Genomic DNA, 56,319 nt, shown 5'->3' on the forward strand with positions numbered 1-56,319 from the left:
GAGGGTTTGTTGTTCTTCACTGTGACTGATGAGGTAAAGGCGATCCTGGTTTTCGGCGTGGAGCATGACGCAGTCCGTGTCGGTTTCGAGGGGGCACAGACTGGCCTATTCAGATGACGAAGCCGTGACGCCGGACAGCCTTTGGTCAATTGCTTCGTTTTTTGTCGGAAAGGGAGGGCAGGTATGAAGGCTTTCGGTAGAATCCGCGCCGCGGTCGTCCGTTCGGCGTCTGCCACACCTGATTTGCTTGAGGCTCGTGATGTCGCTGCATTTGATGACGCTGTTTACCGCCCATCCCGCCAAATTGATCAACCTGCTGGCCTTGTTCTTTGCCTTTCCGGGCGGCTGGCTGCTGCACGCCACCCGTCGTCGCGAACAACGGGCGATGGCCAGTCTGCAGGCTCAACGCCAGAAACGTCCCAGCGAAGAACCTACGCTGGATTGGGCGACCCTGCGCATGAACCGGTTTTTCTACCGCTTCGGCTTCGCCTGCCTTGGCTTGGCACTGCTTGTATCCTGGATCAGCACGCGCGTCTGAACCTTGCACAATCCCTGTGGCGAGGGAGCAAGCTCCCTCGCCACAGGGCACCGTTGTTGAATTCGGGGTTAAAGCGGCAACCCCGCCTTCACCCGATACTGATTGCGCACCGGCGTCGCATATTGCAACACCAGGAACGGGCGATGTTCCTCGGGGCAGGCGTCCAGGCGTTGCTGCCACTGCTCCTGGGCCTTGGTCAATTCGTCGGTGGCAAACAGTTCGGCGGCACCGGGAACCTGTAATTGCGGGTCGGCATCTTTCCACTGGGCATAAGCCAGGTAGTGCACCGGAAACAGGCGATAACCGCCCAGAATCTGCTTGTCCATCTCGACCGCCAACTGCTTGGTGTCTTCGAACAGCTCGGTGATCGGCGCGGCAAAGTTCACGTGGACCCGGCCCTTGTAGCCGGTGATGCCCTTGGCGATGCTCACGTCGTCCTCGCCTGGCGCCTTGGTGTAGGTGCCAGTGGTGGCGCGGATGTAGAGTTCGCGGGCCTTGGCCTGGTCGCACGGGTCGTATTCGTAGCTGATCGAGACCGGGGTCAGGTTCAGCGAGCGGATGACTTCGCCGAACGGCTCGTCCTTGCGGCTCATATGAAACATTTTGAGAATCGCCGACTCGGTACGGTCGTCGCCGTCCTTGGCCCGGCCTTCGGCCTGGGCGATCCAGATCGAGGCGCAATCGTTGCGGATCGAATGGTTGATGTAGGCCGAGAGTAACTGATACGCCGCCATTTTCTCGCGGCGTCCGGTGATCGAACGGTGCACGATAAAGCTCTTGTTCAGGCGCATCAGGTCGCTGACGAAGGGCTTTTGCAGCAGGTTGTCGCCGATGGCGATGCGCGGGGTCGGCAGGCCGGCGTGGTATACGGCGTAGTTGACGAAGGCCGGGTCCATCACGATGTCGCGGTGGTTGGCGATGAACAGGTAGGCGCTGCCGGACTTGAACTGCTCGACACCGGTGTAGGTCACCCCATCCGTGGCGCGTTCGATGGTGTGGTCGACGTAATACTCGACTTTGTCCTGCAAAGTAGCCACCGACGTGATGCCGGCGAACTCACGGCGCAGACGATGGGCTATAAGAGGTTTGAGTGCCCAGCCTAAAGCGCCGGCAAAACGCGGGAAGCGGAAGTGGGTGAGGATATCTAGAAACGCCTTGTCGCCAAGCAGTCGTGCCAGCACCGCTGGGACTTCACTGTCGTCGTAAGGTCGGATGGCATCGAATTCGCCCATCATGCTCTCTTGTTAGAAACGGCTAGGGTAAGTAAAGGTTCTGATCGAAAACCGGCGGGGTACGGTCTGAAAAAGTAGTCAGACAAAAATAGCCCTGCAAATAGACCGGCGATTATACGCACAAGTCACCTGGGAGACCGCGATGCTGGAAAATGCCGTTTATGAATGTCCGTATTGTGGTGAGGAAGTGGAAACCACCCTGGACCTGTCCGGTGGGGATCAGACCTATATTGAAGACTGTCAGGTGTGCTGCCGGCCGATAACCTTTGTGTTGCAGGTACACGGCGAAGAATGGCATCTCGACGTATTCAGCGAGAACGAATAAGGGCATCTATGCAACGAATCTACGAACCGGAAAACCTGATGGAAGGCGAGTTGCTGCAAGGCATGCTTGCCAGTGAGGGCATCGAGGCGCATCTGGTGGGACGCGATCTGGTCGGTGCCAGCGGCGAACTGCCGATCTTCGGTCTGTTGGGGTTGGCGGTGGATAACGACCAGGCCGAATACGCCCGCGAGTTGATCAGTGCGTACAATGCCGCGCTGCCGCTTTCCGGTGATGAACCGGAGAGCTTTCCGGGCACGCTGGTCTGTTAGGCTGGCCGTTCGTTTGATCAAGAGTCGTGTTGCCCCATGTGTGGACGTTATGCCCTGTTTCGCTGGAACCCCGCCTTCGCGGCCCTGCCTGGCTTCCCCGCCGATCAGCAGGCCCAGTGGAACATTTCCCCCAATGATTCGGTGTTGATGTTGCGTGCCGGTGCGGACGGTCAGCGCGAACTGGCGCGTGCGCGTTGGGGGCTGACACCGCCATGGCTGACCGATCTATCCCGCACCCCGGCCCATGCCAGGGCCGAAACCGTGGCCGAGCAGCCGATGTTCCGCCAAGCCCTGCGCGAGCGACGCTGCCTGTTGCCGGCCAACGGTTTTTACGAATGGCGCGGCACCACGCGCAAGCGCCCGTACTGGCTGACGCCGGGAGAGGGCTCGTCACTGTTTTTCGCGGCGATCTGGGAGGCGTACCCGGTGCAGGAACAGGTGTGGCTGAGCACGGCGGTCATTACTCAGCCGGCTGCCAGTCAGCGGCGGCCGTTGATTCTCGATGCGGCGGGGCAAGACGCCTGGCTCGATCCGGAAACGCCGTTGCATGCGTTGCAGGCCCTGCTGGCCAGTGAACCCGCCGCGTTGCGCGAACGGGTGCTGGCCAACATGGTCAATGATCCGAAGCTCAATGGGCCGGAGTGTCTGACCCCGGGTTGAGTCATTTGGCGTTACTACTGACGCCTTCGCGAGCAGGCTCGCTCCCACAGTTGATCTCCAGTGAACACGAAATTTATGTGCCACTTAGATCCAATGTGGGAGCGAGCCTGCTCGCGAAAGGGCCTCTGGATCAGACCTTGAACTGATTGATCAACCGTCGCTGCTGCTCGGCCAATTTGGTCAAATCCGCACTGGCCGCGCTTGATTCATCCGCGCCGCCCGCCACTTCGTTGGCCACTTGCCCGATGTTGATCACGTTGCGGTTGATGTCGTCCGCCACCGCGCTTTGCTCCTCGGCGGCGCTGGCGATCTGGGTGTTCATATCGTTGATGACCGACACCGCCTGCGTGATGGTTTCCAGCGCTTGGGCCGCTTTGGCTGCGTGCTGCACGCTCTCGTCGGTACGGTTCTGGCTGTCCTCCATGACCCGCACCACATCCCGCGTGCCTTGTTGCAGCTGCTGAATCATGGTCTGGATTTCTTCCGTGGCCTTCTGCGTCTTCTGTGCCAGGTTACGCACCTCGTCAGCCACCACCGCAAAGCCACGACCCTGTTCACCGGCCCGGGCCGCTTCGATGGCCGCGTTCAGGGCCAGCAGGTTGGTCTGTTCGGCAATCCCGCGAATAGCCGTGAGGATCGCGTTGATGTTTTCGCTGTCCTTGGCCAGGGTCTGCACCACGCCGACCGCCCGGCCGATTTCCACGGCGAGGGCGCCAATGGAGTTCGACGTGTCATGGACAATCTGCTTGCCCTGGCTGGCGGCCAGGTCAGCATGGCTGGCGGCTTGCGCGGCCTGGGTCGCGTTGCGCGCCACGTCCTGGGCGGTGGCGGTCATTTCCTGCACGGCGGTGGCCACTTGATCGATCTCGGCCATTTGCTTGTGCACGCCGGTGTTGGTGCGAATGGCGATGTCGGCGGTGTGCTCCGATGAATCGCTGACGCTCTGCACCGAGGTCACCACCTGGGTGATCATCGCCTGCAATTTGGCCAGGAAGGTGTTGAAGCCTTTGGCAATCGAGCCCAGTTCGTCGGAACGGTCGCTGGTCAGGCGACGGGTCAGGTCGCCTTCACCTTGCGCGATGTCATCGAGCATGGCGACCATTTGCTTGAGTGGACGGGCAATGCCGTGGCCCACCAGCCAGATCACCAGCAGGCCGATACCGGCAATCAGCAGGCCGACCATGGCCATGCCGAAGGTGTCGGATTTGCGCTGGGTGTTCAGGTCGGCCTGAAGCTTCTGCAGATCCGCCATCACCGCATTCAGCGGCAGTTGCAGCATCAGGGTCCAGCGGGCGTCGGTCTGACCGATGCCGAAGGGCAGGTACAACTCGATCCGGCCCTGAGCCTTGTCGACGGTGTAGGTGACTTCGCCGCGCTTGAGATTGGCCATGTTGGCGATCTGCTGGCTGTCGAGGATGTCGCTGACCTTCTCGCCGAATTTGCTCGGGTCCTTGGTATAGGCAACGATCCGCCCGTTACCGCCGATCAGGGCCATTTCCCCGGCGCCGCTGTAGAGTTTCTGGTTGGCGCCCAGGAGCATTTCCTGGATGAAGTTCACCGACAGGTCAGCACCGACGATGCCCTGGAAGGCGCCGTTGAGCATGATCGGTTCGATGAAGGAGGCGAGCATGACGATTTTGTCGCCGACCTTGTAGGGAGCCGGATCGATCACGCAGGATTTTTTGGTTTCTTTCGAGCACAGGTAGTACTCGCTGGCGCGCACGCCGGTGGACAAGGTTTTCTGGTCGTCCACGTCCACCAGTTTGTCCAGGCCGAGGCTGCCGTCCTCGTTGCGGAACCACCAGGGCAGGAAGCGCCCGTTGCTGGCGTCGATGCCCACTACGTGGGTGCCGATGTAGGCCGCATCGTTGTGATCCAGTGCGTCTTTTTCCCAGCCAATGTAGGTACCGAGGATTTTCGGATTCTTGGCCACGTTTTCCTTGATCAAACCAATCAACTGCTCGCGACTGAGACTCAGCGCAGGCTGTCCATCGGCCCCTGGTGTGCCGATCAGCGTGTTGACGCGCACCAGCCCGCCGGCTATCAGCAACGGCGCTTCGAGTTCACGCTGAATCTGGCTGACCTGGGTCTGCGCCAGGGATGTCAGGCGTTGTTCGATGACTTGCTCGAATTGTGCCTGAGTCCGTTCCTGGACCATGTTTTGCGTCCGGGCGCCGGAAAACAGCGCGTATACCACCAGCGCTGCCACGACACTGAGAACGATGGCGCCGGCCAGGGCCGCCACGGAAAACTGGATTGACTTGAATTTCATGGGTGCTCCGCACGCAAAAGATCGTCTGCGGAGGTGTATCGGCAGGGGGTTCGACAGGCATGAGCGGCTGCAGGAGAAATGGCTGTTTTTGCGTGCTGGATGTCGTAAATGAATCATCCCAGGCCGTTATCGGCCGTGGTGTACCCGGGTTTGTGAATTTTTTCCTACGGCGATGAGAGCTTTGTCTGAAATATACGTCTTACGTTCGTTGTCTCTGGCGCCGATACCTATCCACGCCTAGGATACGAACATGTTTTCAAGGAGTTTTTGATGAACAAGTTATTGGTTTTGTGTGGGCTGAGCGCAAGCCTGCTGCTCGCTGGCTGCCAATCGGTGAATACCACCAGCGGTGGCGCTGTGGGTGTTGAGCGCAAACAGTACATGTTCAGTATGTTGTCCTCGGAAGAGGTCAATCAGATGTACGCCCAGTCTTATACGAAGACAGTGGGTGAAGCGACCAACAAAGGCGTGCTGGACAAGACCAGCAGCGATGCCAAGCGCGTTCAGGTCATTGCCGACCGCCTCATTGCCCAGGCGCCGAACTTCCGTCCGGATGCGGCCCAGTGGAAATGGGAAGTGAACCTGATCAAGAGTGACGAGCTCAACGCCAACTGCGGGCCTGGCGGCAAGATCTTTGTGTACACCGGTCTGATCGACAGCCTGAAACTCACCGATGATGAGCTGGCCGCGGTCATGGGCCATGAAATCGCCCACGCCTTGCGTGAGCACGGTCGAGAAGCGATGTCCAAGGCTTACGGTATGGAAATGGCCAAGCAGGGCGCTGGTGCCTTGCTCGGTCTGGGCCAGGATAGCCTCGCGCTGGCGGACGCTGTGGCCAACTACGGCATGACGTTGCCCAACAGTCGTTCCAATGAAAACGAAGCCGATCTGATCGGTCTCGAATTGGCCGCGCGCGCCGGCTACAACCCGAACGCCGCGATCACCCTGTGGAACAAAATGAGCAAGGCCAGCGAGGGTGCTCCGCCGGAGTTCCTCAGCACGCACCCGTCTTCCAGCAGCCGGACTGCTTCGTTGCAGGCGGCGATTCCGAAGGTGATGCCGCTGTACAACAGCGCCAAGAAATAAGCTGCAAGCTGCAAGTTTGAAGTAAAGCAAATCTGCTCTGTTTCAAGCTTGCGGCTTATAGCTTGAAGCTTGCAGCTGCTTTATACCCACCCACTGCTCTGCATCGCCTTGTACACCGCAACAATCGCCAGAATAAAGAATGCAGACGCCGCCAGGCGACGAATCAGCGTCAATGGCAATTTATCCGCCGCAAAGTTACCCGCCAGAACCACCGGTACGTTGGCAATCAGCATGCCGAGGGTGGTGCCGATGATCACCAGCCACAACTCCGGATACTGCGCGGCGAGCATCACGGTTGCGATCTGGGTCTTGTCGCCGATTTCCGCCAGGAAAAACGCAATCAGCGTGGTCAGGAACGGTCCGAACTTGCGGGCGGTGCTGGCTTCGTCGTCATCCATCTTGTCCGGTACCAGGGTCCACAGGGCGGTCGCTGCGAAGCTCGCCGCGAGGATCCAGTGCAACAAAGTGTCCGAAAAGAAACTGCCGACCCAGGCACCCACCGCACCGGCTGCCGCGTGGTTGGCCAAGGTTGCGGCCACGATGCCGGCGATGATTGGCCATGGCTTGCGGAAGCGGGCAGCGAGAATGAGCGCGAGCAGTTGCGTCTTGTCGCCGATTTCGGCCAAGGCAACGATTGCGGTGGGTACGAGTAATGAATCCAGCATCAGGGGTTTTCCTAAGGGGCGGGTCGACACGGCTATGACACGTACAGCCTTCCCGCCCCGGGTAAGGTGTTCGTGTCATAGGTCTTGTCAAACCCTGCGATCCGTCTGATGCGGACGCTTGGGTCGCATGCGCCATGGTCTTTTGACCAAGTATGTTGACGCATGCCGGACGAGCATGGCGCTCGTGGGAGACTACTCCCCTAGGACGGAGCGGATTCTGCCTAGGCAAATCCGATTGGGCAAGTACAAAATTTTACCCGCGTTTGGCCCGATAGATTCGAAAGCCCTGTCCTTCAGCCTTGATCGCGCACACGCCCAAATGCTCTTCGATCAAAGGTTGATACTTCAGGAAGCTGTTGGCCACCAAGCGCAGTTCGCCACCGTTTTTCAGATGTTTGGCCGCTTTTCGCAGCAGATTCTCTGTTGCGTAATAGTCTGTGTGGACCCCGACATGGAACGGTGGATTGCTTAAAATCGCATTCAATCCCATCGGTGCCGCGTCAATGCCATCGCCCGTGATGACTTCGGCTTCCAGACCGTTGGCAGCCAGGGTCAAACGGCTGCTGGCGGCGGCAAACGCGTCGACATCCAGCAACGTCACCTGGTTATGTGGATAGCGACGTTTTACCGCAGCCCCCAACACCCCGGCACCGCAACCGAAGTCCAGCAAATGGCCGCTCGGCAGTTTGTCCAGGTGCTCCAGCAACAGCGCGCTGCCACGATCCAGCCGACCATGGCTGAAAACCCCCGGCAGGCTGATGACTTTGAGCGGGCCTTCGGCCAGTGGCAGTTCGTATTCCTGGGCCAGGCTTTCCAGAGGTTTGGCTTGCGGGGCGTTGGCCACGGTGACTTGCCAGAGCTGGCAATGCCGCGCGCTGTCGAGTTTGCGTGGCTTGCCGAACGGGTTCAGTTGCTTGGCCGCACCTTCGATGCCGCTTTTTTTCTCGCCAACCAGGAACACCTCACGACCTTCCAGGCGCGAAGCCACGGCATTGAGGATGTAATCGGTCAGATCCTTGGATTTGGGCAGAAACACCACGGCGGATTCGAATTCGAATTCAGGCGCGTTCACACCAAAATCGCTGCGCCCGGCAAAGCGTGCGTCCAGCGCGGCTTGATCGCCGGCATGCCAGCACCAGCCGCGAGCGGCGGGCAGGCGGCCGAGCAAATCATCGGCGGGCAAACCGGCCAGCAACACCGGACCCTGGAATAATTCAGCCTGACGAAGCAGTACTTCACTGCGCGGATCCATAACTGCTCCTGTGGAAAAAAGTGCCGCAGTTTATCAACTGACGACCCGCAGCGCCTTACCGCTGAAGTATCCCAAGGCGTTTTCGGTCACTTGGCCAACGATTCGCTGCCGCGCTTCGCGACTGCCCCAGGCGTTGTGCGGGGTAACGATCAGTCGTGGGATGTCGTGGGCCAGCAATGGGTTGCCATTGACCGGTGGCTCGACGCTCAGCACGTCGGTGGCGGCTCCGCCCAGATGACCATTGCGCAAGGCGTCGGCCAGCGCTTGTTCATCGATCAGGCCGCCACGGGCGGTATTGACCACGAACGCGCCGGGCTTCATCGAGGCCAGTTCACGGGCGCTGATGAAGTGTCGGGTGTGTTCGTTGAGCGGGCAGTGCAAGGTCAGTGCGTCGATCTGCGGCAGCAGCTCGTCCAGCGGCAAACGGTCGGAACGGGCAGGGCGCCCCGGGATCTGGCCCAGCAGCACGCGCATGCCGAAAGCTTCGGCCAGTCGCGCGACGGCGCCGCCGAGTTCACCGTGACCGAGCAAACCGAGGGTTTTGCCTTCCAGCTCGACGATCGGGTAGTCCAGCAGGCAGAACTGCTTCGCCTGTTGCCAGCGACCTTCACCGACGGCTTTTTGATAATCGGCCAGGCGTGTCGCCAGGTTGAGCAGCAGCATGATCGTATGTTGCGCCACGGAGGGCGTGCCGTAGCCCTGGCAGTTACACACGGTAATCCCGTGGGCGCGGGCAGCCGCGAGGTCGACGTTGTTGGTGCCGGTGGCGGTGATCAGGATCAGCTTCAGTTCGGGGCTGGCGGCGATGGCGGCAGCGTCGATCATGATCTTGTTGGTGATGGCGACGGTTGCGCCCTTCAGATGTTCGACCACTTGATCGGGCAAGGTCTGGGGGAGCAGCTGCAATTGGCTGAAGCATCCGCGAAGCGGGCTGAGGTCGAGATCGCCCAGATCCAGGGACGGGTGGTCGAGGAAAACGGCGCGGCGAATGTTCGTCATCAACTGTACCTTTTGTGCGGTGAACTGAAGGCGTAATCTGCCCAGCCTACCAGATGAAATAAATAGTTACGCTTGGCCTGAAGGAGCCCCCATGTACTGGACCGAGTTCTTGACCGTTGCTCTGATTCACCTGCTGGCCGTGGCCAGCCCCGGCCCGGACTTTGCCGTGGTGGTGCGTGAGAGCGTGACCCACGGACGTCGCGCCGGTACCTGGACGGCGCTGGGCGTGGGCTCGGCGATTTTCCTGCATGTTGGCTATTCGCTGTTGGGTATCGGTCTGATCGTGTCCCAGTCGATCGTGCTGTTCAACGCCCTGAAATGGGCCGCCGCCGCTTACCTGCTGTACATCGGCTTCAAGGCGCTGCGGGCGCAACCGGCCAAGGCCGTGGCGGACGACCTGCACAAGGAAGCGGGCGAGCGCACGGCCCGCGGCGCTTTCACGTCGGGTTTCGTGACCAACGGCCTGAATCCGAAAGCCACGCTGTTTTTCCTGTCGTTGTTCACCGTGGTGATCAATCCGCACACACCACTGACGGTGCAGGCCGGTTACGGTATTTACCTCGCAGCGGCGACGGCGATCTGGTTCTGCCTGGTGGCGATGCTGTTCAGCCAGCAGCGCGTGCGCGCCGGTTTCGCCCGCATGGGCCACTGGTTCGACCGGACCATGGGCGCGGTGTTGATTGCGATCGGCGTGAAGCTGGCGTTTACCGAGATGCACTGACTGTAACGTTCGACGACTGCCCACAAATGCTGGCGCAACGCTAGCATTTGGGCGGTTCTGCAAATCATTCCTTTGGCTGATTTGGCTGGCGATCAGGGGCACTAAAGTGCTTACTTTCAGCCACGACCGTGCAGTCAGAAAAGGGATTCTTATGTTGCAGACACGCGTTATCCCCCCAGCCGAAGGCGCTTACCAGTATCCGCTGCTGATCAAACGGCTCCTGATGTCCGGTACGCGTTATGAGAAAACCCGTGAGATCGTTTACCGCGACCAGTTGCGCTACAGCTATCCGACCCTGATCGAACGGGTCGCGCGGCTGGCCAACGTGTTGACGGCGGCCGGGGTCAAGCCCGGGGACACCGTGGCGGTGATGGATTGGGACAGTCATCGTTATCTGGAATGCATGTTCGCCATTCCGATGATCGGCGCCGTGATCCATACCATCAACGTGCGCCTGTCGCCGGAGCAGATCCTCTACACCATGAACCACGCCGAGGACCGCTACGTGCTGGTCAACAGCGAGTTCGAGGGGCTGTATAAGGCGATTGCGGGGCACTTGACCACCGTCGAGAAAACCCTGTTGTTGACCGACCTGCCGGACAAAACCGCTGACTTGCCGAATCTCGTCGGCGAGTATGAGCAGTTGCTGGCCGCCGCGAGTCCGCAATACGACTTCCAGGACTTCGACGAAAACTCGGTCGCGACCACGTTCTATACCACCGGCACCACCGGTAATCCCAAGGGCGTGTATTTCACCCATCGGCAACTGGTGCTGCACACCATGGGCGTGTCGACCATCATGGGCGCGATCGACAGCGTGCGCTTGCTGGGTACCAACGATGTGTACATGCCCATCACCCCGATGTTCCACGTACACGCCTGGGGGCTGCCGTATGTAGCGACCATGCTGGGGCTCAAGCAGGTTTATCCCGGCCGTTACGACCCGGAGTTCCTGGTGGAGTTGTGGCGCAAGGAAAAGGTCACCTTCTCCCACTGTGTGCCGACCATCCTGCAAATGGTCCTCAATGCCAAGGCGGCGCAAAATACTGACTTCGGTGGCTGGAAAATCGTCATCGGCGGCAGTGCGCTCAATCGTGCGCTGTATGACGCGGCCAAGGCCAAAGGCATTCAATTGACCGCGGCGTACGGCATGTCGGAAACCGGGCCACTGGTATCGTGCGCGCACCTCAACGACGAGTTGATGGCCGGTACCGAAGACGAGCGCACGACGTATCGGATCAAGGCCGGCGTGCCGGGGCCATTGGTGGAGGCGGCGATTGTCGACACCGAGGGTAACTTCCTCCCTGCCGACGGCGAGACCCAGGGGGAACTGGTGTTGCGTGCGCCGTGGCTAACCGAAGGGTATTTCAACGAACCGCAGAAAGGCGCCGAGCTCTGGGCCGGGGGCTGGTTGCACACCGGTGACGTGGCGACGCTGGACAGCATGGGCGTGATCGACATTCGCGACCGGATCAAGGACGTGATCAAGACGGGCGGCGAGTGGATCTCCTCTCTCGACCTCGAAGACCTGATCAGTCGCCACCCGGCGGTACGCGAAGTAGCAGTGGTGGGGATTGCCGATCCGCAGTGGGGCGAGCGGCCGTTTGCCTTGCTGGTGCTGCGTGAAGGCCATCAGATCGGGGCCCGGGAACTCAAGGAACACCTCAAACCGTTCGTGGAACTGGGTCACTTGAGCAAGTGGGCTATCCCCAGTCAGATCGCCCTTGTTACTGAAATTCCCAAGACCAGTGTCGGCAAGCTCGACAAGAAGAAAATTCGCGTCGACATCCTCGAATGGCAAGCCACCAACAGCACCTTCCTTTCGACGCTTTAAGCCCCCTTTGGCGTGCCCGAAAAGGCACGCCAGCCCCACCAAGCAAGCGCTTGGCTTGTCAAATCCGAAATTTGAGCCATCCTTGCCGTGCCGACGGGTGTCGGTCTGGCGAAAGGACTGTTCCAGAGTGGCTGGCGGGTGCAAATCACACTTTAGAGGGATCAAGCACTACTACCTGCTGGCTATAGTCCGCTCAAGGATTTTTAAGAACGGAGCAAACGCACAAACCGGGGCGATGCAACTTTGGAATGACTTTGGGATGCCATGGCTCCCTGTCCTCCAAGCGTTTTTAAAAGTGCTCACTGCCATAACAATAAAATGCACATGGAGTAGCGTCGATGACATCAGTAAACCAGTTCTGGCGCCGGGCTAAACTGCCTCTGGCCGTCAGCCTTGCCTCTACGCTCGCCGGGCCTGCATTCGGCGTCAGCTTCAACGTTGGTGAAATCGAAGGTCAGTTCGACTCATCCCTGTCGATCGGTGCCAGTTGGTCTACTGAGAGCGCCAACAAGAACCTCATCGGCGTCAACAACGGCGGCCGCGGCCTGTCCCAGACTTCCGACGACGGTCACTTGAACTTCGAGAGTGGTAAAACCTTCTCGAAAATCTTCAAGGGCATTCATGACCTTGAGTTGAAATACGGCGACACCGGCGTTTTCGTCCGTGGCAAATACTGGTACGACTTCGAACTCAAGGACGAAAGCCGTCCGTTCAAGGACATCAGCGACAGCAACCGCAAGGAAGGCGCCAAATCCGCCGGCGGCCAGATCCTCGATGCCTTCGTCTATCACAACTACTCCATCGCCGATCAGCCGGGTTCCGTGCGTCTGGGCAAACAGGTCGTGAGCTGGGGTGAAAGTACCTTCATCGGCAGCGGTATCAACTCGATCAACCCGATCGACGTCTCCGCGTTCCGTCGTCCAGGTGCCGAGATCAAGGAAGGCCTGATCCCGGTCAACATGTTCTACGTGTCCCAGAGCCTCACCGACAATCTGTCGGCCGACGCCTTCTACCAGATCGAATGGGACCAGACCGTCGTCGACAACTGCGGCACGTTCTTCTCGCAACCCGACATCATTGCCGATGGTTGCACCGACAACCTGCGCGTATTGAACAGCCGCTCGACGATTCCTGCCGCAGCGCTGCCGACACTGACTGCGCTGGGTGTCGACGCCAACAACGAAGGTGTGCTGGTGCGTCGTGGCCCGGACCGCGATGCGCGGGACAGTGGTCAGTGGGGCATGTCCCTCAAATACATGTTCGATCCGCTGGACACCGAGTTCGGTGCCTATTTCATGAACTACCACAGCCGTGCGCCGATCTTCAGTGCCACGGGCGCTCCAGCCTCGACCTTTGCCAGGGTCGGTGCCTTGCCGGCGCAATTGCGTGCCCTGGCGCCGCTGATCGTCGCGGGTAACTCGAGCTACTTCGTCGAGTATCCGGAAGACATCCGCCTCTACGGCTTGAGCTTCTCCACCACCCTGCCTACCGGTACGGCGTGGAGCGGTGAAATCAGCTACCGTCCGAACGCACCGGTGCAGCTCAACTCCACCGATATCCTGTTCGCCGGTGTACGTCCTCTGGGCGGTGCGCTGACCAACGCTTCGCTGCTGGCCGGTGTACCGGGTCAGGACCTGCACGGCTATCGCCGCAAGGAAGTCACCCAGTTCCAGACCACCCTGACGCACTTCTTCGATCAGGTCATGGGCGCTAGCCGTCTGACCCTGGTGGGTGAAGTGGGCGTCACCCACGTCGGCGGCCTGGAAAGCACCTCCGACGTCCGTTATGGCCGTGATCCGGTCTACGGTCCTGGTGAATTGCCGACCACCGGCGGCGCCAACACTTGCGTGGCACTCAACCAGAGCACCATCAACGGTGCCGGTCCGGGTACTCCGACCAACAACCTCAGCCGCAATTGCAACAACGAAGGCTTCACCACGGCGACCTCGTGGGGCTATCGCGGTCGTGCGATCTGGGAATACAACGACGTCTTCGCCGGTGTGAACCTCAAGCCGAACGTGGCCTGGTCCCACGACGTGGAAGGTTACTCGCCTGGTCCTGGCGGCAACTTCGAGGAAGGTCGCAAAGCGGTCAGCCTGGGTGTCGACGCCGAGTACCAGAACACCTACACCGCAAGCCTGGCATACACCAACTTCTTCGACGGCAAGTACACCACCGTGGATGATCGCGACTTCGTTGCGCTCAGCTTCGGCGTGAACTTCTAAGCACCGTATTTTCAGGACGAGTACACACATGAAAATAACAAAGAGTCTGTTCCACGCCGGTGTCCTGGGGCTTTCCCTGCTGGCGACCAGCGTAATGGCAGCGGTTCCGGCGGCCGAAGCGGACAAATTGGGCAAGAGCCTGACCCCGATGGGGGCTGAGGCGGCGGGTAACGCCGACGGTTCGATTCCGGCCTGGAAACCGATGCCGAAAAATGCTGGCACCGTCGACAGCAAGGGCTTCCTGTCCGATCCGTACGCCAGCGAAAAACCGCTGTTCACCATCACCGCGCAGAACGTTGACCAGTACAAGGGCAAGCTCGCTCCGGGGCAGTACGCGATGTTCAAGCGTTACCCGGAAACCTACAAGATGCCGGTCTACCCGTCCCATCGCGGTGCTACCGTGCCGGATGATGTGTTCGCCTCCATCAAGAAGAACGCCACCAACACGGAGCTGGTCTCCGGCGGCAACGGGCTGAAAAACTTTGAAACCGCGGTACCGTTCCCGATTCCGAAAAGTGGCGTCGAAGTGATCTGGAACCACATCACCCGCTATCGCGGCGGCAGCGTGACCCGTCTGGTAACCCAGGCCACGCCGCAGGCAAACGGCTCGTTCAGCCTGGTGTATTTCCAGGACCAGTTCGTGTTCCGTGACAAGATGAAGGATTACGATCCGGCGAACCCGGGCAACATCCTGTTCTACTTCAAGCAGAAAGTGACCGCCCCGGCACGTCTGGCCGGTGGTGTGCTGCTGGTGCACGAAACCCTCGACCAGGTGGCGGAACCTCGTGGGGCGTGGGTCTACAACGCTGGTCAGCGTCGCGTGCGCCGTGCACCACAAGTGTCTTATGACGGTCCGGGTACCGCTGCCGATGGTCTGCGTACCTCCGACAACCTGGACATGTACAACGGTGCGCCGGATCGTTACGACTGGAAACTCGAAGGCAAGAAGGAAATGTACATCGCTTCCGACAGCTACAAGCTCGACGATCCGAAGCTCAAGTACGCCGACATCATCAAGGCCGGTCACATCAACCAGGACCTGGCTCGCTACGAGCTACGCCGGGTCTGGCATGTGGTGGCAACCTTGAAGCCAGGCCAGCGTCACATCTACGCCAAACGTGACTTCTATATCGACGAAGACACCTGGCAAGCAGCAGTGATCGACCACTACGATGGTCGTGATCAACTGTGGCGTGTGGCGGAAGCTCATGCCCAGAACTACTACAACGTCCAGGTTCCGTGGTACACCCTGGAGGCTTTGTACGACCTGCAATCGGGCCGTTACCTGGCACTGGGCATGAAGAACGAAGAGAAGTCGGCGTATGACTTCGGCTTCACCGCCACCACCGCGGACTTCACGCCGAACGCCCTGCGTCAGGAAGGTATTCGCTAAGCCATAGCAACCCGAGGCCGCATCCTCCTGAAACGCCCCGACTGGTTCGGGGCGTTTTTTTTTGAGGTCGAAACGGTGCGTGCGACTGTAGGAGCGAGCCTGCTCGCGATGGTCGTCAACGATAACGCATGAAACCTGACACCCCGCGCAGCTCTCGGGTTTTTCGCGAGCAATCGAGCGTCGACCGGCTGCTCCTACCGTTGAGGTTCGTAGACTTTTTGTAGCCATTTGTAGCAATTGCCTTCATTCCCTTCTCGTTTACCGCTAGTCTGCGGACATCTGCAACGCCGCCACCCGCATTTCAAACAAGAGCCGGCCATGACTGATCTGTCCCCCCCACCAGGTCCTGCAAGCGTCGCTGTCGCCGCGCTGGACGGGCGCTTTTTCCGACCGCCATTGCCCGACGGCCATGTACTGCGTCCGCGCCTGTGCGAGCGTCTGAGTGCGGGGCTCGGTGGCAGGCTGCTGCTGGTCAGCGCCCCGGCGGGGTTCGGCAAGAGTTCATTGGCGGTGGAGTTCTGCCAGGCGCTGCCGGCACACTGGCAAAGCCTATGGTTGGGGTTGAGCCCGCGGGACAGTGACCCCGGTCGATTCCTCGAGCGATTGCTCGAAGGCCTTCAAGACTATTACCCGCAATTGGGCAGGCAGTCCCTTGGACTGTTGAAAATGCGTCAGCGCCATCAGCCGTTCGCCTTCGAAGAGTGGCTGGACGGCTTGCTCGACGAACTGGCCGTGCATCTGTCGACGGCGACGCCACTGTTGCTGGTGCTCGATGACTATCATCTGGCCCAGGGCCCGGTACTCGATCGCTGCCTGCAGTTCTTCCTCAACCACCTTCCCGATGGCCTGCTGGTGATGGTCACCAGCCGCCAGCGTCCCGACTGGCATCTGGCACGGCTGCGGCTGTCGCGGCAACTGCTGGAGCTGCATGAACAAGACCTGCGCCTGACCCACGATGAAGCCTTGAGCCTGCTCGACCGGCACAGCAGCTCCTTGCGCGGTGAGGCGTTGGAGAACCTGATTCAACGTAGCGAGGGCTGGGTGGCGGGATTGCGTTTCTGGCTGCTGGCGGCATCGGAAGCAGGTACGCAAGGCGCATTGCCCCAGGCGCTTCACGGGGGTGAAGGCCTGATCCGCGACTACCTGCTTGAAGAGGTGATCGATTGCCTGCCGGCCGAGGTGCAGGCGTTTCTCTACGATACGGCGCCTCAGGAGCGCTTCTGCAGCGAATTGTGCGATGCCGTACGCGACGCCCATGACAGTGCCGAAATCCTGCGCTTTCTGGCGGCCCATCAGGTGTTTCTGGTGCCGCTGGACGAGCATGGCCACTGGTATCGCTACCACCATCTGTTTTCCGATCTGCTGCGCTCGCGGCCTGTCGCCCAGTCGATGGTGCCGGCCGCCAGTCTGCACCTGCGCGCCTGTCGCTGGTTCAATGCCCAGGGGCTGCTCGATGAAGCGGTAGAGCAGGCGTTGCGCGCCGGGCATCTGGACGTCGCGGCGAACCTGGTGCAAAACCTGTCGGAAGAACAACTGCTGGCCGAGCAGAATGTCGGCATGTTGCTGCGCTGGAAAATGGACTTGCCCGACAGCCTGCTGATCAGTACACCACGACTGATCGTGCTCTACAGCTGGGCGTTGGGACTGGCCTGTCAGCTGGATGCCGCCGAGGAACTGGCCAGCCATTTGAGCCGTTTCCTGCCGGCCCCGTCCGCCACCGCGCAGAAGTCGATGCTGGCGCAATGGCTGGCCTTGAGCGGGATCATCGCTCGTGGCCGCGGTAATCGTGAACTCACGCTGCGTTATTGCACCGAAGCGCTGGAGAGCCTGCCGTGCAAGCGTTACGGCCAGCGGTTGATGTGCCTTTCGACCCTGTCCAACCTGGCCATTGCCGACGGTGACTTGTGGCGTGCGCGCGGGTTGAACCGTGATTCGCTGGAACTGGCGCAACGGGTCGGCAACCCATTGTTCGAAGCGCTGGCCCACTACGACCGCGCACGCGTGCTGCAAGCACGAGGGGAAATCCTGCGCTCGCTGGATGAAGTCCGGCAGGGACTGCAACGCCTGCAGGGTCTGTCACCGCAACGACTCTACGCCGTACGCGCACGGCTGACGTTGTACGAAGGTTTTCTGCTGGCGCTGCGCATGCAACCGCAAGCGGCGCGGGTGCGCTTGCAGGCAGGCTTGAGCGAGGCGCGAGCCTGTCGTGACATCAGCGTATTGATCGGGCATTGCGTCATCGCCCGGCTTGAAGGCAGTTGCGGCGAATTCGCCAAGGCCTTTGCCGAACTGAGTGAAGCCGAACGACTGATGCATATCTGGGACGTGCCGCCGATCTACTATCTGGCGATGATCACCTTGGTCAAATGTGAACTCTGGCTGGCCCAGGGGCGCATCGATCTTGCGCAAGCCTGGCTGGCGCGGCTGGGTCAAACCTATAACGGTGGGCACCCGGCAGCTCCGCCGGAATTCCACCCGCAACTCCCCCTGCACATCGAGCTGCAACAGGCTTTGCTGGAGGTCATTCAGGGGCAGCCGATGCTCGCCGAGGGGCGTTTGAACGCGTTGCTCGAACAGGGTCAGCAATCCGGCCGACAGCTGCTCAGTGCGATGGCGTTGACGCAGAAAGTCTCGTTGTTGCTGGGTAGCGGGCGCGAACCCGAGGCGCGCAAGGCACTGAACCAGGCGCTGGACGCCGCTGCAGGCGGCGTTCTGCAACCGTTTGACAGACTATTGGCCGAGCATTCGGACTGGCTTCGCGGACAACTGCAAAGCTGTGCGCAGACGACCTTGTCTCAGGACCTTGCAGAGAAACTGCCTGCATTGGCTGCCAGACCTGCCTTGGAGTCCGCTCCCGCCACCGAGCAACTCAGTACGCGTGAATTGGCTGTCCTGCGCCTGATTGCCCAAGGCTGCTCGAACCAGGAAATCAGTGATCAGCTGTTTATCTCATTGCACACGGTCAAGACCCATGCCAGCCATATCAACAGCAAGCTGGGCGTTGAACGACGCACGCAGGCGGTGGCACGGGCCAAGGAGTTGGGGGTGCTGGGTTAAGGAATTTTCACGTTACACGGCACAACAAATCGCTGGATACTCATTTGTGCGAAAATCGCTCGTCCCCCGTTTATCGAGCAGGCCCCGATGTCTCAGCAACCCTCCCTGATCCGCGAAACCTTCCCCGTCGGCCCGTTGCAGTGCAACTGCACGATCATCGGCGATCCGATCACGAAAAAGGCCATCGTCGTCGATCCGGGTGGCAATCACGAGCTGATACTCGCGCGACTGGATGCCTTGGGCCTGAAAGTGGTCAGCATCATTCATACCCATGCACACCTCGATCACTTCCTGGCGTCCGGCCAGTTGAAGGAAAAAACCGGCGCCACATTGCACTTGCACAAGGAAGATCAGTTCCTCTGGGACAATCTGGAAATGCAGTGTCAGATGTTCGGTGTTCCCTATACGCCGGTGCCATCGCCGGATCGCTGGTTGGCCGATGATGAGGAGCTGGCGTGCGGTTGTGGCGTGGCGTTGCACACACCGGGTCATACGCCGGGTTCCATGAGCTTCTGGTTTTCGGATGCCAAGCTGCTGATTGCCGGTGACACCCTGTTTCGTCGCGGCGTAGGTCGCACGGATTTGTGGGGTGGCGATCAGGCGACTATCGTGCGTTCGATCAAGCAGCGGCTGTATACGCTCGACGAAGAGGCGACTGTGGTGGCTGGACATGGTCCCGACACCCGTCTGGGGGATGAGATGCGCGAAAATCCTTTTGTCAGGGCCTGATTTGTAACGCGCGGAATTTTCATCCGTCGAAACGATCCAACGCCCGCAAAGGTTCGATGCTTACGTCCGTTGCACCACAGAATGTAAAAAGTAGGAGCACTTCATGTTCACCAAACGTCGTTTGATTATTGTGGCTACTGCCGTAGCGCTATTGTCCGGTTGCGCATCGCCCAACCCTTACGACAATCAGGGTCAGGCCGATAGCGGCTCCACGGGCATGAGCAAAACCGCCAAATACGGTGGCCTCGGCGCATTGGCCGGCGCCCTGGCGGGTGCCGCCATCGACCACAACAACCGTGGCAAAGGCGCGCTGATCGGTGCTGCGGTAGTGGGGGCTTCCGCTGCCGGTTACGGCTACTACGCCGACCAGCAGGAGAAAAAACTGCGTGCCAGCATGGCCAACACCGGCGTTGAAGTTCAGCGCGAGGGCGATCAGATCAAGCTGATCATGCCGGGCAACATCACGTTCGCCACTGATTCGTCGAACATCGCTTCCAGCTTCTACCAGCCGCTGAATAACCTGGCCGGCTCGCTGAAAGAATTCAACCAGAACCAGATCGAAATTGTCGGCTACACCGACAGCACCGGCAGCCGTCAGCACAACATGGACCTGTCCCAGCGTCGGGCCCAGAGCGTCGCGACTTACCTGACCTCGCAAGGTGTCAGCGGTGCCAACCTGAGCGCCCGTGGCGCCGGCCCGGATAACCCGGTTGCCAGCAACGCAGACGTCAACGGCCGCGCGCAGAACCGCCGTGTGGAGGTCAACCTCAAGGCGATTCCTGGCCAGCAGTATGGCGGTCAGCAACAAGGTACGGTTCAGCAGTATCCATAAAAACGCCGCAATAAAATAATGTGGGAGCGAGCCGGCTCGCGAAGAGGGAGTGTCAGTCGACATGAATGTTGTCTGACGCACCGCTTTCGCGAGCCGGCTCGCTCCCACATTGGTATCTGGTTTTCGCCCTTTCAGTTAGCCTCTTTCACTGCGCTGAGAAACGCGCAGGTACGCTCCTGTTGAGGGTGTTCGAAGATTTGTGCAGGTGTGCCCTGTTCATGGATCTGTCCTTTGTAAAAGAAGCACACCCGATCGGCGAACTCCCGGGCGAACCCCATCTGGTGCGTCACCATCAACATGGTCAGGTTGTGTTCGGCACCGAGTCTGCGGATGACGTTGAGTACTTCGCCGCACAATTCCGGGTCAAGTGCCGAGGTCACTTCATCGAACAGCATGACTTTGGGGCGCATGGCCAATGCTCTTGCAATCGCCACCCGTTGTTGCTGCCCCCCGGATAACTGTGAAGGGTAGTGCCCCAGTTTGCTGCCCAGCCCCACCATCTCCAGCAGATCGGCCGCTCGTTCGCGCGCTTCGGCGGGCTTCATGCCCAGCACCTGCACCGGTGCTTCGATGACGTTTTGCAGCGCCGTCATGTGCGGGAACAGGTTGAAGCTTTGAAACACCATGCCGATCTTGCCGCGCACGCGACGGATGTGCCGGTCATTGGCCGGTACCAGCACGCCGTTGCGATTGGGCATGTGTGTCAGCAGGTCATCATCGATGCGGATCAAGCCGTCATCGATACCTTCGAGAGTCATCAACACCCGCAATAACGTGGATTTCCCCGAACCGCTGGGGCCGATGATCGCGACCTTTTCGCCTGGCGTGACATCCAGATTCAAATGGTCGAGTACCGTGAAATTGCCGTAGCTCTTGGTGACGTCCTGAAAGCTGACAATCGGCTTGACCGGGTTGGGTGTCTGCATGGCCGTGGCCTCCTGCGGATGCAGCGGTGTCAGGTTGCCGCGCCGGGAAAGGTCGTTGGATGTCGAGAGTGGAGAGGTCATTTGCGTAGCTCCAGGCGCAGTTCAAGGCGCCGTACCAGATAAGCCAAGGCGATGCTCAGGGCGAGGAAAAACAGACCGACCATGGTGATGGGCTCCAGGTAACGGAAGTTTTCGGAGCCGATGTTCTTGGCCTGTTGCATGATTTCCACCACGGTGATGGCCGACAGCACCGGCGTGTCCTTGAGCATCGCCACCAGATAGTTGCCCAGCGGCGGCAGGATGGGGCGCAGGGCCTGGGGCAGGATGATGTTGCGGTAGGCGTTGTACGGTGCGATGTTGAGTGCCGTAACGGCCTCCCATTGCGCCCGGGGTACGGCGTCGAGGCCTCCTCGATAAACCTCGGCGATGTAGCAGGCGTAATGCACACCGATGCCGATGATGCCCACCTGCATGGCGGTCATGCTCACACCGTAATTGGGCAGCACGTAATAGAGGAAATACACCTGGATCAGCAGCGGCGTGCTGCGAATGAACTCGATCACCCCGGCGGTTGGCCATGACAGCCACAACGTGCGGCTGCGTCGGCCAATGGCCAGGAACAGCCCGAGCACAATGGCGATCAGGAAGCCGATCAGGGTAATCCCCACGGTATTGAGCGATGCGCGCAGCAAATCGGGAAGGATCTGCCAGGCATAGGTCCAGTCGAACAGGGTCATGACAATCCTCCACGCATCCGACCGCGCGCCAGGCGCCGCTCAATGCCTCGCATCCCGATATTGATCGCCTGGGCCAGGACGAAATACATCACCAGCGCCAGACTGAAGATTTCCAGGGTCTGGAACGTCGCCTGATCCAGTTGCCGAGCCCGAAAGCTGAGATCGGACAAGGTGATCAGCGACACCAGCGAGGTGTTCTTCAACAATTCGATCAACAGGTTGGTGCCCGGTGGAATCGCCGCCAACAACGCCTGGGGCAGAATGATTCGGCGAAAGCGCTTGTAGCCACTGAAGTTCAATGCGGTCGCCGCCTCGTACTGCCCCTTTGCCACCGAGCTGATCGCGCCGCGCATCACTTCGGCGCCGTACGCGCCGATGTGCAGGCCGAGACCGACAATGGCCACGCTGTACGGACTCAGTTCCAGGTTGAACGGCGGCAACGGCAACACGAAAAACAGCCAGAACAACTGCACCAGCAGCGACGTGCCGCGGAACACCTCGATGTAGGCAATGGAAAACCAGCTCAGGGGACGCCATGGCGACATGCGCCCGAGCGCTGCGAGAATCGCCGCGACAATCGCCAGTATCGAGCCGAAGAACGTCACCTGGAGGGTTACCCAGGCGCCTTGTATCAATAACGGAAGTAATTCACCCATGGTTCACACCTGGCCATCCGGATTAAGCAGGGAAATAGGCATCGCACCGTGGCGCCATGCCTGTTTCGACTATTGAGCGCAGAGCTCGGCAGCCGTTTTGCTTGTCACGTTGGATTTGTCGAAGCCGAACGGTGCGACCGTTTTCAGGTGTTCTTCAGAGCCCAGCCACTTTTTCAGTTCGGCGTTCACCGCGTCACGCAGGTCCTTGTCTTCCGGGCGGAAGGCGAGGGCGCCGTAACCGGTGTGCGACGGGTCGTCCTTGAACTCGACAACCGCCTGGACCTTGTCGCCACCCTTGGCGGCCAGGCCTTTCATGGTCAGTTGAGTGCCCACCGCCGCATCGGCGCGGCCGGCGCGCACGGCTTGCAATTGAGCGGTGGTGTCCGGCACCTGGAGGATTTGTGCATCCTTCACACCGGAATCCCGTGCATATTTCAGGTTGACCGTGCCGGCCATGATCGCCAGCTTCACATCCGGGTTTTTGGCGATGTCTTCATAACTGTGCAGGTTCTTCGGGTTGCCCTTGGCGGTCAGCAATGCATCCGGTAACTGGTACTGCGGATCCGTGAACAACACCTGTTTGCAGCGTTCCGGGGTGATGTACATGCCTGCGGCAATCACGTCGAAACGACCGGCACGCAGACCCGGGATCAACGAGCCCCATTCGGTCAGAACGCCGTCGACTTCCTTGATACCCATTTTGGCGAAGATAGCTTTTGCGATTTCCGGCGATTCACCGGTCACGCGACCATCGGTTTCGGTAAAAGCGAACGGGGTTTCGTTGGCATAGCCGATACGGATGCTGCTTTTCTGTTTGATGGTTTCCAGCGTAGTGGCGGCGTGGGCACTGGCGGCCAGGCCCAGCATCGCGCAAGCCACGAACAGGCGGCGTAAAACATGGGGAGTGCCGGGAAAGGAATTGCTCATCGATAAAATCTCCTGTTTCTTGTGGACCCGTCGTTGGACGGCTCTGTGGTAGGAGGCAGTGTGACAAGAGCAAAGCGTACGAGAGCCGTTTCCTGTTGAGCCGAAGCTTGGGGGCACAGTTCCGGTACAGATCGATTGGTTGTTGTTGGAGGCTGGACAAGTAGCCTGTGCATCGACCTTGGACCGAGCATACAAAAGCCCTGTGCAACATTGCATTGCACTAGGACAATTGCTTTGCACGGATTCTCGCGGGATGCTGTCGGCACTGGCATGCACGCGGGTTTAGCGCCGATGGACAAGTGGAAAGCAGCACTGGAAATCGCCCGTAGCGGCGAGTCCAAATACAAGATTCTGGTACAGGCGATTGCCGACGATATCGAGCAGGGTGTCCTGGCCAACGATCAGCGTCTGCCACCGCAACGCAATGTTGCCGACGCCATGGGCATCAGCGTGCAGACGGTGACCAATGCCTATAAGGAGCTGGAGCGTCAGGGCCTGGTGCGTTGCGAAGTGGGGCGTGGCAGCTTCGTGTCGCGACGCATGAGCGATCGCGTCGCTACCTACATTCTCGACAGCCCCGAGCGGGCACTGGTGGATTTCTCCATCACCCGGATCATGCACACCCGCGAGCATGACCAGTTTTGGCGCGAGACCTGCCGCGAGTTGAGTACCGAAGAGGATCAACCGTGGATTCACGCCTTTCGCCCGATCGCCGGTTTCGAATCACACCGTGAGGCGGCGATGCACTGGATCGGGCGCCAGGGCCTGAAGGTCGAGCGTGATGACATCCTGATCACCAATGGCGCGGCCCATGGCATTTTCCTTGCGCTGGCTTCGCTGGCCGGCCCCGACGATGTGGTGCTGTGTGAAGGGGTCACCGATCACGGTGTCATTGGTAATTCCCAGGTACTGGGCTTCACGCTCAAAGGCCTGGAGATGGATCGTCATGGTATTGATCCGGAACATTTCGAAGACATGTGCAGCAATGAACGCATCACTGCACTGGTCTGTACGCCGAACCTGAACAATCCGACCACCAGCCTGATGCCGGACAGCCGCCGGCGCGAAATTGCCGACATTGCCCGGCGTTTCGGTGTGCATATCATCGAGGACGACGTATACGGCCCGCTGCTGGATGAGCGTCGTGCCCCGCCGATCAGTCACTACCTGCCGGAGCTGTCGTTCTATTGCACCAGCATGACCAAATCGGTGCTGACCGGCCTGCGCATCGGTTATCTGGTGATGCCCAAGCGGCTGGCCTTGCGCACTGAAAGCATATTGCGGGTCAACAGCTGGATGGCCACGCCGATGGTGTCGGAAATTGCAGCTCGCTGGATACGCGATGGTCGCGCCGACACGCTGGTGGGCTTGCAACGCAAGCTATTGGGTGGACGCCAGGCGATGGTCAGCGAATACCTGGGCGAATACCTGCTTGGCCAGCATCCTCATGCATTGAATGCCTGGATCGGGATACCGCCGCATTGGGAGCTCGACAGCCTGGTGCGGGCGCTGCGCCACAAACATATTGCAGTCACTTCACCCGACCCGTTTACGGTACGCGGTACACCTCGGCCCCGGGCGGTCCGTGTGTGTGTCGGCGCTGAATGCAGCGATCAGGAGATGCGTGAAGCGTTAATGGGCATGCGCGAGATCTTCGGCCAGTACCCGCAAATCCATGATTTCTGACCAGGGAAAGCGCCCCCAAAAGTTTGTCGACTAAATTGCCCTAGTACATTCATCGCGACAATCGAGCTCTCTTAGACTGCGCCCAACACTTCAGTGGGATGCGGTCATGTCAGCGCTGCAACTAAACGATATCTATCTCGCCCGCCAACGCATTGAGTCGCTGGTGCGGCGCACTCCCATGGAATATTCGCCCAGTCTGTCCCAGCGAGTGGGAGTGGCGGTTTATCTCAAGCTCGAATCCCAACAAATCACCGGCAGTTTCAAATTGCGCGGCGCGAGCAATGCGGTGGCGCAACTCGGTGTCGAAGAGAAGGCGCGTGGCGTGGTGGCGGCGTCGACCGGCAACCACGGCCGTGCCCTGGCGTACGCCGCATCACGGCAAGGCGTGAAAGCGACCATATGCCTGTCGCACCGGGTGCCGGCCAACAAGGTCCAGGCCATTCGCGATCTCGGTGCCCAAGTGTGCATCGTCGGTCAATCCCAGGATGACGCCCAGCGCGAAGCCGAGCGGATTGCCCGTGAGCAAGGCGCAACGCTGCTACCGCCGTTCGATCACCCGGCAATCATCGCCGGTCAGGGCACCCTCGGCCTGGAAATCCTTGAACAGCAACCGGACGTCGCCCAAGTACTGGTGCCGTTGTCCGGTGGCGGTCTGTTTGCTGGCGTAGCGTTGGCGATCAAACGGGCCAACCCGCAGATTGTCACCCACGGCATCAGCATGCAGCGTGGCGCGGCGATGCACGCCAGCCTGGCGGCGGGGCACCCGCTGGAAGTCGAAGAATTGCCGACCCTGGCCGATTCCCTCGGTGGCGGGATTGGCCTGGATAACCATTACACCTTCCACATGACCCGTGACCTTTGCGATCAATTGCACCTGCTCAGCGAAACCTCAATCGCCGACGCCCTGCGCCACGCCTACCGCGAAGAGCGGTTGGTGCTGGAGGGCGCGGCGGCGGTCGGGATTGCCGCGTTGCTCGATGGCCTGATCGAGCCGCGCGGACCGATTGTGGTGGTGGTCAGCGGGCGCAACGTCGATATCGATCAGCACTTGCGCGTCCTCGCCGGCGCGGATGCGTGAAACCAACAATAACGACTGAACGGAGTGCCGCGTTGATGAGTGAAGTCACCCTATTGAGCGAAACGGATCTGCGCGCTTGCGTGACGCTGGATCTGCCGAGTATCGAAGCCATCGAACAGGCCTTTGTGCTGCTGAACACGGCTGCGGTGGCGATGCCGCCGATCCTGCGTCTGGACATCCCCGAGCACAACGGCGAAGTGGACGTGAAAACCGCATATCTACCAGGTCTGGAGCGTTTTGCGATCAAGGTCAGCCCGGGTTTTTTCGACAATCCGAAACTCGGGCTGCCGAGCCTCAACGGCATGATGATGCTGCTCTCGGCACGCACCGGACTGCTGGATGCCTTGCTGCTGGACAATGGCTACCTGACTGCCGTTCGCACCGCGGCGGCGGGAGCGGTGGCGGCGCGTGCGCTATCGCGGGTCGACAGCCGCAGCGTGGCGCTGATCGGTGCCGGGGAACAAGCGGCATTGCAACTTCAGGCGTTGCGACTGGTGCGACCGATTACCCAAGTTCGTGTCTGGGCGCGTGACGGTGCCAAGGCTGAAGCGTTCTGTATCGAACTGGCCCGCGACACCGGTCTGGCGGTGATGCCTTGCGCGAGCATCGACGAGGCCATGGCCGATGTGGACATCGCGATCACATGCACTCCAAGTCGCGAGCCGCTCATAGATGTACGTCACTTGCATCCCGGTTTGCACATTACCGCCATGGGGTCGGACGCAGAACACAAGAATGAAATCTCCCCCCAGGTCCTGGCGCAAGTCGATCGCTACGTGGCCGATCGACTGAGCCAGACCCGCATTCTCGGTGAACTGCACCATGCCCTCGTGGCAGGAGCCATCACCGACGAATCGAACTTCGCAGAGCTGGGTCAGGTACTGGCGGGCCGGCGTCCCGGTCGCAGCGACCCTGCGCAAGTCACCCTGTGCGACCTCACCGGCACCGGCGCCCAGGATACGGCCATGGCCAACCTGGCGTTCGAGCGCGCGCGTTCGGCGGGCAAGGGATTGCAGTTCGCGAGTTAAACAGTTTTTTCATCCGTGCGTCATTTATCACGCTTGATCTCTAAGAGGGCAGATGCATGTCTCAGATAGTCGTCAATCTTCCGTTCGAACGGGAGGAATACGCTCAGCGTCTGGCAAAGGTGCGAGTGGCCATGCAGGCGCAGGGCATCGAGTTGTTGCTGGTCACCGACCCCTCGAATATGGCGTGGCTGACCGGCTATGACGGTTGGTCGTTCTACGTCCACCAATGCGTGCTGCTTGCCCTTGACGGCGAGCCGGTGTGGTTCGGTCGCGGGCAGGATGCCAACGGCGCCAAACGCACGGTATTCATGCAGCAGGAAAATATCGTCGGTTACCCGGACATCTACGTGCAGTCCCGGGAACGTCACCCGATGGACTACCTGTCGCGGGAGGTCATCACGGCCCGCGGCTGGGGTGCACTGACCCTCGGCGTGGAAATGGACAACTATTACTTCAGCGCCGCAGCCTACCTGTCACTGCAGAAAAACCTGCCCAAGGCCAAACTGATCGACGCGGTCGGGCTGGTGAACTGGCAGCGGGCGGTCAAGTCCCCTCAAGAAATCGCCTACATGCGCATCGCCGCGCGCATCGTCGAAAACATGCATGGGCGAATCCTCGAACGGATCGAACCGGGCATGCGCAAAAATGAGCTGGTGGCGGAAATCTACAGCAGTGGCATTCTCGGTGCTGACGGTCATGGCGGCGATTACCCGGCCATTGTGCCGTTACTGCCAACGGGGGCCGATGCCAGCGCACCGCACTTGACCTGGGACGATTCGCCGTTCCAGAAGGGCGCCGGCACCTTCTTTGAAATCGCTGGGTGCTACAAGCGTTATCACTGCCCGCTCTCGCGCACGGTGTACCTCGGCAAACCGCCGCAGCATTTTCTCGACGGCGAAAAAGCTGTGGTCGAAGGCATCGCCGCCGGGCTCGACGCAGCCAGACCGGGCAATACCACCGGTGACATCGCCGTGGCGTTTTTCAAGGTGCTGGAGAAATTCGGTATCCACAAGGACAGCCGTTGCGGCTATCCGATCGGGATCAGTTATCCACCGGATTGGGGCGAGCGCACCATGAGCCTGCGTCCCGGCGACACCAGCGTGTTGCAGCCTGGCATGACCTTCCACTTCATGCCGGGCCTGTGGATGGATGATTGGGGGCTGGAGATCACCGAAAGCATTCTGATCACCGAAACCGGCGTCGAAACCCTGTGCAACGTGCCACGCCAACTGTTCGTGAAGGATTGAGCCATGAACGAATTGCCTGACAACCCGATCAGCGCCACGGTGGATTTCACCCGTGAAGGCGTGCAGCACGGGTTTCTCAAATTGCCGTACTCCCGGGACGATTCGGCCTGGGGGGCGGTGATGATTCCGGTCACGGTGGTTCAGCGCGGTCAAGGACCGACCGCGCTCCTGACCGGCGGTAACCATGGTGACGAGTACGAAGGGCCGGTGGCGTTGAGCAAACTGGCCCATGGCCTGACGGCCGCGCAGGTCACTGGTCGGGTGATTATCGTGCCGTTCATGAACACTCCGGCGTTCCATGCGGGGCGCCGCACCTCACCGATCGACAAGGGCAACCTCAATCGCAGCTTTCCCGGCAAACCGGACGGCACGGTGACCGAGAAGATCGCCGATTACTTCACCCGAACGTTGTTGCCGCTGGCGGATATCGTGCTGGACATCCATTCCGGTGGCCGCACCCTGGACTTCCTGCCTTTCGCCGCCTGCCACGTGCTGCCGGATAAAAACCAGCAAGCGCAATGCGAGGCCGGCATGCGCGCGTTCAATGCGCCGTACAGCATGCGCATGCTGGAGCTGGATGCCGGAGCGATGTACGACACCGCCGCCGAGCGCCAGGGCAAGGTGTTCGTCACCACTGAATTGGGCGGTGGCGGGTCGTCGAGTGCGCACAGCGTGGCGATTGCCGAGCGCGGAGTGCGCAATTTGCTGGTGCATGCCGGGATTCTTGAGGGCGAGGTGCAGACATCAGAATCAATCATGCTCGACATGCCCGATGGCGATTGCTTCATCGCCAGTGAGCACGATGGTTTGCTGGAAATGTGCCGTGATCTGGGTGACACCGTGAGCAAGGGCGAAGTCATCGCCCGCGTTTACGACGCCACCCGCAGCGGCGTGGCTCCGGTGGAATATCGCGCGGCGCGCAGTGGCTTGTTGGCGGCACGGCATTTTCCCGGTTTGGTGCAGTGTGGCGATACCCTTGCAGTCATCGCCGATGTCCTGACCTGAGTGTTTGATCACAACCCTTGTGGGGGCGAGCCTGCTCGCGATTGCGGACTGACATACACCCGTAATGTCGACTGATGCGCCGCCTTCGCGAGCAAGCTCGCTCCCACAGGTCTCTCCCACATGGTTTCTGATCACTGGAGATCCCTGGCCCATGCATAAACTTGATCGCTATGACCTGAAAATCCTGCGGATCCTCTCCGAAGACGGGCGTATCACCAAGTCGAGCCTGGCCGAGGCCATCAACCTGTCGGTAACGCCGGCGTGGGAACGGGTACGCAAACTCGAAACCCTGGGCTTGATCAAGGGCTACAGGGCGCAGATCGACTGGAGCACCGTGTTCAAGAGTCAGCAGGTGCTGGTGGAAATCACCCTGGCCCGGCATACCGCACAGGATATGCGGCGTTTCGAACAACGCATGAACGAGGCCGTCGAAGTAGCGTTCTGTTATGCCACCGGTGGTGGTGTCGATTACATGGCAATGATCCAGTCACCGGATATCGACCATTACCAGCGCTTTATCGACCAGTTATTGCTCGACGACCTGGGCATCGAACGCTACTTCACCTACATCGTCACCAAAACCATCAAGACCGCCGGTGCCTTGCCGGCCGAACTGGCGCAAGAGTCCTGACACCCACCGCAAAAATACGTTGATTGCCCCTGTTCAATCAGAAAGAACCACCCATTGAACCCCGGCAAAACCTCAAATCCCCCGGGCCTTGCTGCCCTAGCATGGATTCACGCAAACGGATTGGAGTGAACGCCATGACTTACAAACATCCACTGCTGTTCAAGGCCCTTTGTTACGTCGATGGCCATTGGGTTCACAGCGACAGTGGACACAGCGTCGCCGTACATAACCCGGCCGACCGCAAGTTGATCGGCCATGTACCGATGCTCGACCAGCCGCAAATCGTCGCTGCCGTCGACGCCGCGCACCGCGCGTTTGCCGATTGGCGCGAACAAAGCCTGGATGCCCGCGCAGAGATTCTGCGGCGCTGGGCGGCATTGATTCTCGAGCACCAGGAAGACCTGGCACGGATTCTCAGCCTGGAACAAGGCAAGCCGCTGACCGAATCCCGGGGCGAAATTGCTTACGCGGCGAGTTTCATTCCCTGGTTCGCCGAAGAGGCACGCCGCCTGTACGGGCAGAACATTCCCAGCCATATTCCGGGCGCGCACCTGGGCACGCTCAAGGAACCGGTTGGCGTCTGCGCGCTGTTGACACCATGGAATTTTCCGTCGGCGATGATCACCCGCAAGGCGGCCGCGGCATTGGCCGCTGGTTGCACGGTTGTCATCAAACCGGCGCACGAAACGCCTTACTCGGCGTTCGCCCTGGCGCAACTGGCGGAGGAGGCGGGCTTTCCAGCCGGTGTATTCAACGTGGTGTTGGGCAATCCGCAAATGGCCATGCAAACCCTGGCACAGGACAGCCGCGTACGTTCGGTCAGTTTCACCGGTTCGACCCGCGTCGGTAAGCTGGTCCTGCAAGCGGCGGCCCAGGATGTGAAAAAGGTTTCGCTGGAACTCGGCGGTAACGCGCCGTTTATCGTTTGCGCCGACGCCGATCTTTCGCTGGCGGTGAAAGTTGCAGTGCAGGCCAAGTTCCAGACCTCCGGCCAGGATTGCTGTGCGGCCAATCGGATCATGGTCGAACGCTCGATCTATCCGCAGTTTCTCAAGCGCTTTGCTGCGGCAGTGCGTGAGTTGCGCGTCGGACCGGCGCTGGTGAACGAGCAGGAACAAAACGTCGACATCGGGCCGCTGATGCACCAGGCGGCATTCGATGTCACTGCCGAGCGTGTGGCCGATGCCCTGCAACAAGGCGCCCAACGATTGGTCGGCGGCGAGGCTCATGCCTTGGGCGGCTTGTTCTATCAACCGACAGTGCTGGCCGATGTCACACCTCAAATGCGCATCTACCGCGAAGAAAACTTCGCGCCGATTGCCGGGGTGATGCCATTCGACACCCTTGATCAAGCCGTCGAGATGGCCAATGACACCGAATACGGCTTGGCCGCCTACATTTGTTCCAATCGCCTGGACCTGATTTATCCACTGATTCGTCGTCTCGATCACGCGATGGTCGCGGTCAACGGCGTGAAGTTCACCGGCCATCCGATCCCGTTCGGTGGCATGAAAGCCTCGGGGCTGGGCCGCGAGGGCGGCACCGAAGGCTTCGAAGCCTTTGTCGAAACCAAATACTTCTGCCTGCACCATCAAGGCCAGTTCTAAGGCCAGTTCTCAGGAGACATGCCATGAATCAAGAATTCGATACGCTGTTCGAACAAGACCGCGCGCATTTCATGCACCCTTCGACCCACGCCCACGATCACGCCAGCGGGGCGCTCAAGGGACGCATCATCAAGGGGGCCTCGGGTATCCGCATTCGCGATCATGAGGGTCGCGAATTGATCGACGCTTTCGCCGGGCTGTATTGCGTCAACATCGGCTACGGCCGTACCGAAGTTGCCGATGCGATCTACAAGCAGGCCAAGGAGCTGGCTTACTACCACACCTACATGGGCCACTCGAGCGAAGCGATCATCGAGCTGTCGAGTCGCATCATGGACTGGGCTCCTGAAGGCATGAAAAAGGTCTATTACGGCCTGTCCGGTTCCGATGCCAACGAAACCCAGATCAAACTGGTGCGTTACTACAACAACGTGCTGGGGCGGCCGCAAAAGAAGAAAATCATCTCCCGCGACCGCGGTTACCACGGCTCGGGCATCATGACCGGCAGCCTGACCGGTCTGCCAAGCTTTCACCAGCATTTCGACCTGCCGGCCGAAGGCATCAAGCACACCGTGTGCCCACACTGGTATCGGAAGGCGCCGACCGGCATGGATGAAACGGCGTTCGTGCGCTACTGCGCCGACGAACTGGAAAAAATGATCGTTGCCGAAGGCCCGGACACTGTTGCCGCGTTCATTGGCGAGCCGTTGATGGGCACCGGCGGCATCATCGTACCTCCGGCCGGTTATTGGGCGGCGATCCAGGCAGTCCTGAACAAATACGACGTGCTTCTGATCGCCGATGAAGTGGTCTGCGCCTTCGGTCGGCTGGGTTCGAAGATGGGCAGTCAGCGCTACGGCATGCGTCCGGACCTGATCACCACAGCCAAAGGCCTGACCAGTGCCTATGCACCGTTGTCGGCGGTGATCGTCGGCGAAAAAGTCTGGGACGTGATCGAAAAAGCCTCCCAATCCCAAGGGGCGATGGGCCACGGCTGGACTTATTCGGGTCATCCGATCTGCGCGGCGGCTGCGTTGGCCAACCTCGATATCCTTGAGCGGGAAAACCTGACCGAGAATGCCGAGAAGGTCGGCAGCTATCTCAATCGTCGACTGCGCGAAACCCTCGAAGGGCATCCGTTGGTGGGCGAAGTGCGCGGTGACGGCATGCTGGCAGCGGTCGAGTTCATGGCTGATCGCGAGCAACGCACCCCGTTCGATGCGGCATTGAAGGTTGGGCCGAAAGTTTCGGCAGCGTGCCTTGAGCGCGGCATGATTGCCCGGGCGATGCCCCATGGCGACATACTCGGTTTCGCTCCGCCGCTGATCCTCACCGAAGCGGAGGCGGATCTGATTGTCGATATCACCAAGGGGGCGATTGATCAGGTAGCGAGTGAAGTGTTGAGTTAATACCTGAGCCAAACTGACAGGTCCGCCAGATCCTTTATCGATCGGGCGGGCTTTTTGTGTCGTTTGTTCGGGCCTCTTCGCGAGCAGGCTCGCTCCCACAGTTGAAATGCAGTCCCCTGTGGGAGCGAGCCTGCTCGCGAAGAGGTCAGAACTGGCACCCAAAAAAACAGAAACAAAAAAGCCCCCGGACGATCACTCGTCCGGGGGCTTTTTATTGGCGCGAAGTCTAATTACTTCTTCAGGCCATAATGCTCATCGAGCATGCCCGGGGCGTTCGGGGCTTTGGGTGCATAGTCGCGCGGTGGTTCCTGATTGCGCGGTGGCGTCAGGCGTTCCCGTGGAGCCTGCGCCGCGTCGGCGTGCAGGGAGGCCAGCAAGCGTTGGCGGGTCTGCTCGTCCAGGGCCAGGCGGTTGGCACCCTCGGCGAGATGATCCTGCACTTCCTGATAGCTCTGAGTCAGTTTCTTGACCAGTGTCGCAGTGCTGTTGAAGTGGGTCACCACCTCGTTCTGATAACTGTCGAAACGTTCCTGAATATCGTCCAGCTGACGTTGCGTGCTGCTAGGCGCGGCATTCGGCGCAAGGCGAGCGATCAGGAATCCAATGGCGACACCCACAACCAGGGCAAGAGTCGGCAACAACCAAACTAAGAGCGAGTGTTCCACGAGTCCTTCCTCTATAAACGGCTTTGCTTTACGTTAACGGCTCGAACCTGCGCTGTATACCGCGATTCACTCGCAATGGACAGCTACAGACAATTTGCTAGACGAGTCGACCCGATTCGAGGTCACGGAGTTCCTTCCTTGCTTATGCGTGAAACCCCTGTAGTGATTAACGGCCCGGTCGGGCAATTGGAAGCACTTTACCTGGACAATGAGCAGCCGCGCGGTCTGGCGCTGATCTGCCATCCGAACCCGGTGCAGGGCGGCACCATGCTCAATAAAGTGGTCTCGACCCTGCAGCGCACTGCTCGCGACGCCGGTTTGATCACGCTGCGTTTCAACTACCGCGGTGTCGGTGCCAGCGAAGGCACCCACGACATGGGCACCGGCGAAGTCGATGATGCCCAGGCCGTGGCCGAGTGGTTTCGGGCCAGACACCCCGACTTGCCCCTGACCCTGTTCGGTTTCTCCTTCGGCGGTTTTGTTGCCGCAAGTCTCGGCGGACGCCTGGAAGCGCAAGGCGAGCGGCTCAAACACCTGTTCATGGTCGCGCCGGCGGTCATGCGCCTGGGGGATCAGGATCAACTGCCGCAACACGGCGAACTGACCCTGATCCAGCCGGAAACCGACGAAGTCATCGATCCGCAAGTCGTTTACCAGTGGTCCGACAAGCTCGAACGTCCCCATGAGCTGCTGAAAGTGGCAGAATGCGGACACTTTTTTCATGGCAAGCTGACCGATCTCAAGGATCTGATCCTGCCGCGTCTCTCGAATTGATTGCAGTCTGACAAGCGATTACCCATGACGACCCGTACCCGCATCCTCACCGGCATCACCACCACCGGCACGCCGCACCTGGGCAACTACGCCGGTGCCATCCGCCCGGCGATCGTCGCCAGCCGTGACAGCAATGCCGATTCGTTCTATTTCCTGGCCGACTACCACGCCCTGATCAAATGCGATGACCCGCTGCGCATCCAGCGCTCGCGCCTGGAAATCGCCGCGACCTGGCTGGCCGGTGGCCTGGATGTGGACCGCGTAACCTTCTACCGCCAGTCCGACATCCCGGAAATCCCCGAGCTGACCTGGCTGTTGACCTGTGTCGCGGCCAAGGGCCTGCTCAATCGCGCCCACGCCTACAAGGCTTCGGTGGACAAGAACGTCGAGACCGGAGAAGACCCGGACGCCGGCATTACCATGGGGTTGTACAGCTACCCGGTGCTGATGGCCGCGGACATCCTGATGTTCAACGCGCACAAGGTGCCGGTCGGTCGTGACCAGATCCAGCACGTGGAAATGGCGCGGGACATCGGCCAGCGCTTCAACCATCTGTTTGGCCGGGGCAAAGAGTTCTTCACCATGCCCGAGGCATTGATCGAAGAAAGCGTGGCCACGCTGCCGGGCCTCGACGGCCGCAAGATGTCGAAAAGCTACGACAACACCATTCCGTTATTCAGCAGCGCCAAAGAGATGAAGGACGCGATTTCGCGGATCGTCACCGACTCCCGCGCGCCGGGCGAAGCGAAAGATCCGGACAATTCGCACCTGTTCACCCTGTTCCAGGCATTTGCCACTCCGGCACAGTCCGACGAGTTCCGCAGCGAATTGTTGCAGGGCCTGGGTTGGGGGGAGGCGAAGAATCGCCTGTTCCAATTGCTGGACAATGAATTGGGTGAATCTCGCGAGCGTTATCACCAGTTGATCGAGCGCCCGGCAGATCTGGAAGACATCTTGCAGCACGGTGCGAAAAAGGCCCGTGCGGTGGCGACGCCGTTCCTCAACGAACTGCGCGAGGCTGTTGGCCTGCGTTCTTTCGTTGCCCAGGCGCAGGTGGCGACCACCACCAAGAAGAAAGCCGCGAAGGCCGCGCGCTTTGTCAGCTTCCGCGAAGACGACGGCAGTTTCCGCTTCCGCCTGCTGGCCGCCGATGGCGAGCAACTGCTGCTGTCGCGCAACTTCGCCGACGGCAAAACCGCCGGACAAGTGACCAAACAGCTGCAATCGGGTCAGGCTCTGGACGTGCGCAGTGAAGCCCTGAGCTTCAGCGTCTGGCTGGAAGGCGAGTGCGTTGCCGATAGCCCAGCGTTCGCTGACAGCACCGCTCGGGACGCTGCGGTAGAGGCGTTGCGAATTGCTCTGACGCCGGTTCCGGAATAATCCACGGCTCGGTCCTACCAAGGGCCGATTGCCATTCCCACGGGCCATCGCTACAGTGTCGGCCCGTTTTTGTTGCCTTGCTAACGAATTATGACGCCCCTAGAACGATATCAAGCTGATCTGAAACGCCCGGAATTTTTCCATGACGCCGCGCAGGAAACGGCTGTGCGTCATTTGCAGCGCCTGTACGACGACCTGGTCGCGGCCGAGCAGAACAAACCGGGCCTGCTGGGCAAACTGTTTGGCAAGAAGGATCAGGCGCCGGTCAAGGGCCTGTACTTCTGGGGCGGCGTAGGTCGCGGCAAGACTTACCTGGTCGACACCTTCTTCGAAGCGCTGCCGTTCAAGGAAAAGTCCCGTACTCACTTCCACCGCTTCATGAAGCGCGTGCACGAAGAGATGAAGACCCTGGGCGGCGAGAAAAACCCGCTGACCATCATCGCCAAGCGCTTCGCCACCGAAGCCCGGGTGATTTGCTTCGATGAGTTCTTCGTCTCCGACATCACCGACGCCATGATCCTCGGCACGCTGATGGAAGAGTTGTTCAAGAACGGTGTAACCCTGGTCGCCACCTCGAACATCGTGCCGGACGGCCTGTACAAGGACGGCCTGCAACGCGCGCGTTTCCTGCCCGCCATTGCGCTGATCAAGCAGAACACAGAGATCGTCAACGTCGACAGCGGCGTCGATTATCGCCTGCGTCACCTCGAACAAGCCGAGCTGTTCCACTTCCCGCTCGACGAAGCGTCCCACGAAAGCCTGCGCAAAAGCTTCCGCGCGCTGACGCCGGAATGCACGGCAGCGATCGAGAACGATGTGCTGATGATCGAGAACCGCGAGATCCGTGCGGTGCGCACCTGTGATGACGTGGCCTGGTTCGACTTCCGCGAACTCTGCGACGGCCCGCGCAGCCAGAACGACTACATCGAACTGGGCAAGATCTTCCACGCCGTGCTGCTCAGCGGTGTCGAACAGATGAGCGTCACCACCGACGACATCGCCCGACGCTTCATCAACATGGTCGACGAGTTCTACGACCGTAACGTGAAACTGATCATTTCTGCTGAAGTCGAACTCAAGGATCTCTACACCGGTGGACGCCTGAACTTCGAGTTCCAGCGCACGCTCAGTCGGCTGCTGGAAATGCAGTCCCACGAATTCCTGTCGCGGGCGCATAAGCCGTAACAAAGTTCGGTAAATGAAAAGGCCTGCATTGCAGGCCTTTTTTTATGACATCACCGCTGGACCCTGTGGGAGTGAGCCTGTTCGCGAAGAGGGAGTGTCAGTCGACCCATGTTTGATGGGTACACCGCTTTCGCGAGCAGGCTCGCTCCCACAGGGCTGTGTGTCAGTGTTGAAGATCGATGCCACTGCCGAGATACCGCGCCAACTCATCTTGTCGTTGGCAGCCAAGCAACAACCACAGCAGAATCCTTGCTTTGCGCGGACATAGAAAACCCGCCATCCACGCGCCCTTGCGGATTAAATCCATCTCACCGCCACTAAAGCCGTAAGAGGCAAGTGCGGTGGAGCCGGAACCGGTTCGGGTCGCAATGATCACAGGGATGCTTTCGCAGAGGTGCTCAATCACCGTCGCCCAACTCTGCGAGACATGGCCGGCGCCGAAACCACCAATCACCAGCCCGTCGTAACCGAGTGTGAGCATATTCTCCAGTAGCAGGGTGTCGGCTGAAAGTGATGTCTCAAGCATCGCAACCTTCTGTGTAGTCTGTTGCGGCCAGGGCAAAACCGTGCGTTGTCGCGGTGGGTGCAGGTAGAGAACGTGGTTTTCCAACAGCAGGCCTGCGGGTCCGACGATCGGAGAGGAAAACGCCTGCAACGCCAGTGAGTCCACTTTACGTACGCTACAGGCTTGATGAATCTGTCCGTTCATCACCACCTGAACACCACGTTGTCTGCTGCTCTGCGCCAGGGCGACGCGGCAGGCATCCAGCAGATTCGCCGGGCCGTCGGCCCCCGGCTGTGCTGCCGAACGCATGGCACCCGTCAGCACCAAGGGGATGTCATGGGGCCACAAGTAATCAAAGAACACTGCGGCTTCTTCGAGAGTGTCGGTCCCTTGAATGACCACGACACCGCCGGCGCCTTGGTCGACCTGAAACTTCGCCCAGGACAGCACTCTCAGCAAAAATTCGAAATCCAGAGAAGCACTGGGCAGCATGCCGAGGGTTTCTACGGTCACCTGGGCCAGCGTCGTCAGTTCCGGTATCGAGGCCAGCAGGGCTTCACCGCTGACGGTCGGGATTACACCTTCACCGGTATGCCTTGCTTGCATGCTAACCGTGCCGCCGAGCGCCGCGATGGCCAGTTTGGGCAGGTCCATGTCATACCTCGCTTGTTTGTGATGTAAAGAGGCTGCATCGGGTTTCAGGTCGCGATGCAGCCAAATGGCGGAGTGCATCAGTTCGCTATCAGGTACCCGATCAGCGGGACGATGAGTAACGTACTGATTGCCATCGACAGGACATTGGCGATGTAGGCGTGCATGTCGGCCGGTAATCGTTTGGCAATCGCACTCGCCAGAGGTGGCGCGAGCAATGCTCCCAGCAACGCGCTGGAAATGATGATCTGCCAACTGCCCCCATAGGCCAGGATCGCAGCGGGCACCACTGATACCAGAGGGATGTAAGTGGGGTACCAGCCGCACATCATCCATTGTCGACGCCAGATCAGCACACCGATGGCCGAGGTCAATGCCTGTGCACCTATGATGTGCAGCAGCAGGTCCGACCCGTACGCCGGGCTCAGGGGATTCAAGCTGTATGCCAGCAATGCACCCAGTAACAAGCCCAGACTGGCCAGTTCGTTGCCAAAGAACGGCGCTTCGGAGAAGTCCGCCAAAACCCGACGCATGGCCCAAACGACGCCATAGTCGGGGACCTTGATAGCGGGGGCGGTGGTGGGGGCGGGGGGCGTCCCGGATTGCCCGGACCTCACCAGGCTCGGACAGTAGCGGCAGAGCAGAAACGCCACGACGCTGGCAACCGCCATGCCCAGCACATTGCCGATCACTGCTGGCAAGGCCAATGGGTTACACACGTAGTTGACGATCAGCAAACACATCGGAGTGACGAATACAGCCCCCATGATTGCGCCGTTGATGGTGACTTTCCAGCCACCGCCAAACATCAGCACCATCGCCGCAGGCAGGGAGACGAACGCGGCAAACGTGGGTTGCCAGCTATCGGCAGTCACCGTCCAGCCCCACATCAAGTTACTCAGCAGCAGCCCGAGCAACGAACTGGTGATCAGCCACGGCCACAATCCAGTCCCATAGGAAATGGCAAATCCTTGCCAGGATCTTGCTGTTCTGTTCGCCCAATAAGCCAAATACGCCCCCGCCAAAAGACCGATCGAGGCGAACTCGTGTTTGTAGAAAGCCACTTCACTGATGTCGCCCAGCACCCAGCGCAACCAGGCACTTGGCTCGGGTAGCCCCGACACCATGTCGCTGTAACTCGGCCAATGAGCGGACCATAAGGAACGGTTAGTGAATGAAAGCCAAATAATCAACAACGTCGCGCCGACCATCAGCAAGGCGACTGCTGTATCAAATGGTGTTCTGCGGACTGGCTGTGCTTTGTCGGATGTGATTTCCATAAGTTCTGCTCCCTGAATCAGCGCGGGAGGCAGGAATGCTGGGTATAGCCGAGCATCTGATCGTAAAGATCGGCTCGGCGATCGCGATGCAGGTCGTTCAGATTGTTCCAGATGGGCGCACTGCGGGAGCTGGTCAGGTCGATATCGGCAAACAGGATTTCCTGCTTGTCTGCCGAAGCCACGGCACCCATTGGCCAACCATTGGTCCCGGCTATCAACGAGCAACCCAGGTAGCGCGCGCCGCGCTCCTCGCCGATCCGGCTGGCGGCGGCGATAAACACGTTGTTGACGTGAGCCGCGGTCATCGTCAAATACGAAGCCATGCACTTACCGGCATCATCGAATAGCGGCGGCGGTGTCCAGACCCAGTTGTTCAGGCTGCAAATGATGTCCGCGCCTTGCTGGCTGAGGATTCGCGGGACCTCCGGGAACCAGATGTCCCAGCAGATCAACAGCCCGATGCGGCCAATGGGGGTTTCAAAAACCGGAAAGCCCGAATCGCCCGGTGTGAACCAGAGCTTTTCCAGGTTCCACAGGTGGGCTTTACGGTATTTGCCGATAAATCCGTCGGGACCCAGCAGAACGCCGGTGTTGAAGAGCCGCATGCCGTCGCGCTCTACCAGGCCGGCTACGAGGTAGACGTTGTACTTGCGGGTGAATTCGCTCCAGGCCTGCACGCTTGGCCCGTCGGGAACAGGCTCTGCATGGGCGAAAGCGTCCTGCCGATTGCTGAAGAAATAGCCGGTATTGGAGAGCTCGGGCAGAACGATGAGATTCGCACCGCCGTTTACCGCTTCAAGTGCCAATTCCAGGCTGCGACGCAGGTTACCTTGACATTTTTCGATGCCGACTTGTGGATCGAATTGCACGACTGCTACACGAACTGGGCTTGTTGGCTCGCTCATTCTAACGACCTCTTTTTATTGTTTTACACGCTGTTTAATGACGTGGTCATAAGAGGGGAATCAGGAATCTGGCGAAAGTCAGCCACTTCCTTTTAGCTCGTAGTCCATTTCCCAAGATGGATGAGCAAGATGATCGGCTGCACTGTGTAGCAGGCACGGAAGGAGGAGCCATGGATAATGTCCATGGCTTTGAAATGGGGGCAGTCAGGTTTTGAGTTGGTAGTGCGGGTAATCACTCATGGAGAACCCGCCATTGAAGGTCGCAGCGGTTTTGTTACAGATATGAATGACCGCATCAATGGCACCGCGAAAACACGGCTCCGTCCAGCCGGCATCGACGGAAAATGATTCACCGGACAAATACAAACCTGATATATGCGCAAAGTCCCGGTTGTACTTCATCAGGCCGACAGCATCGTAGTAGGTGCCGGGGCGGTATAATTTTGCACAACCCAAGGCATTTTTATCGGTTATCCATCGTTGGACTACAGCTTGATCAATACCGATATAAGGGGAAATCCTTTCCTGGATATTGGTTGCGTTCATGAGGATGCGATCCAGCTCTTTAGCGCATCTGCTTACCAGTTCTTTATCGGTGAAAGTGGCGAGTTTTGTGGCGTCGTCCTCCCATGTGTAACTTAGAAGGATGCAGTCATAGGTGTAGTTATCATTGTAACGGTAGGTGTAAACATCATGGATAAAACTGTCGGTGACAATGGTTTGCGGGATTTTGGTGTTTGTCGAAAGAAATGATTTTTTTAACGGCGCGAAGACCTTGCAACTGGTTTCCCAGTGCGCCGTTTTGTAGGCATTGATTGTCTCGAAAGGCAGCATCTCCTGATTGAAGTTATCGAGCTTGATCCGAGTTTCGATCAGCCAGGAAGGGAGCGTTACGATGACCGAATCAAAGTCATCGAAGCGCTCTTGGGTTTGTTCGGGTTGGCTGTGTTTCCAATTGAAGTACACCCGTATTTTTTGGTTACTTAGTTTCTTAAGTTTGGTAACTGATGAATCGGTGAGTAACCCGTTGTTCCTTTCGCGGATGTATTCATAGACGGACTTGCCGGTTTGGTCGATGTCCATGAACATCAGGCATTCATCCAAAGCAGCAAGCCCAACGTAGCGAGGTCTGTCGAAACTCAGCCCCATCGAGTCAAAAACGGCTTCGCTGCTCAAGTGGGGAGAGTCCAGCGGGTCGCCCTTTGGGTCCACCCGACCATGTATCAGTTGCAGTTGGCTGCTGAATCCAAATATGGCCGTACGCAAGGGATAAAGGGAACAGACATCATAAAAGGCTCCCCAACTGCCATCACCGATGCCTATCGCGTAGAAAATAGCCGACTCCTCGGCAGACATGCCCATCCCGCCAAAATCACCGGGCGACCCTCTGTCCCAGGCTTGCAAGGCCGGCATACTGACCAGATCTCGAAATGAAATACTCTGATACTTGTCGACGATTGCGGCCCACATCGTCTCCCATTCGGGGCTGGCGTAAACCTCCGCGACGTGCCGGGTCATACGATCGGCAAAGGCTTTCCACTTGGCGTAGACCTTTTGAAGTTCTTCGCCGGGAGGAGGGGTCAAGCCATCCTGGTTTTTCCAGATCAACATTTGCGGCGCCGATCCACCGCCCACACTGCCTTCGCGAAGATAGATGCCTGTCGAGCTGACCCATTGGCTTCCGGGGTTGGCAAAGTCGGATAACACCAAGTCAAACGTTTTAGCGTAGTACGCCATCAGCGAACGGCCTTCTGTCGGTGCCTCGTCAGCCCGGTTGAAGAAGGGCATCCGCATGGCGCCCATTTCAAACGGTGTATGAGCCGCTGTGGCGTTTCGACTGCCAGGAACGGTCAGGTGCCTGCCGCCTATACGTCTGGATTGTTCGATTAGGGTGATATTGGTGAAACCGCAACGATAAAGTTCTCTAGCGGCAGTCAGTCCAGTTACTCCTGCGCCGATGATGCAGATTCTGTGCTGTGGGTCAGTTGCCCTTGCGATGCCATTTTCCTGTTCGACCAGCGTTCGATAGTCAAAGCACAAGTCTGGTGGGTTAGGGAAACGTGCTGCCCATTTGTTTGCAGTCGAGCGCTTCGTTCGAGCGCCATCGCGGGATACATATGAAGGGTAGTTGTAGCTTGATCCAATAGTCACTGTTGATCTTCCCTGATTAACTGATGGTGTTTGCAGGGAAACAGCTTGGAGTTTTGGGCAATGTGCGAATATGAGCAAATTCCGGTGCTACAGCGCACTGAATTCGATTTATTACGTAGGAAAAAGAAACCTGAAATAAGAAGGCCTGCATTGCAGGCCTTTTTTGTACGCTCTGTTTGGCTCACTACAACCTCTGTGGGAGCGAGCCTGTTCGCGATAGCGGAGTGCCAGCAAAGTGAATGTTGCATGATGCGACGCCATCGCGGGCAAGCCCGCTCCCACAGGGGATTTGTGTTTACTTAAAGTGCTACGCCGCTTGCTGAAACTGCTGCCGATACTGGTTGGGCGACAGTTCAGTATGTTGGCGGAACAGCCGGGCAAAGAAACTCGCATCGTCGTAACCCACTTCATAGCTGATGGTCTTGATGCTCTTGCGGCTGCCGGACAGCAGGCCCTTGGCGGTTTCGATGCGCAGGCGTTGCAGGTAGTGCAGCGGCTTGTCGCCGGTGGCGGTCTGGAAGCGGCGCATGAAATTGCGGATGCTCATGCCGTGTTCCCGGGCGACGTCTTCGAAGCGGAACTTGTCGGCAAAGTGTTCTTCGAGCCAGTGCTGGATCTGCAGGATGATCACGTCCTGGTGCAGTTTCTGGCCGCCGAAGCCGATACGTCCCGGCGAGTAGCTGCGCTGCACTTCATAGAGAATATCCCGGGCCACGGCCTGGGACACATTGGCGCCGCAGAACCGCTCGATCAGGTAGATATACAGATCGCAAGCCGAGGTGGTGCCGCCGGCGCAGTACAGGTTGTCTGCGTCGGTGAGGTGCTTGTCCTGGTTGAGGTAAACCTTCGGGAAACGTTCGGCGAAGGCACTGAAGAAGCGCCAGTAGGTGGTCGCTTCCTTGCCGTCGAGCAGGCCGGCCTCGGCCAGCCAGAACACTCCGGTGGCCTCGCCACACAGTACCGCGCCGCGGGCATGTTGCTGGCGCAGCCAGGGCAAGACTTGAGGGTAGCGTTGGCACAGGGTGTCGAAGTCGTCCCAGAACGCAGGGAGGACAATGATGTCGGCATTTTCCAGTCCGCCGTCCACTGGCATGATCACATCGCTGAAACTGTTCACCGGTTTGCCGTCGGGGCTGACCAGTCGGGTTTCGAAGGCCGGGACCAGGCCGTGGCCCAGCTGTTTGCCATAGCGCAGGCTGGCGAGGTGGAAGAAATCCTTGGCTTGCATGAGGGTGGAGGCGAAAACCCGGTCGATGGCCAGGATGCTGACGCGCCGCAGGGGCGTGGAGGCTTGGTTAGACATAATTCAACTTTATTCTTATAGGGGAAAGTGGTCACCAGACGGCTGGATCGTCTTATTTTTTGTCGGATGTGTCCAGTGTCCTGTATCGGACGCGGGGCTTAGTCTCTGAAGGTCAATCTCTTCTAAAAATAACGACAGGTGCCGCATGATCCCCAGAACCTTGTTCAGTTCCGAGCACGAGCTTTTTCGCGACAGCGTGCGAACGTTCCTCGAAAAGGAGGCCGTGCCGTTCCATGGGCAATGGGAAAAACAAGGCTATATCGACCGCAAACTCTGGAACAAGGCAGGGGAGGCGGGGATGTTGTGCTCGCATCTGCCGGAAGAATACGGCGGGCTGGGGGCGGACTTTCTCTACAGCGCAGTGGTGATCGAAGAAGTGGGGCGCCTGGGGCTCACCGGCATCGGTTTCTCCCTGCATTCGGACATCGTTGCGCCTTACATCCTGCATTACGGCAGTGAAACGCTGAAACACAAATACCTGCCGAAACTGGTTTCCGGGGAGATGGTCACTGCCATCGCTATGACCGAACCGGGTGCCGGTTCCGATCTGCAAGGCGTGAAGACCACTGCGGTGCTGGATGGCGACGAGTATGTGATCAACGGCTCGAAAACCTTCATCACCAACGGCTATCTCGCTGACCTGGTGATTGTCGTCGCCAAGACCGATCCGAAGGCGGGGGCGAAGGGTACCAGTCTGTTTCTGGTGGAGGCCGATACGCCGGGCTTCGACAAGGGCAAGCGCCTGGAGAAGGTCGGCATGAAGGCCCAGGACACGTCGGAGCTGTTCTTCCAGGATGTACGGGTGCCCAAGGAGAACTTGCTGGGCCAGGCCGGGATGGGGTTCGCCTACCTGATGCAGGAATTGCCTCAGGAACGTCTCACCGTGGCCATCGGCGGCCTGGCTTCAGCCGAAGCGGCGTTGCAATGGACGCTGGATTACACCCGCGAACGCAAGGCATTCGGCAAGGCAATTGCCGATTTCCAGAACACCCGTTTCAAATTGGCGGAGATGGCGACCGAAATTCAGATCGGTCGGGTCTTTGTCGATCGTTGCCTGGAACTGCACCTGCAAGGCAAGCTAGACGTGCCCACGGCGGCGATGGCCAAGTACTGGGGTACGGACCTGCAATGCAAGGTGCTCGATGAGTGTGTGCAGTTGCACGGCGGCTACGGGTTCATGTGGGAATACCCGATTGCCCGGGCGTGGGCGGATGCGCGGGTGCAGCGGATTTATGCCGGGACCAATGAAATCATGAAGGAGATCATTGCGCGGTCGCTTTGATTTGCAGGAACTGTCAGATCGTTTTCGCGAGCAGGCTCGCTCCCACAGGCCAGATGAGTTCCTGTGGGAGCGAGCCTGCTCGCGAATGGGTCCATGAATCAATCAAGGTGCCGGATTCGGCTGGTCCTTGTGAATCGCCTCGATCCCTTCCAGTACTTCGTCCGACAGTTTCAGATCAAAACTGGCAATGTTGCTGTCCAGCTGCTCAAGCGTCGTCGCCCCGATGATGTTGCTGGTCACGAAGGGTTGTTGCGTCACGAATGCCAGCGCCATTTGTGCCGGGTCCAGGCCATGTTCGCGCGCCAGTGCAACATAACGGCTGCAAGCTGCTTCCGACTGCGGGTTGAAATAGCGGCTGAAACGGCTGTAGAGGCTCAGGCGGCCTTTTGGCGGGCGGGCGCCACCTTCGTACTTGCCTGAGAGAAAACCGAACGCCAGCGGCGAATAGGCCAGCAAGCCGCATTGTTCGCGAATGGCAATTTCCGCCAGGCCGACCTCGAAACTGCGGTTGAGCAGGTTGTAGGGGTTCTGGATCGACACCGCGCGAGGCCAGCCACGGGCTTCGGCCAGGGCGAGGAAGCGCATGGTGCCCCACGGGGTTTCATTGGACAGGCCGATGTGGCGGATCTTGCCGGCCTTGACCTGTTCGTCGAGCGCTTCGAGGGTATCCTCCAGCGGCGTCAGATTGGCTTCGATCTTGTGCTTATAGCCCAGTTGCCCGAAGAAATTGGTGCTGCGCTCCGGCCAGTGCAATTGATACAGGTCGATGTAATCGGTCTGCAAGCGCTTGAGGCTGGCATCCACGGCCTCGGTGATGTGCTGTCGATTGTGCCGCAGGTTTTTGTCGCGGATGTAGTCGATGGTATTGCCGGGGCCGGCGATCTTGCTGGCGAGGATCCAGTCGGCGCGATCGCCGCGGCTTTTGAAGTAATTGCCGATGTAGCGTTCGGTGGTGGCGTAGGTTTCGGCCTTGGGCGGCACCGGGTACATCTCGGCGGTGTCGATGAAATTGATCCCGGCGCCCTTGGCTCGCTCAATCTGGGCGAAGGCTTCGGCTTCGCTGTTTTGCTCACCCCAGGTCATGGTGCCGAGGCAGATTGCACTCACGTTCAGATTGGTCCGGCCTAGCTGGCGATAGTCCATCGGGTGCTCCTTGGGCAAAACAATCATAAAAGCAGGTTGAATTATTTTTCGCAATCTGCATAATTGCGCACCTCTTTCTGCAGTGGAAGTGATGCGCCGCCGCCGAAGAATCTTGCCGTTGAACGGACGCGCCGACCCGAGCCCCCGAAAGCGTCTGTATCCGGCTGCCTTTGACTTGTCAAAGTACGCACTATTCAGTAAGATCCGCCGTCTAATTTACAGGGCGGCCCCTGAGGCTATAAAGAATGAAAACTTTTACTGCTAAACCGGAAACAGTAAAGCGCGACTGGTTTGTCGTCGACGCTGCTGGTCAGACCCTGGGTCGTCTGGCCACCGAAATCGCGAGCCGTCTGCGTGGCAAGCACAAGCCTGAGTACACTCCTCACGTTGACACCGGCGACTACATCGTCGTTATCAACGCCGAGCAGATCCGTGTTACCGGTGCTAAAACCACTGACAAAATGTACTACTCCCACTCCGGTTTCCCGGGCGGCATCAAGTCGATCAACTTTGAAAAGCTGATCGCCAAGGCCCCTGAGCGCGTGATCGAGACCGCGGTCAAAGGCATGCTGCCTAAGAACCCGCTGGGTCGCGACATGTACCGTAAGCTGAAAGTCTATGCGGGCGCTGCACACCCTCATACTGCTCAGCAGCCCCAAGAACTGAAGATTTAACGGAATAGTTCATTATGTCGGCGACTCAAAATTACGGCACTGGCCGTCGCAAGACCGCAACCGCACGCGTTTTCCTGCGTCCGGGTACTGGTAACATCTCCATCAACAACCGTTCGCTGGATAATTTCTTCGGCCGCGAAACTGCCCGCATGGTAGTTCGTCAGCCGCTGGAATTGACTGAGACTGTCGAGAAATTCGACATCTACGTCACCGTGATCGGCGGTGGTGTAAGTGGTCAAGCTGGCGCAATCCGCCACGGCATCACCCGCGCTCTGATGGACTACGACGAAACTCTGCGCAGCGCTCTGCGTAAAGCCGGCTTCGTAACCCGCGATGCACGTGAAGTTGAACGTAAGAAAGTTGGTCTGCGTAAAGCGCGTAAGCGTCCGCAGTACTCGAAGCGTTAATTCGTTTCCACGTTCAAAAAAGAACGCCCAGTTTCCTCACGGAGCTGGGCGTTTTTTTGTGCCTGCGATTTATCAAAGAATTGCGCTGTGACAACTTGCCACATCCGTAGAGGCCCTATACTACAAGGCTTGGCAGTGGTGCCCTGGGGTAATTACCTTGTCAGAATTGGGGCTTTTCATTACCATTCGGCAAAATTTTTATAAGTACAGAGTTTTACTTAGTAGATGCCTGATTTAACAGGCCACAAAGCTGATGGGAGAGGACTGAATGAGCAATGACGGCGTGAATGCAGGCCGGCGTCGCTTCTTGGTAGCAGCCACATCCGTGGTGGGTGCTGCAGGAGCGGTGGGGGCTGCGGTCCCGTTCGTGGGGTCATGGTTTCCCAGTGCCAAGGCGAAAGCCGCAGGTGCACCGGTGAAAGTGAATGTCAGCAAAATCGAGCCAGGCCAGCAGATGATTGCTGAGTGGCGCGGCCAGCCGGTATTCATCGTCCGCCGTACTGAGGAAATCCTGGGGAATCTGAAAAAGATCGAGGGTCAGCTGTCTGACCCGACCTCCAAGAACTCGACACAACCGACCTATGTCGATCCGGAAACCCGTTCGATCAAACCTGAGGTTCTGCTGCTGATTGGTATCTGCACGCATCTGGGTTGCTCGCCGACATTCCGTCCCGAAGTGGCTCCCGCTGACCTTGGCAAGGACTGGGTGGGTGGTTATTTCTGCCCTTGCCACGGCTCCCATTACGACCTGGCTGGCCGCGTCTACAAGTCGCAACCTGCGCCTTTGAACCTGCCAGTTCCCCCGCATTCCTATGAGACCGATGAAATCATTATCATTGGCGTCGATACGGAGAAAGCGTGATGAGCAAGTTCATGGATTGGGTTGATGCGCGCTTTCCCGCGACCAAAATGTGGGAAGACCATCTCAGCAAGTACTACGCCCCGAAGAACTTCAACTTCTTCTATTTCTTTGGTTCCCTGGCGCTGCTCGTTCTGGTCAACCAGATCGTCACCGGTGTCTGGCTGACCATGAGCTACACCCCGTCGGCGGAAGAAGCGTTTGCTTCCGTCGAATACATCATGCGCGACGTCGAGTACGGCTCGATCCTGCGTCTGCTGCACTCCACCGGCGCTTCGGCGTTCTTCATCGTGGTCTATCTGCACATGTTCCGTGGCTTGCTCTACGGTTCCTACCAGAAGCCACGGGAGCTGGTGTGGGTCTTCGGCATGCTGATCTACCTGGCGCTGATGGCTGAAGCCTTCATGGGGTATCTGCTGCCGTGGGGCCAGATGTCCTACTGGGGCGCCCAGGTGATCATCTCGCTGTTCGGTGCGATCCCGGTCATCGGCAACGACCTGACCCAGTGGATCCGTGGTGACTACCTGATTTCCGGTATCACCCTGAACCGCTTCTTCGCCTTGCATGTGGTGGCCTTGCCGATCGTGATTCTGGGTCTGGTGGTGCTGCACATTCTGGCGTTGCACGAAGTCGGTTCGAACAACCCGGACGGCGTGGACATCAAGAAGCACAAGGACGAAAACGGCATACCGCTGGACGGCATTGCCTTCCACCCGTACTACACCGTGAAAGATATCGTCGGTGTGGTGGTGTTCCTGTTCATCTTCTGCTTTATCGTGTTCTTCTTCCCGGAAATGGGCGGTTACTTCCTCGAGAAGCCGAATTTCGAGCCAGCCAACCCGTTCAAGACACCTGAGCACATCGCTCCGGTCTGGTACTTCACGCCGTACTACGCGATTCTGCGGGCGGTCCCGGACAAGCTCCTTGGCGTTATCGCCATGGGTGCGGCCATTGCAGTGCTGTTCGTCCTGCCGTGGCTGGACCGCAGCCCGGTCAAGTCGATGCGCTACAAAGGCTGGATGAGCAAGATTTGGCTGGTGGTGTTCTGCATCTCGTTCGTGATCCTTGGCATTCTGGGTGTTCTGGCCCCGACGCCAGGCCGTACGTTGCTGTCGCAGGTATGTACCTTCCTGTACTTCGCCTACTTCATTCTGATGCCGTTCTACACCAGGCTCGAGAAGACCAAACCGGTTCCGGAAAGGGTGACTGGCTGATGAAAAAGCTATTTGCGGTATTGATGCTTGCTGCGCTGCCAGTGTTCGCTTTCGCTGCTGAACACGGTGGCCCGGAGCTTGAAAAGATCGACATCGACGTGTCCGACAAAGCTGCCATGCAGGATGGTGCGCGTACGTTCGCCAACTATTGCATGGGCTGCCATAGCGCCAAGTTTCAGCGCTATGAGCGTGTGGCCGACGACCTGGGCATTCCTCACGAACTGATGCTTGAAAAGCTGGTATTCACCGGCGCCAAGATCGGCGATCACATGAACATCGGCATGCAGCCGGCTGACGCCAAGACCTGGTTCGGAGCGGCGCCGCCGGACCTGACCCTGGTGGCTCGCGTTCGCGGTACCGATTGGCTCTACGGCTACCTGAAGTCGTTCTATGAAGATCCGTCGCGCCCTTGGGGTGTGAACAACAAGGTCTTCCCGAACGTCGGCATGCCTAACGTCCTGGTCGGCCTGCAAGGTCGTCAGGTCATCGGTTGCAAACAGGTTCAGATCGTCGAAGACGGCAAGAAGCAATATGATCCGTTGACCGGTACGGCGCTGACTCATGAAGCGTGCGATCAGTTGACCATCGTGCCGAAGAGTGGATCTTTGACCGAAGAGCAGTTCGATGAGAAGGTCAAGAATCTGGTAACCTTCCTGGCTTACTCGGCTAACCCGGTTAAGCTGCAACATCAGCGCATTGGTACCTATGTATTGCTGTACCTGGCGTTCTTCTTCGTATTCGCTTACTTGCTCAAGCGTGAGTACTGGAAAGACGTGCACTGATAACGCTTCAAGCAATTGCTGTTAATCGCGCGCGCCCAAGGGCGTCTCTGAAGGTGTAACGAGTCTGGCTGGCCAGGCGTTACGGGAGACGCCCTCTGGGCGCGCTCGTTTTTCCGCTTTCGATTATTTTTACAAGCGAGGAGGATCGCCATGGGCGTGACCAATCGGTTGGCCTGTTACTCCGACCCCGCCGACCACTATTCCCACCGGGTGCGAATCGTACTGGCAGAGAAGGGTGTCAGCGCCGAGATCATTTACGTGGAAGCTGGCCGTCAGCCGCCTAAACTGATCGAAGTGAACCCTTACGGCAGTTTGCCCACCCTGGTCGATCGTGACCTGGCGTTGTGGGAATCTACGGTGGTCATGGAATACCTGGATGAGCGTTATCCGCACCCGCCGCTGCTGCCGGTTTATCCAGTGGCGCGTGCCAACAGCCGTCTGCTGATGCATCGCATACAGCGAGACTGGTGTGGCCTGGTGGATCTGATTCTGGATTCGCGGACCAAGGAAGCCGCTCGTGCCGTGGCGCGCAAGGAATTGCGCGAAAGCCTGACCGGCGTGTCGCCGTTATTCGCCGACAAGCCGTTTTTCCTCAGTGAGGAACAAAGCCTGGTGGATTGCTGCCTATTGCCAATACTCTGGCGATTGCCGATTCTGGGTATAGAACTGCCACGGCCAGCCAAGCCGTTGCTTGATTACATGGAGCGCCAGTTTGCGCGTGAGGCTTTCCAGGCGAGTCTGTCTGGTGTCGAACGCGACATGCGCTAAGGCTTAAGGAGCCGCTATGAACTCCAGTCGACCTTATCTGGTCCGCGCGCTCTACGAGTGGATTGTGGACAACGATTGCACCCCGCACATGCTGGTCAATTCCGAGTATCCGTCGGTCCAGGTGCCGCAAGGGTTTGCCAGTGACGGGCAGATTGTCCTGAACGTATCACCACAAGCCGTGCGCCATTTGCACATGGATAACGAAGCGGTGAGCTTTGAAGGCCGCTTCGGTGGTGTGCCGCATACGCTGTATGTGCCTATCGCATCGATCCTGGGTATCTACGCACGGGAGAACGGTCAGGGCATGGTGTTCGATCTGGAATCGCCTCTGGAAGATGAGGATGAGATCGAGCCGGATGATGATATTCCGCCACCTGACAGCGAGCCGCCGCGTCCCAGCGGTCGGCCGAGCCTGAAAGTGGTGAAGTAATAAAAAAGGCGATCCGCAAGGATCGCCTTTTTTGTTACTTCGTAGGAGCGAGCTTGCTCGCGATGGAGGTGAGCGGCGGTGCTAGCTGTCTGAATGAACGCAATATCAGAACGTTTTTCGCGAGCAAGCTCGCTCCTGCAGGCGCATCTCAGTCGATGTACTCAAACAGCTTCACGATCTTCTGAACACCGGAAACACCCTGCACCAGATTGGTCGCCTGAGCCGCTTCCTGTTTGGTCAGCAAACCCAGCAGGTAGACGATGCCGTTCTCGGTGACAACCTTGATGCGCGAGCCGGGGATGTTCGGGTCTGCGAGCATCTGGGTCTTGATCTTGGTGGTCAGCCAGGTGTCGTTCTGGCGTGCCAGCAGCGAAGAAGGCGGCAGCACTTGCAGTTCGTTATGCACCGTCTTCACGCGCTGGACAGCGGCAGCAGCCTGTTCGGCCTTGGCCTTGAGGTCTGCGCGCGGTGTTTGGCCGGCGAGCAGCACGACGCCGTTGAAGCTGGTGACGACGATGTGCGAGTCGTTATCCAGTGCCGGGTCGGCCTTGGCGACATTTACGCCAACCTTGGTGTCGATCAGGGAATCGTCGATCTTGCTGCCGAAGGTGCGGGTGCCACGGTCATCTTCAATCGGTGCTTCGCGGCTGGCTTTAACCACCGAGGTGCAGCCGCTGATGCCGAGGCACAGGGTCAGGGCCAGTAGGCCGAGGCGATTAGGGGTCATTCTTCACTCCCGAACAGTTGGCTGTCGATCAAATCGCAAAGGCAATGGATCGCCAGCAGGTGGACTTCCTGAATACGTGCGGTGACGTTGGCCGGTACGCGAATCTCCACGTCCTCGGGCAATAGCAGCGACGCCATGCCGCCGCCATCGCGACCGGTCAATGCTACGACAATCATTTCGCGATCATGTGCGGCCTGGATCGCTTGAATAATGTTCGCCGAGTTACCGCTGGTGGAAATTGCCAGCAGGACATCCCCCGGTTGGCCGAGGGCACGGATCTGCTTGGAGAACACTTCGTTGTAGCTGTAGTCGTTGGCGATCGAGGTGATCGTCGAGCTGTCGGTGGTCAACGCAATGGCGGGCAGGCTCGGACGCTCACGCTCGAAGCGGTTGAGCAGCTCGGAGGAGAAGTGCTGGGCGTCGCCGGCGGAGCCACCATTGCCACAGGAAAGCATTTTGCCTTCATTGAGCAGGGCGTTGACCATGACCTGGCTGGCTTGCTCGATGTGCGGTGCAAGTACTTCCATCGCCTGTTGCTTGGTGTCGATACTGGCCTGAAAAAGCTGGCGAATTCGGGATTGCATGTCCATCTGTGTGACCTTAATGAGCGCGGCTGTCCGGCACGTGAATGTGCAGCCCGCAAAACAAAGAGCAAAAGTGTTGGGTGTTATCCGGTTCGGGGTGCAAGCGATCAGCTGTCGAAGGCATTCTGTAACCAGTTCAACTGATCGAGGTCGCTATCAATGGCAACCACGTCGAAACGGCAAGGGGAATTGGCCCAGCGCGACTCGCGCTGAAGAAAATACTGCGCGGCAAAAATCAGTTTCTGCCGTTTGCGCTCATCGATGCTATCGAGCGCGCCACCCCATTGAGTGTTTTTTCTGTAGCGAACTTCAACGAATACTACTGTATCGCCATCTAGCATGACCAGATCAAGCTCGCCGCGTTTACACAACCAGTTCTGCGCCAGCAGGCGCAGACCCTGTTGTTGAAGATGCTCGAGCGCCTGGCGCTCGGCATCCTTACCGCTTTGCTGGCGTGACCTGTCAGGCATCAGCGCGAAGTGTCCGGCAGGCGTTGAACCTGACCGTTGATGAACTCGGCCCATGGCAACTGCCGCACGACGCGCTGGTTCTGCGTCATGCCCAGGCTGCCCGATTGACCCTCGATGCGGCTGTCCGGCAGGGCCTTGAGCTGCCCCAGGCGTGGTGCCAGGCGATAGGCATCGACACCCATTGCGTACAGGCGACCCAGGCTGCCAGCGGCTTGAGGCCATTGTGCCGTGACCTGTTTGCGCAGTGGATCATTGGCATCCAGAAGCCATGGGGTTTCGCAGAAGCGAATACCGTTCATGTCGTTGTACTGGTTCACGTCGCCGCTGGCGCTGAACACGTGGGACGTGGCGTAAACCGGAACATCGCCCGCGTACTGGAAGTTCAGGGTCGGTTTGATCTGCTGGGCCTGTTGCGGCGTGGCGGCCAGGAAGATGAACTCGATGTCCTGACGACGGGAAGGCTGGGCGGCGACTTGCGAACCTACCGTGCTTTGCAGGCTCTTGGCGCGACCTTCGCTCTGGCGCAGCTGGAACATGTCGGCAATCTGCTGGGCCAACTGAACCGGCTGGTCGACGCGTTCGGTGGCAACGATGCTGCCGCCATTGGCTTGCCAGTCCTGGCTGAACGCCCGCAGTACGCGGTCGCCCCATTCGCCTTTCGGCACCATGATGGCTGCGCGATGCAGACCGTCGGCGCGGGCGCGGCGGGACACTTCACGGGCTTCGTCTTCGGCTGCAAGACCAAACTGGAACAGTTGCGCCGGACCTTGTTCACCTTCGCTGTAGTTCAGTGCCAGGGTCGTGATCGGCAATTGCGGGCGAGTGCTCAGCTGTTTGACCAGCGGCTTCTCCAGCGGGCCGACGACCAGTTGCACGCCATCGGCCTGGGCCTTGCGATAGAACTCGTCGAGGGAGGTCAGGCGTGAGCTGTCATAGAATTCGATGGCGGGTGGTTGCTGTCCGGCTTGTTGGGCCTGGTAGTGAGCGGCCATGAAACCTTCGCGCAATGCTTTGCCGACCGAGGCCAGCTGGCCGTCTTGCGGCAGCAGCAGGGCGATCTTGCTCAGGGGCTGGCTGGCCAGTTCCTTGAGTTTGGTCAGTGGCAGCGGCAATTGAACGGCGGCTGGGTGTTTCGGGTTCTGCTTGCGCCAGTTGTCGATGGCGGCCTGCTGCTGTTCCAGGGTGCCGGCAGTTTTTACCGCCAGAGCCAGGGCCATCCAGCCGCCGAGGTCATCGGCGGTGCCTGGTTGCAGTTGGTCGGTCGGTAGCGAGGCGATCAGTACCCAGATGGCTTCGTGGTTTTTGCCGGCGGCTTCGCCGCTGAGCATCGGAGCGATGAAGATGCGTTCCCGGGCGGCAGCCAGGGTCTGGCCATCGGCTTCAAGTGCGCGAGCACGGACGGTGCCAGTGCGGACCTGTTGCTCTTCCGGCAATTCCCCCAGGCGCTGCAGGCTCGGATGGCTCAAGGCGGTCAGCGCAGCTTTCGGCTGGTTACGGGTCATGGCCAATTCGGCGGCCAGCGTGTTGGCGAATACCTGCTGGCCGGGCTTGAGTTGCTCCACGGGCACTTGCTGCAGGATCTGCGCGGATTGGGCGGCGTTGCCCTGGCGGTAGGCCAGGTCTGCTGCGCTCAGGCGCAGCAAGGCGGCGTCTTCCGGCGATTTGCTTTGGGCGGCCTTTTCAAGCAGTTGCTCGATACTGGCGTCCGGGGTCCGTGGGAGTTCGCCAAGGCTGGAGGAGGGCGAGCTGGCGCAAGCCGCCAGCAAGGCAGCGAGGCAGAGGGCAGTGAACAGCCGCAGGCAAGCGATCATGTAAGTGTTCCTGATACTCGATCAAATTAGCGTGGAATTGTACCCAAGCGCTGGCCGGGGCGCGATGTTGCTGGCGTGAATCGATCAATTTAGCTGGTGTAAATGTTGCGATGCGGCACAAACAGCTGCAAAACCTGATGGTGCTTGCACATATCGCCAGCGTCGCTACGCGTTACAATGGCGGCTTTATCGATCATGAGGTGTGCGCTTTGACTGCTCCAGGTGCTTTGAATTCCGCTGCTGGCTCGCTTTATGTGGTGGCGACGCCCATCGGCAACCTGGATGACATCAGTGCGCGCGCGCTGAAGATCCTGCGCGAGGTCGCATTGATCGCTGCCGAAGATACCCGGCACTCCCAGCGCTTGATGCAGCATTTCGGCATCCCTACGCCACTGGCGGCGTGCCATGAGCACAACGAGCGCGATGAAGGCAGCCGCTTCATTACCCGCTTGCTCGCGGGTGACGATGTGGCGCTGATCTCCGATGCCGGAACGCCGCTGATTTCCGATCCGGGTTATCACCTGGTGCGTCAGGCCCGTGCGGCCGGGATCAATGTGGTGCCGGTTCCGGGCGCCTGTGCATTGGTTGCTGCATTGTCGGCGGCCGGCCTGCCGTCGGATCGTTTCATCTTTGAAGGCTTCCTGCCGGCCAAGGCGGTGGGGCGACGCGCTCGTCTTGAGGCGATAAAGGAAGAGCCGCGCACGCTGATCTTTTACGAAGCCCCGCACCGCATCCTTGAATGTCTGCAAGACATGGAGCTGGTGTTCGGCGCCGATCGCCCCGCATTGCTGGCGCGCGAGCTGACAAAGACATTCGAAACCCTCAAGGGCTTGCCACTGGCCGAGTTGCGCCAGTTCGTCGAGTCGGACAGTAATCAGCAGCGCGGCGAGTGCGTAGTGCTGGTGGCAGGTTGGTCGGCTCCCGAGAGCGAGGACGCTGTCAGCAGCGAAGCGATGCGCATCCTCAACCTCTTGCTTGAGGAAATGCCGCTCAAGCGTGCTGCGGCATTGGCGGCGCAAATTACCGGTGAGCGCAAGAATGTGCTCTATCAAGTTGCGCTGGATAAACAGAAGGGCGAGTAAAACCCGACGCGCAGGCGTGGCTGAAGGCGTTTATCGCTTGTTCTTCGGGCGCTCTGCCGTTAACCTTCGCGGCGGAGAGTCGATCGGACAGTCGCTGCCCTCTATGAAAATTAGGGGGGGGAGGAAAGTCCGGGCTCCATAGGGCGAAGTGCCAGGTAATGCCTGGGAGGCGTGAGCCTACGGAAAGTGCCACAGAAAATAACCGCCTAAGCGCTTCGGCGCCGGTAAGGGTGAAAAGGTGCGGTAAGAGCGCACCGCACG

Annotated in this window: 53 protein-coding genes, 1 other RNA gene, 1 pseudogene and 1 riboswitch (2 of these 56 cut by a window edge); of the genes and pseudogenes, 33 read left to right on the top strand and 22 right to left on the bottom strand. The window is 59.2% G+C overall.

Going from position 1 to position 56,319, the window contains the following annotated elements; genetic code table 11:
- Nucleotides 1–66, bottom strand: the 5' portion of a protein-coding gene (locus CKW21_RS05180) for a hypothetical protein (RefSeq protein WP_095192943.1). 141 nt of this gene lie to the left of the window's left edge; the window shows 66 of its 207 coding nt (coding positions 1–66); the start codon lies at nt 64–66; its stop codon lies off the left edge, out of view.
- Between the two features lie 193 nt (nt 67–259).
- Here CKW21_RS05180 and CKW21_RS05185 point away from each other — a divergent pair, with 193 nt between their 5' ends.
- A complete protein-coding gene (locus CKW21_RS05185) occupies nt 260–538 on the top strand; it encodes a hypothetical protein (RefSeq protein WP_095192944.1) in 279 nt (92 codons plus the stop codon).
- A 68-nt stretch (nt 539–606) separates the two neighbouring features.
- Here the strand turns inward: CKW21_RS05185 and CKW21_RS05190 are convergent, their stop codons facing one another.
- Nucleotides 607–1,773 carry a 1-acyl-sn-glycerol-3-phosphate acyltransferase gene (locus tag CKW21_RS05190; protein ID WP_095192945.1) on the bottom strand — a complete coding sequence of 389 codons (1,167 nt, stop codon included), beginning with the start codon at nt 1,771–1,773 and terminating at the stop codon, nt 607–609.
- A 139-nt stretch (nt 1,774–1,912) separates the two neighbouring features.
- On the opposite strand from CKW21_RS05190, the gene CKW21_RS05195 reads away from it, so the two are divergent.
- The 3 genes from CKW21_RS05195 to CKW21_RS05205 are packed head-to-tail and all read left to right on the top strand — an operon-like array spanning nt 1,913 to nt 3,024.
- Complete coding sequence (locus CKW21_RS05195; RefSeq protein WP_095192946.1) at nt 1,913–2,095, top strand: CPXCG motif-containing cysteine-rich protein; 183 nt, start codon at nt 1,913–1,915, stop codon at nt 2,093–2,095.
- Between the two features lie 8 nt (nt 2,096–2,103).
- Nucleotides 2,104–2,364 carry a putative signal transducing protein gene (locus CKW21_RS05200; RefSeq protein ID WP_095192947.1) on the top strand — a complete coding sequence of 87 codons (261 nt, stop codon included), beginning with the start codon at nt 2,104–2,106 and terminating at the stop codon, nt 2,362–2,364.
- A 36-nt stretch (nt 2,365–2,400) separates the two neighbouring features.
- Nucleotides 2,401–3,024, top strand: a complete 624-nt coding sequence (locus tag CKW21_RS05205; protein WP_095192948.1) for an SOS response-associated peptidase — start codon at nt 2,401–2,403, stop codon at nt 3,022–3,024.
- Between the two features lie 130 nt (nt 3,025–3,154).
- Here CKW21_RS05205 and CKW21_RS32205 read toward each other — a convergent pair whose 3' ends face one another.
- Together CKW21_RS32205 and CKW21_RS32210 are read right to left on the bottom strand one after the other, a co-directional pair.
- Nucleotides 3,155–3,997: a methyl-accepting chemotaxis protein gene (locus CKW21_RS32205; protein ID WP_371917509.1), complete on the bottom strand. Its 843-nt coding sequence runs from the start codon at nt 3,995–3,997 to the stop codon at nt 3,155–3,157.
- 12 nt (nt 3,998–4,009) lie between these two features.
- Nucleotides 4,010–5,413 (bottom strand): annotated as a pseudogene (locus CKW21_RS32210) (HAMP domain-containing protein); the annotation flags it as partial.
- Nucleotides 5,414–5,566: 153 nt separating this feature from the next.
- Between CKW21_RS32210 and CKW21_RS05215 the strand changes: the two are divergent.
- Nucleotides 5,567–6,382, top strand: coding sequence for a M48 family metallopeptidase (locus CKW21_RS05215; RefSeq protein ID WP_095192950.1), 816 nt, complete (start codon nt 5,567–5,569; stop codon nt 6,380–6,382).
- A gap of 80 nt (nt 6,383–6,462) precedes the next feature.
- On the opposite strand, the gene CKW21_RS05220 is transcribed toward CKW21_RS05215, so the two are convergent.
- From CKW21_RS05220 to CKW21_RS05230, 3 genes are all read right to left on the bottom strand, one after another.
- Nucleotides 6,463–7,047, bottom strand: a complete 585-nt coding sequence (locus CKW21_RS05220; RefSeq protein ID WP_095192951.1) for a TMEM165/GDT1 family protein — start codon at nt 7,045–7,047, stop codon at nt 6,463–6,465.
- Between the two features lie 90 nt (nt 7,048–7,137).
- A riboswitch (yybP-ykoY riboswitch) is annotated at nt 7,138–7,260 on the bottom strand.
- 40 nt (nt 7,261–7,300) lie between these two features.
- Nucleotides 7,301–8,299 carry a class I SAM-dependent methyltransferase gene (locus CKW21_RS05225; RefSeq protein WP_095192952.1) on the bottom strand — a complete coding sequence of 333 codons (999 nt, stop codon included), beginning with the start codon at nt 8,297–8,299 and terminating at the stop codon, nt 7,301–7,303.
- A 33-nt stretch (nt 8,300–8,332) separates the two neighbouring features.
- The gene (locus CKW21_RS05230) at nt 8,333–9,298 is read right to left on the bottom strand and encodes a 2-hydroxyacid dehydrogenase (RefSeq protein WP_095192953.1); all 966 of its coding nucleotides are present in this window, start codon (nt 9,296–9,298) and stop codon (nt 8,333–8,335) included.
- A gap of 91 nt (nt 9,299–9,389) precedes the next feature.
- Between CKW21_RS05230 and CKW21_RS05235 the strand changes: the two genes are divergently transcribed.
- The 7 genes from CKW21_RS05235 to CKW21_RS05265 all read left to right on the top strand — a co-directional run bounded on the left by CKW21_RS05235 (nt 9,390) and on the right by CKW21_RS05265 (nt 20,089).
- Nucleotides 9,390–10,019 (top strand): LysE family translocator, encoded by a 630-nt coding sequence (locus CKW21_RS05235; RefSeq protein ID WP_095192954.1) that lies wholly within the window; start codon nt 9,390–9,392, stop codon nt 10,017–10,019.
- A 151-nt stretch (nt 10,020–10,170) separates the two neighbouring features.
- Complete coding sequence (locus tag CKW21_RS05240; protein WP_095192955.1) at nt 10,171–11,853, top strand: fatty acid--CoA ligase; 1,683 nt, start codon at nt 10,171–10,173, stop codon at nt 11,851–11,853.
- 338 nt (nt 11,854–12,191) lie between these two features.
- Entirely contained in the window at nt 12,192–14,078 is a 1,887-nt protein-coding gene (locus CKW21_RS05245; protein WP_095192956.1) for a DUF1302 domain-containing protein, read from the top strand.
- Nucleotides 14,079–14,106: 28 nt separating this feature from the next.
- Entirely contained in the window at nt 14,107–15,471 is a 1,365-nt protein-coding gene (locus CKW21_RS05250) for a DUF1329 domain-containing protein (protein WP_095192957.1), read from the top strand.
- Nucleotides 15,472–15,789: 318 nt separating this feature from the next.
- Entirely contained in the window at nt 15,790–18,528 is a 2,739-nt protein-coding gene (locus tag CKW21_RS05255; protein WP_095192958.1) for a LuxR C-terminal-related transcriptional regulator, read from the top strand.
- An 87-nt stretch (nt 18,529–18,615) separates the two neighbouring features.
- The gene (locus CKW21_RS05260; RefSeq protein ID WP_095192959.1) at nt 18,616–19,257 is read left to right on the top strand and encodes an MBL fold metallo-hydrolase; all 642 of its coding nucleotides are present in this window, start codon (nt 18,616–18,618) and stop codon (nt 19,255–19,257) included.
- A 103-nt stretch (nt 19,258–19,360) separates the two neighbouring features.
- Nucleotides 19,361–20,089: an OmpA family protein gene (locus tag CKW21_RS05265; protein WP_095192960.1), complete on the top strand. Its 729-nt coding sequence runs from the start codon at nt 19,361–19,363 to the stop codon at nt 20,087–20,089.
- Nucleotides 20,090–20,220: 131 nt separating this feature from the next.
- On the opposite strand, the gene ehuA is transcribed toward CKW21_RS05265, so the two are convergent.
- From ehuA to ehuB, 4 genes are all read right to left on the bottom strand, one after another.
- Nucleotides 20,221–21,096 carry an ectoine/hydroxyectoine ABC transporter ATP-binding protein EhuA gene (gene ehuA / locus CKW21_RS05270; RefSeq protein ID WP_371917506.1) on the bottom strand — a complete coding sequence of 292 codons (876 nt, stop codon included), beginning with the start codon at nt 21,094–21,096 and terminating at the stop codon, nt 20,221–20,223.
- Nucleotides 21,093–21,752, bottom strand: coding sequence for an ectoine/hydroxyectoine ABC transporter permease subunit EhuD (gene ehuD / locus CKW21_RS05275; protein WP_095192961.1), 660 nt, complete (start codon nt 21,750–21,752; stop codon nt 21,093–21,095). Before ehuD ends, ehuA begins: the two co-directional genes overlap by 4 nt.
- Nucleotides 21,749–22,408 carry an ectoine/hydroxyectoine ABC transporter permease subunit EhuC gene (gene ehuC, locus CKW21_RS05280; RefSeq protein ID WP_095192962.1) on the bottom strand — a complete coding sequence of 220 codons (660 nt, stop codon included), beginning with the start codon at nt 22,406–22,408 and terminating at the stop codon, nt 21,749–21,751. Before ehuC ends, ehuD begins: the two co-directional genes overlap by 4 nt.
- Nucleotides 22,409–22,477: 69 nt before the next feature.
- On the bottom strand, nt 22,478–23,335 hold the full coding sequence (gene ehuB, locus CKW21_RS05285; RefSeq protein ID WP_095192963.1) for an ectoine/hydroxyectoine ABC transporter substrate-binding protein EhuB: 858 nt from the start codon (nt 23,333–23,335) through the stop codon (nt 22,478–22,480).
- A gap of 291 nt (nt 23,336–23,626) precedes the next feature.
- On the opposite strand from ehuB, the gene CKW21_RS05290 reads away from it, so the two are divergent.
- The 8 genes from CKW21_RS05290 (at nt 23,627) to CKW21_RS05325 (ending at nt 33,026) form a co-directional block, all read left to right on the top strand.
- Nucleotides 23,627–25,021, top strand: a complete 1,395-nt coding sequence (locus CKW21_RS05290; RefSeq protein WP_095192964.1) for a PLP-dependent aminotransferase family protein — start codon at nt 23,627–23,629, stop codon at nt 25,019–25,021.
- 106 nt (nt 25,022–25,127) lie between these two features.
- On the top strand, nt 25,128–26,099 hold the full coding sequence (eutB, locus tag CKW21_RS05295) for a hydroxyectoine utilization dehydratase EutB (RefSeq protein ID WP_095192965.1): 972 nt from the start codon (nt 25,128–25,130) through the stop codon (nt 26,097–26,099).
- 35 nt (nt 26,100–26,134) lie between these two features.
- A complete protein-coding gene (gene eutC, locus CKW21_RS05300) occupies nt 26,135–27,127 on the top strand; it encodes an ectoine utilization protein EutC (protein WP_095192966.1) in 993 nt (330 codons plus the stop codon).
- Nucleotides 27,128–27,183: 56 nt separating this feature from the next.
- Nucleotides 27,184–28,374 carry an ectoine hydrolase DoeA gene (gene doeA, locus CKW21_RS05305; protein ID WP_095192967.1) on the top strand — a complete coding sequence of 397 codons (1,191 nt, stop codon included), beginning with the start codon at nt 27,184–27,186 and terminating at the stop codon, nt 28,372–28,374.
- Between the two features lie 3 nt (nt 28,375–28,377).
- Nucleotides 28,378–29,379 carry a N(2)-acetyl-L-2,4-diaminobutanoate deacetylase DoeB gene (gene doeB / locus CKW21_RS05310; RefSeq protein WP_095192968.1) on the top strand — a complete coding sequence of 334 codons (1,002 nt, stop codon included), beginning with the start codon at nt 28,378–28,380 and terminating at the stop codon, nt 29,377–29,379.
- A 151-nt stretch (nt 29,380–29,530) separates the two neighbouring features.
- Nucleotides 29,531–30,010 (top strand): Lrp/AsnC family transcriptional regulator, encoded by a 480-nt coding sequence (locus CKW21_RS05315; protein ID WP_095192969.1) that lies wholly within the window; start codon nt 29,531–29,533, stop codon nt 30,008–30,010.
- Nucleotides 30,011–30,144: 134 nt separating this feature from the next.
- Entirely contained in the window at nt 30,145–31,617 is a 1,473-nt protein-coding gene (locus CKW21_RS05320) for an NAD-dependent succinate-semialdehyde dehydrogenase (RefSeq protein WP_095192970.1), read from the top strand.
- Nucleotides 31,618–31,640: 23 nt separating this feature from the next.
- Complete coding sequence (locus CKW21_RS05325; RefSeq protein WP_095192971.1) at nt 31,641–33,026, top strand: aspartate aminotransferase family protein; 1,386 nt, start codon at nt 31,641–31,643, stop codon at nt 33,024–33,026.
- Between the two features lie 230 nt (nt 33,027–33,256).
- Here the strand turns inward: CKW21_RS05325 and CKW21_RS05330 are convergent, their stop codons facing one another.
- Nucleotides 33,257–33,691, bottom strand: coding sequence for a YhcB family protein (locus CKW21_RS05330; RefSeq protein ID WP_047533043.1), 435 nt, complete (start codon nt 33,689–33,691; stop codon nt 33,257–33,259).
- Nucleotides 33,692–33,835: 144 nt separating this feature from the next.
- Here CKW21_RS05330 and CKW21_RS05335 point away from each other — a divergent pair, with 144 nt between their 5' ends.
- The 3 genes from CKW21_RS05335 (at nt 33,836) to zapE (ending at nt 37,030) form a co-directional block, all read left to right on the top strand.
- A complete protein-coding gene (locus tag CKW21_RS05335) occupies nt 33,836–34,465 on the top strand; it encodes an alpha/beta hydrolase (protein WP_095192972.1) in 630 nt (209 codons plus the stop codon).
- Between the two features lie 24 nt (nt 34,466–34,489).
- The gene (locus CKW21_RS05340) at nt 34,490–35,845 is read left to right on the top strand and encodes a tryptophan--tRNA ligase (protein ID WP_095192973.1); all 1,356 of its coding nucleotides are present in this window, start codon (nt 34,490–34,492) and stop codon (nt 35,843–35,845) included.
- Nucleotides 35,846–35,935: 90 nt separating this feature from the next.
- Entirely contained in the window at nt 35,936–37,030 is a 1,095-nt protein-coding gene (gene zapE / locus CKW21_RS05345) for a cell division protein ZapE (RefSeq protein WP_095192974.1), read from the top strand.
- Between the two features lie 163 nt (nt 37,031–37,193).
- Here zapE and CKW21_RS05350 read toward each other — a convergent pair whose 3' ends face one another.
- From CKW21_RS05350 to CKW21_RS05370, 5 genes are all read right to left on the bottom strand, one after another.
- Complete coding sequence (locus tag CKW21_RS05350; protein ID WP_095193285.1) at nt 37,194–38,189, bottom strand: asparaginase; 996 nt, start codon at nt 38,187–38,189, stop codon at nt 37,194–37,196.
- A gap of 77 nt (nt 38,190–38,266) precedes the next feature.
- Nucleotides 38,267–39,466, bottom strand: a complete 1,200-nt coding sequence (locus CKW21_RS05355) for a hypothetical protein (protein WP_095192975.1) — start codon at nt 39,464–39,466, stop codon at nt 38,267–38,269.
- Nucleotides 39,467–39,483: 17 nt separating this feature from the next.
- Nucleotides 39,484–40,371: a nitrilase family protein gene (locus CKW21_RS05360; protein ID WP_095192976.1), complete on the bottom strand. Its 888-nt coding sequence runs from the start codon at nt 40,369–40,371 to the stop codon at nt 39,484–39,486.
- 204 nt (nt 40,372–40,575) lie between these two features.
- The gene (locus tag CKW21_RS05365) at nt 40,576–42,522 is read right to left on the bottom strand and encodes an FAD-dependent oxidoreductase (RefSeq protein WP_095192977.1); all 1,947 of its coding nucleotides are present in this window, start codon (nt 42,520–42,522) and stop codon (nt 40,576–40,578) included.
- Nucleotides 42,523–42,829: 307 nt separating this feature from the next.
- Nucleotides 42,830–43,750: a GlxA family transcriptional regulator gene (locus tag CKW21_RS05370; RefSeq protein ID WP_170948633.1), complete on the bottom strand. Its 921-nt coding sequence runs from the start codon at nt 43,748–43,750 to the stop codon at nt 42,830–42,832.
- Between the two features lie 220 nt (nt 43,751–43,970).
- On the opposite strand from CKW21_RS05370, the gene CKW21_RS05375 reads away from it, so the two are divergent.
- Nucleotides 43,971–45,107: an acyl-CoA dehydrogenase family protein gene (locus CKW21_RS05375; protein ID WP_095192979.1), complete on the top strand. Its 1,137-nt coding sequence runs from the start codon at nt 43,971–43,973 to the stop codon at nt 45,105–45,107.
- 102 nt (nt 45,108–45,209) lie between these two features.
- Here the strand turns inward: CKW21_RS05375 and CKW21_RS05380 are convergent, their stop codons facing one another.
- The gene (locus CKW21_RS05380; protein ID WP_095192980.1) at nt 45,210–46,250 is read right to left on the bottom strand and encodes an NADP(H)-dependent aldo-keto reductase; all 1,041 of its coding nucleotides are present in this window, start codon (nt 46,248–46,250) and stop codon (nt 45,210–45,212) included.
- 245 nt (nt 46,251–46,495) lie between these two features.
- Here CKW21_RS05380 and rplM point away from each other — a divergent pair, with 245 nt between their 5' ends.
- The 7 genes from rplM (at nt 46,496) to CKW21_RS05415 (ending at nt 51,384) form a co-directional block, all read left to right on the top strand.
- Nucleotides 46,496–46,924 (top strand): 50S ribosomal protein L13, encoded by a 429-nt coding sequence (gene rplM, locus CKW21_RS05385; RefSeq protein WP_003228062.1) that lies wholly within the window; start codon nt 46,496–46,498, stop codon nt 46,922–46,924.
- A gap of 14 nt (nt 46,925–46,938) precedes the next feature.
- Nucleotides 46,939–47,331 (top strand): 30S ribosomal protein S9, encoded by a 393-nt coding sequence (gene rpsI / locus CKW21_RS05390; protein WP_003228056.1) that lies wholly within the window; start codon nt 46,939–46,941, stop codon nt 47,329–47,331.
- Between the two features lie 268 nt (nt 47,332–47,599).
- Nucleotides 47,600–48,193: a ubiquinol-cytochrome c reductase iron-sulfur subunit gene (gene petA, locus CKW21_RS05395; RefSeq protein ID WP_095192981.1), complete on the top strand. Its 594-nt coding sequence runs from the start codon at nt 47,600–47,602 to the stop codon at nt 48,191–48,193.
- Nucleotides 48,193–49,404, top strand: coding sequence for a cytochrome bc complex cytochrome b subunit (locus tag CKW21_RS05400; RefSeq protein ID WP_095192982.1), 1,212 nt, complete (start codon nt 48,193–48,195; stop codon nt 49,402–49,404). The genes petA and CKW21_RS05400 overlap by 1 nt, the downstream gene beginning before the upstream one ends.
- The gene (locus CKW21_RS05405; protein ID WP_095192983.1) at nt 49,404–50,186 is read left to right on the top strand and encodes a cytochrome c1; all 783 of its coding nucleotides are present in this window, start codon (nt 49,404–49,406) and stop codon (nt 50,184–50,186) included. Before CKW21_RS05400 ends, CKW21_RS05405 begins: the two co-directional genes overlap by 1 nt.
- A 150-nt stretch (nt 50,187–50,336) precedes the next feature.
- The gene (locus tag CKW21_RS05410; RefSeq protein WP_007989864.1) at nt 50,337–50,954 is read left to right on the top strand and encodes a glutathione S-transferase N-terminal domain-containing protein; all 618 of its coding nucleotides are present in this window, start codon (nt 50,337–50,339) and stop codon (nt 50,952–50,954) included.
- Between the two features lie 16 nt (nt 50,955–50,970).
- Nucleotides 50,971–51,384 carry a ClpXP protease specificity-enhancing factor gene (locus tag CKW21_RS05415; RefSeq protein ID WP_095192984.1) on the top strand — a complete coding sequence of 138 codons (414 nt, stop codon included), beginning with the start codon at nt 50,971–50,973 and terminating at the stop codon, nt 51,382–51,384.
- A gap of 148 nt (nt 51,385–51,532) precedes the next feature.
- On the opposite strand, the gene CKW21_RS05420 is transcribed toward CKW21_RS05415, so the two are convergent.
- The 4 genes from CKW21_RS05420 to CKW21_RS05435 all read right to left on the bottom strand — a co-directional run bounded on the left by CKW21_RS05420 (nt 51,533) and on the right by CKW21_RS05435 (nt 54,976).
- Nucleotides 51,533–52,111, bottom strand: coding sequence for a BON domain-containing protein (locus CKW21_RS05420; protein ID WP_095192985.1), 579 nt, complete (start codon nt 52,109–52,111; stop codon nt 51,533–51,535).
- A complete protein-coding gene (locus CKW21_RS05425) occupies nt 52,108–52,701 on the bottom strand; it encodes a phosphoheptose isomerase (protein WP_095192986.1) in 594 nt (197 codons plus the stop codon). Before CKW21_RS05425 ends, CKW21_RS05420 begins: the two co-directional genes overlap by 4 nt.
- A 101-nt stretch (nt 52,702–52,802) precedes the next feature.
- Nucleotides 52,803–53,165 carry a YraN family protein gene (locus CKW21_RS05430; protein ID WP_095192987.1) on the bottom strand — a complete coding sequence of 121 codons (363 nt, stop codon included), beginning with the start codon at nt 53,163–53,165 and terminating at the stop codon, nt 52,803–52,805.
- Nucleotides 53,165–54,976, bottom strand: a complete 1,812-nt coding sequence (locus tag CKW21_RS05435; protein WP_095192988.1) for a penicillin-binding protein activator — start codon at nt 54,974–54,976, stop codon at nt 53,165–53,167. Before CKW21_RS05435 ends, CKW21_RS05430 begins: the two co-directional genes overlap by 1 nt.
- Before the next feature lie 209 nt (nt 54,977–55,185).
- On the opposite strand from CKW21_RS05435, the gene rsmI reads away from it, so the two are divergent.
- Nucleotides 55,186–56,058: a 16S rRNA (cytidine(1402)-2'-O)-methyltransferase gene (gene rsmI, locus CKW21_RS05440; protein WP_095193286.1), complete on the top strand. Its 873-nt coding sequence runs from the start codon at nt 55,186–55,188 to the stop codon at nt 56,056–56,058.
- Between the two features lie 75 nt (nt 56,059–56,133).
- Nucleotides 56,134–56,319, top strand: an RNA gene (gene rnpB, locus CKW21_RS05445) — RNase P RNA component class A; it runs 168 nt beyond the window's last position.

This window comes from Pseudomonas sp. Irchel 3A7, assembly GCF_900187565.1.
Classification (GTDB): Bacteria; Pseudomonadota; Gammaproteobacteria; order Pseudomonadales; family Pseudomonadaceae; genus Aquipseudomonas.

Coding starts and splice junctions, on each gene's coding strand:
- CKW21_RS05185 (WP_095192944.1), top strand. CDS start 260: ATGTCGCTGCATTTGATGACGCTGTTTACCGCCCATCCCGCCAAATTG.
- CKW21_RS05190 (WP_095192945.1), bottom strand. CDS start 1,773: ATGATGGGCGAATTCGATGCCATCCGACCTTACGACGACAGTGAAGTC.
- CKW21_RS05195 (WP_095192946.1), top strand. CDS start 1,913: ATGCTGGAAAATGCCGTTTATGAATGTCCGTATTGTGGTGAGGAAGTG.
- CKW21_RS05200 (WP_095192947.1), top strand. CDS start 2,104: ATGCAACGAATCTACGAACCGGAAAACCTGATGGAAGGCGAGTTGCTG.
- CKW21_RS05205 (WP_095192948.1), top strand. CDS start 2,401: ATGTGTGGACGTTATGCCCTGTTTCGCTGGAACCCCGCCTTCGCGGCC.
- CKW21_RS32205 (WP_371917509.1), bottom strand. CDS start 3,997: ATGATCACCCAGGTGGTGACCTCGGTGCAGAGCGTCAGCGATTCATCG.
- CKW21_RS05215 (WP_095192950.1), top strand. CDS start 5,567: ATGAACAAGTTATTGGTTTTGTGTGGGCTGAGCGCAAGCCTGCTGCTC.
- CKW21_RS05220 (WP_095192951.1), bottom strand. CDS start 7,047: ATGCTGGATTCATTACTCGTACCCACCGCAATCGTTGCCTTGGCCGAA.
- CKW21_RS05225 (WP_095192952.1), bottom strand. CDS start 8,299: ATGGATCCGCGCAGTGAAGTACTGCTTCGTCAGGCTGAATTATTCCAG.
- CKW21_RS05230 (WP_095192953.1), bottom strand. CDS start 9,298: ATGACGAACATTCGCCGCGCCGTTTTCCTCGACCACCCGTCCCTGGAT.
- CKW21_RS05235 (WP_095192954.1), top strand. CDS start 9,390: ATGTACTGGACCGAGTTCTTGACCGTTGCTCTGATTCACCTGCTGGCC.
- CKW21_RS05240 (WP_095192955.1), top strand. CDS start 10,171: ATGTTGCAGACACGCGTTATCCCCCCAGCCGAAGGCGCTTACCAGTAT.
- CKW21_RS05245 (WP_095192956.1), top strand. CDS start 12,192: ATGACATCAGTAAACCAGTTCTGGCGCCGGGCTAAACTGCCTCTGGCC.
- CKW21_RS05250 (WP_095192957.1), top strand. CDS start 14,107: ATGAAAATAACAAAGAGTCTGTTCCACGCCGGTGTCCTGGGGCTTTCC.
- CKW21_RS05255 (WP_095192958.1), top strand. CDS start 15,790: ATGACTGATCTGTCCCCCCCACCAGGTCCTGCAAGCGTCGCTGTCGCC.
- CKW21_RS05260 (WP_095192959.1), top strand. CDS start 18,616: ATGTCTCAGCAACCCTCCCTGATCCGCGAAACCTTCCCCGTCGGCCCG.
- CKW21_RS05265 (WP_095192960.1), top strand. CDS start 19,361: ATGTTCACCAAACGTCGTTTGATTATTGTGGCTACTGCCGTAGCGCTA.
- ehuA (WP_371917506.1), bottom strand. CDS start 21,096: ATGACCTCTCCACTCTCGACATCCAACGACCTTTCCCGGCGCGGCAAC.
- ehuD (WP_095192961.1), bottom strand. CDS start 21,752: ATGACCCTGTTCGACTGGACCTATGCCTGGCAGATCCTTCCCGATTTG.
- ehuC (WP_095192962.1), bottom strand. CDS start 22,408: ATGGGTGAATTACTTCCGTTATTGATACAAGGCGCCTGGGTAACCCTC.
- ehuB (WP_095192963.1), bottom strand. CDS start 23,335: ATGAGCAATTCCTTTCCCGGCACTCCCCATGTTTTACGCCGCCTGTTC.
- CKW21_RS05290 (WP_095192964.1), top strand. CDS start 23,627: ATGGACAAGTGGAAAGCAGCACTGGAAATCGCCCGTAGCGGCGAGTCC.
- eutB (WP_095192965.1), top strand. CDS start 25,128: ATGTCAGCGCTGCAACTAAACGATATCTATCTCGCCCGCCAACGCATT.
- eutC (WP_095192966.1), top strand. CDS start 26,135: ATGAGTGAAGTCACCCTATTGAGCGAAACGGATCTGCGCGCTTGCGTG.
- doeA (WP_095192967.1), top strand. CDS start 27,184: ATGTCTCAGATAGTCGTCAATCTTCCGTTCGAACGGGAGGAATACGCT.
- doeB (WP_095192968.1), top strand. CDS start 28,378: ATGAACGAATTGCCTGACAACCCGATCAGCGCCACGGTGGATTTCACC.
- CKW21_RS05315 (WP_095192969.1), top strand. CDS start 29,531: ATGCATAAACTTGATCGCTATGACCTGAAAATCCTGCGGATCCTCTCC.
- CKW21_RS05320 (WP_095192970.1), top strand. CDS start 30,145: ATGACTTACAAACATCCACTGCTGTTCAAGGCCCTTTGTTACGTCGAT.
- CKW21_RS05325 (WP_095192971.1), top strand. CDS start 31,641: ATGAATCAAGAATTCGATACGCTGTTCGAACAAGACCGCGCGCATTTC.
- CKW21_RS05335 (WP_095192972.1), top strand. CDS start 33,836: ATGCGTGAAACCCCTGTAGTGATTAACGGCCCGGTCGGGCAATTGGAA.
- CKW21_RS05340 (WP_095192973.1), top strand. CDS start 34,490: ATGACGACCCGTACCCGCATCCTCACCGGCATCACCACCACCGGCACG.
- zapE (WP_095192974.1), top strand. CDS start 35,936: ATGACGCCCCTAGAACGATATCAAGCTGATCTGAAACGCCCGGAATTT.
- CKW21_RS05350 (WP_095193285.1), bottom strand. CDS start 38,189: ATGGACCTGCCCAAACTGGCCATCGCGGCGCTCGGCGGCACGGTTAGC.
- CKW21_RS05355 (WP_095192975.1), bottom strand. CDS start 39,466: ATGGAAATCACATCCGACAAAGCACAGCCAGTCCGCAGAACACCATTT.
- CKW21_RS05360 (WP_095192976.1), bottom strand. CDS start 40,371: ATGAGCGAGCCAACAAGCCCAGTTCGTGTAGCAGTCGTGCAATTCGAT.
- CKW21_RS05370 (WP_170948633.1), bottom strand. CDS start 43,750: ATGCAAGCCAAGGATTTCTTCCACCTCGCCAGCCTGCGCTATGGCAAA.
- CKW21_RS05375 (WP_095192979.1), top strand. CDS start 43,971: ATGATCCCCAGAACCTTGTTCAGTTCCGAGCACGAGCTTTTTCGCGAC.
- CKW21_RS05380 (WP_095192980.1), bottom strand. CDS start 46,250: ATGGACTATCGCCAGCTAGGCCGGACCAATCTGAACGTGAGTGCAATC.
- rplM (WP_003228062.1), top strand. CDS start 46,496: ATGAAAACTTTTACTGCTAAACCGGAAACAGTAAAGCGCGACTGGTTT.
- rpsI (WP_003228056.1), top strand. CDS start 46,939: ATGTCGGCGACTCAAAATTACGGCACTGGCCGTCGCAAGACCGCAACC.
- petA (WP_095192981.1), top strand. CDS start 47,600: ATGAGCAATGACGGCGTGAATGCAGGCCGGCGTCGCTTCTTGGTAGCA.
- CKW21_RS05400 (WP_095192982.1), top strand. CDS start 48,193: ATGAGCAAGTTCATGGATTGGGTTGATGCGCGCTTTCCCGCGACCAAA.
- CKW21_RS05405 (WP_095192983.1), top strand. CDS start 49,404: ATGAAAAAGCTATTTGCGGTATTGATGCTTGCTGCGCTGCCAGTGTTC.
- CKW21_RS05410 (WP_007989864.1), top strand. CDS start 50,337: ATGGGCGTGACCAATCGGTTGGCCTGTTACTCCGACCCCGCCGACCAC.
- CKW21_RS05415 (WP_095192984.1), top strand. CDS start 50,971: ATGAACTCCAGTCGACCTTATCTGGTCCGCGCGCTCTACGAGTGGATT.
- CKW21_RS05420 (WP_095192985.1), bottom strand. CDS start 52,111: ATGACCCCTAATCGCCTCGGCCTACTGGCCCTGACCCTGTGCCTCGGC.
- CKW21_RS05425 (WP_095192986.1), bottom strand. CDS start 52,701: ATGGACATGCAATCCCGAATTCGCCAGCTTTTTCAGGCCAGTATCGAC.
- CKW21_RS05430 (WP_095192987.1), bottom strand. CDS start 53,165: ATGCCTGACAGGTCACGCCAGCAAAGCGGTAAGGATGCCGAGCGCCAG.
- CKW21_RS05435 (WP_095192988.1), bottom strand. CDS start 54,976: ATGATCGCTTGCCTGCGGCTGTTCACTGCCCTCTGCCTCGCTGCCTTG.